The organism is Tabrizicola flagellatus (assembly GCF_008271465.1).
Lineage (GTDB): Bacteria > Pseudomonadota > Alphaproteobacteria > Rhodobacterales > Rhodobacteraceae > Tabrizicola > Tabrizicola flagellata.
Genome location: NZ_VMDU01000004.1, coordinates 1 through 54,654, shown reverse-complemented (window position 1 = coordinate 54,654; position 54,654 = coordinate 1). Strand labels below are relative to the sequence as shown.

Below are 54,654 nucleotides of genomic sequence, written 5' to 3'. Positions count from 1 at the left end.
GCCCGTCCGGTGAAGCCTTCGGGGAGGGCGGGGAAACCCGGCCTTTCCGGAACCTACGGAGCAGCACTCCGCTGCCCCGTGTACCCAGCCGCAGGGGATGCGGCGTCAGTCTGCCAATCCGGAGGATAGAATGGCTGATAAATCCGACCTGAGTTTCACAGGTCTCACCGACGAGCAGGCGCAAGAACTGCACTCCGTCTACATGAGCGGGCTCTGGCTTTTCGTGGCCATCGCCGTCGTCGCTCACCTGGCGGTGTACATCTGGCGCCCGTGGTTCTGAGGAGGAACGATAAATGTCCAAATTCTACAAGATCTGGCTCATCTTCGATCCTCGTCGCGTCTTCGTGGCACAGGGCGTGTTCCTGTTCCTCCTGGCGGCCATGATCCACCTCGTGCTGCTCAGCACCCCGGCCTACAACTGGTTCGACATCGCCGCTGCCAAGCACGGCTATGTCACCGCCGGCCAGTAGGTCCAACTGACCGTTGCGGGCGGCGGGCCTCGCCGTCTGCCGCCCGCGACAACCTGACGTCAGACACACATCCGGCAAGCCCGACCGCCCGCGCCCGACGGCGGCTGTGACCGGAGAGAAACGGAGAGGGAAGCATGGCACTGCTCAGCTTCGAACGAAAATACCGCGTGCCGGGGGGCACGCTGATCGGGGGCAACCTGTTCGACTTCTGGGTCGGCCCCTTCTACGTCGGGTTCTTCGGGGTCCTGACCTTCTTCTTCGCGGTCCTCGGCACGATCCTGATCTTCTACGGGGCCGTGCTGCAAGGGACCTGGAACCCCTGGCTGATCTCGATCAACCCGCCTCCGGTGGAGATGGGTCTCGCCATGGCGCCCCTGCGCGAAGGCGGGCTCTGGCAGATCATCACCATCTGCGCGATCGGCGCCTTCGTGACCTGGGCGCTGCGCGAGGTGGAGATCTGCCGCAAGCTGGGGATGGGCTACCATGTGCCCGTGGCCTTCGGCTTCGCGATCCTGGCCTATGTCACCCTGGTGGTGATCCGGCCGGTGCTGATGGGGGCCTGGGGATATGCCTTCCCCTACGGGATCTGGACGCACCTCGACTGGGTGTCCAATACCGGCTACACCTACGGCAACTTCCACTACAACCCGGCGCACATGATCGCGGTGAGCTTCTTCTTCACCACGGCGCTGGCGCTTGCGCTCCACGGCGCGCTGATTCTGTCGGCCGCCAACCCCGAGAAGGGCAAGGAGATGCGCACTCCCGACCACGAGGACACCTATTTCCGCGACCTCATCGGCTATTCGGTCGGCACGCTGGGGATCCACCGCCTGGGCCTTCTTCTGGCGCTGAACGCGGGTTTCTGGTCGGCGGTCTGCATCGTGATCTCGGGCACCATCTGGTTCGACCAGTGGGTCGTCTGGTGGGACTGGTGGCTTGAACTGCCCTGGTGGGCCGACATTCCGGGAGGCGTAAATGGCTGAGTATCAGAACATCTTCACCCAGGTTCAGGTGCGCGGTGCTCCCGAAATGGGGATGACCGAGGATGTCGAACTGTCGAACCGGACCAGGGGCGCCAGCTTCTCGACGCTGGCCGGCTGGTTCGGCAACGCCCAGCTCGGGCCGGTCTATCTCGGCACGATGGGGGTGATCTCGCTGGCCTCGGGCCTGACCTGGTTCGTCATGGTGGGCCTGTGGTTCTGGTATCAGGCGGGCTTCAACCCGGCGGTCTTCCTGCGCGACCTGTTCTGGTTCAGCCTGGAACCCCCGGCCGAGGAATACGGCCTGGGCTTCGCGCCGCTCAAGGAAGGCGGCTGGTGGCTGATCGCCAGCTTCTTCCTGCTGATCTCGGTCTGTTCCTGGTGGGTCCGGACCTGGCTCAGGGCGCAGGCGCTGGGCATGGGCAAGCATGTCAGCTGGGCCTTCGCGAGCGCCATCTGGCTGTTCCTGGTGCTGGGCCTCATCCGGCCGATCCTGATGGGGTCCTGGAGCCACGCCGTGCCCTACGGCATCTTCAGCCACCTCGACTGGACCAACAACTTCTCGCTGCAATACGGCAACCTGTTCTACAACCCCTTCCACGCGCTGAGCATCGCCTTCCTCTACGGGTCGGCGCTCCTCTTCGCGATGCACGGGGCGACCATCCTGGCCGTTTCCCGCTTTGGCGGCGACCGGGAGCTTGAGCAGATCGTCGATCGCGGCACCGCCTCCGAGCGGGCGGCCCTCTTCTGGCGCTGGACCATGGGGTTCAACGCGACCATGGAAGGGATCCACCGCTGGGCCTGGTGGTTCGCGGTGCTGGTCACGCTGACCGGCGGCATCGGCATCCTGCTCACGGGCACGGTCGTCGACAACTGGTACGTCTGGGCACAGGAGCACGGCTACGCGCCGGTGCAATAGGAGGGCACGATGCCGAACGACTATTTCAGCGAGAGCAAGCAGACGAGCCTGGTGTACTGGAGCCTCGGCCACATGCTGAAGGGCGCGCTCTATGCCGCGGCCTTCCTTCTGGCCATCGGGCTCTTCCTCTGGGCGATCTACCTGATCGGGCTGTTGCTGCCCGAGGAAAGCCGGCAGACGCCTTCGCCCTATGGTGCGCTCGAGGCGCCCCTGACGGTCGAGGCGCGCGCCGTGACCTGAGCTTCATCCGGGCCGTGCGGCGCTGATCCGCGCGGCCCGGATGGCCATGATCCGGCTCTCCCACGGGCCGGATGCGGGACCTTCGGGCCCCGGTTCCCTTCCTGTCGGACGACAGGCACTTGTGCCGTGTGGCCAACCCCCACACGGCACCTTTTGCCCCGGAAAGGAGGCCGCCATGACCGCGCCCGGTTCCATCGCCGCCCTGTCCCCCAAACCCATGCTCGACCGCGTGGCCAGCCCCGCCGACCTGCGCGCGCTGCCCGACCGCGACCTGCCGCAACTGGCCGACGAATTGCGGCGCGAGGTGATCGAGGTGGTCAGCCAGACCGGAGGGCATCTCGGATCCTCGCTGGGGGTGGTCGAACTGACCGTCGCCCTGCACGCGGTCTTCGACACGCCCCGCGACAAGCTGATCTGGGACGTGGGTCACCAGTGCTATCCGCACAAGATCCTCACCGGCCGCCGCGACCGGATGCTGACCCTGCGCCAGGCGGGGGGCCTCAGCGGCTTCACCAAGCGCAGCGAAAGCGAATACGACCCCTTCGGGGCGGCCCATTCCTCGACCTCGATCTCGGCCGCGCTTGGCTTTGCCATGGCGCGCGAGATGGGGCAGGCGGTGGGCGACACCGTGGCCGTCATCGGCGACGGGGCGATCACCGCCGGCATGGCCTACGAGGCGATGAACCACGCCGGCCATCTCGGCAAGCGACTGTTCGTGATCCTGAACGACAACGACATGTCCATCGCCCCGCCCGTGGGCGCGATGCAGACCTACCTGAACTCCATCGCCAGCAAGGGGCCGCTCGCCACGCTCAAGGCCATCGCCGAGGGGCTGGAGGACCACCTGCCCGCCCCCCTGCGCGAAGGCGCCCGCCGTGCGCGCGAGATGGTCGGCGACCGTCCGACCGGCGTGACACTGTTCGAGAAGCTGGGCTTTTCCTACTTCGGCCCGGTGAACGGCCACGACATCCCGATGCTCCTGCACGCGCTGCGCTCGATGCGCGAGCGGGCCGAGGGGCCGGTGCTTCTGCATGTGGTGACGAAGAAGGGCTGCGGCTATCCCCCGGCCGAAGGCGCGGACGACAAGTATCACGGGGTGGGCAAGTTCGACATCGCCACCGGCAGGCAGCACAAGACGCCCGCCAATGCGCCGAACTACACCGCCGTCTTCGGCCAGACCCTGACCGAGGAGGCCGCGCGCGATCCGCGCATCGTCGCGATCACGGCGGCCATGCCGGGGGGCACGGGCCTCGACGTGATGCAGAAGCGGTTCCCGGCGCGGGTGTTCGACGTGGGCATCGCCGAACAGCATGGCGTCACCTTCGCGGCGGGGCTGGCGGCGGGGGGGATGAAGCCCTTCTGCGCGATCTATTCCAGCTTCCTGCAACGCGGCTACGACCAGATCGTGCATGACGTGGCACTGCAGAACCTGCCCGTCCGCTTCATGATCGACCGCGCGGGGCTGGTCGGACAGGACGGCGCCACCCATGCCGGCGCCTTCGACACCATGTTCCTCGCGAACCTGCCCAACATGACGGTGATGGCCGCCGGCGACGAGGCCGAGCTGGTCCACATGATCGCCACCGCCGCGGCCCATGACGACGGCCCCATCTCTCTGCGCTATCCGCGCGGCGAAGGCGTCGGCGTGCCGATGCCCGACCGGGGCGAGCCGCTTGCCATCGGCAAGGGCCGCATCCTGCGCGAAGGCAGCGATGTGGCGCTCGTCTCCTTCGGGGCGCATCTGTCCGAGGCGCTGGCCGCGGCCACGATCCTCGAGGCCGAGGGCATCTCCGCCACCGTCGCCGATGCCCGCTTTGCCAAACCGCTGGATCAGGGGCTGATCGACCAGTTGCACCGCCACCACCGCGCGCTGGTGACGCTGGAGCAGGGCTCGACCGGGGGCTTCGGGGCGCTGGTGCTGCACCATCTCGCGGCCAGCGGCGCGCTCGACCGGCGCGGGGTAGTCCGCACCATGACGCTGCCCGACCGCTTCATCGACCAGGCCAGCCCGGCGCAGATGTATGCCTGGGCCGGACTTGCCGCCTCCGACATCGCCGCGACGGTCCGCGCCGTGGTTCTACCCGCAAGATCAATGGGGGTTGTCAATCTGCGTTGACATGGCCGCCACGAAGCCCGCAGAATCCTGTGGGAAGTGTAAACTTCGGACGCGATTTCCTGCAGAACTGTGCTAAGGTCCTTCCGCTGACGACGCTTGGGAGGGCGAGAGCAGTGAAGTTCCTGCAGGTCTACGCGGTCGTAGACAGCGAATATCGCGTCCTCTGGGTTGGCGGCGAGTGGGATGAGTTCGCGCTCAACGGCGGGGCGCAGTCGGCCACCTCGAACGCGGTGCTCTCGACCTCGATCATGGCACATATCGCCGGTGCAGAGACCCGCGCCGAAACCGCGAAGATGATCGACGCCGTGTTGCAGCACAAGCGCACGCTGCGGCTGGAATACCGCTGCGATTCCCCCAGCATGGCGCGGAAATTCCTGATGACCATCCAGCCGATGAAGGACGACCGCGCGCTGATGGTCCATGACCTGAAGGATGCCTGGCATTTCTCGCCGCCGCTGAACCGCTGGCACTACGACCCCTCGGCCAGGGACGTGAAATGTTCGTTCTGCGGCAATGTCCGGCTGCATGGCGAAGCGCAGTGGACATCCTGCGACGACATCGGCGAGCGGCATCCGACGCATGTCACCTATGACATCTGCCAGAGCTGCATCGAGGCGATCGACCGTGCCGTCGAGGAGGTCCGCTCGGGCGTCCACACCGACGCGCCGGTGGACGACGACCACCTGCGGTCCTGACGCGGGCCTGTCCGGTCCGGCCCCTGCGGCCACTGGCGTCACCTCGCGGCCGGCATCCGCCAAAGCGCGAAGAGATCCGGCCCAAGCCGTTCCGTCTCGACGAGGGTCGGCCGTGGGGCCTCGGCCAGGCGGCCCAGGCCGAGCGACCCAAGGGCGGGATGCCCGTCGGCACCGATCAGCGCCGCGCCCGAGAAAAGAGCCAGGTCGTCCACGAGGCCCGCGCCGACCAGGGCTGCCGCCAGCGTGCCGCCGCCCTCGCTCAGGACCCGCGTCAGGCCCCGTGCGGCCAGCGCCCCCAGTGCGGCCGGCAGGTCGAGACGGCCTCCGGTCTCGGTCCCCTCGATCAGCTCGGCCCCCATGGCCAGCCAGGCCTGCCGGGCGGGCTCGGGCGCGGAGGGTCCGTGCAGCAGCCATACCGGATGCGTCCGGGCGCTGCGGCCCAGCCGGCTGTCCGGCGCGTGTCGCAGCATCCGGTCCAGCACCACGCGCACCGGCTGATGCGCTGCCCCCAGGTCGCGCACGGTCAAATCCGGGTCGTCGGCAACGGCGGTGCCGGAGCCGACCATCACCGCATCATGCGCCAGCCGCAGGGCATGCACCTTGCGCCGTGCCTCCGGTCCGGTGATCCAGCGGCTTTCGCCCGAGGCGGTGGCGATCCGGCCATCCAGCGTCGCGGCAAGCTTCAGAGTGAGGAAAGGCAGGCCGCGCGTCACCCGCTTCAGGAAACCCGCGTTCAGCCGGGCGGCCTGGTCGGACAGCACGCCTTCCGTGACCTCGATCCCTGCCGCGCGCAGCATCGCATGCCCCTTGCCCGAGACGCGCGGATCGGGGTCGGTCAGGGCGGTGACGACCCGTGCCACACCGGCGGCGATCAGCGCCTCGGCGCAAGGAGGGGTCTTGCCGTGATGGGCGCAGGGCTCCAGCGTGACGAAGGCCGTGGCGCCGCGTGCAAGGGGGCCGGCCTGTGCCAGCGCCCGCACCTCGGCATGGGGCCGCCCGCCCGGCTGGGTCCAGCCGCGTCCGACGACCATCCCGTCGCGGACCAGCACGCAGCCCACCGCCGGGTTCGGCCAGACATTGCCAAGGCCCCGCGCCGCCAGGCGCAGGGCATGGGCCATATGGGCCCGGTCTTGGGCGGGATCGCTCACTCTTCCCCGGCGGCTCCGGGCCGAAGCTCGCTGACGAAGCCGTCGAAATCGTCGGCCGTCTGGAAGTTCTTGTAGACGCTGGCAAATCGCACATAGGCGACCGTGTCGATCCGTGCCAGGCTTTCCATCACGATCTCGCCGATGGTCTTTGAGGGGATGTCGGTGTCACCCAGGCTTTCCAGCCGCCGCACGATGCCCGAGATCATCTGGTCGATGCGTTCGGGGTCGATCGGCCGCTTCTGCATCGCGATGCGGATCGAGCGTTCCAGTTTCGAACGGTCGAAGTCCTCGCGCTTGCCGCTGGACTTGATGACGACAAGATCGCGCAGCTGGACGCGCTCGTAGGTGGTGAAGCGGCCGCCACAAGCCGGACAGAACCGGCGGCGGCGGATCGAGACGTGATCCTCGGCCGGACGCGAGTCCTTCACTTGCGTGTCGATGTTGCCGCAGAACGGGCAGCGCATCGGCTCCCTCCTTGCTTTGGTGTTGGTCCTGCCTCTAGGCCCGGTGTTTTCCCCGGTTTCCCACACTGACTATAGGGGCGGGCCTTGCATCTGGGGAAGGCATATAATCGCGGCCCAGAATATGGGGCCGGCACTGTGGCGGCTCGGACTCACGCCCGACTTGCCGCGGGCCGGGCTGGAAGCGCAGAGAAGGCATGAGCGCACCCCATGTCGCCCTCTGTGCCATCGTCCGGAACGAGATCCGGAGCCGCATCGAATGGCTGGCGCATTGGAAGGTGCTCGGGGTGTCCGAGGTGGTCATCTGCGACGATGCCAGCACGGACGGCACCACCGTTGTCCTGGCGCGGGCTCCGGGCTGATGCGCACCGAAACGCAGCGGCTATGCGGCATCCTTTGCGAGGCCGGATTCCGCTTTCCGGTCTGGCCATTCGTCCGGGATGGCTGAACGGCCATTCGGAAAATCGCTTCGCAACTGTCATGCTTGTGTTACGATTCCATGTATGCGGATGCGACTCGCCCTTCTTCTGTGCTGCGCGACGCCGGCCCTGGCGGAAAGCCCGATTGCCGAAGTGGTCTGCGTCCAGCGCGAGGAACTGGTTCGGAAACTGTCCGGTGCGTCGGTTTCCGGCTCGGGTCTGCGCGACACCGAGACGGTGCTGGAGGTCTGGACCCGCCCGTCGGGCGACTGGACGCTGGTGCAAAGCTATCCCGACGGGATGGCCTGCATCCTGGCAATGGGAGAGGCCTGGGAGGCGGTTGTGCCTCCACCCGCCTAGTATGACCTGCTGCCAAGGCGGGGCGATGCCGGACCTGCCCTTGGCGATGGCATCCCTGCATCAAACCATGCCCACAATCGACCCGGATCGTCGATCGCACATGACCCGTCGCCTTGAAGGGGATGGATGGTGCTGCAAGAGAGGATTGAACTCTCGACCTCTCCCTTACCAAGGGAGTGCTCTACCACTGAGCTACTGCAGCGCCGTTGGTGGCGGCGGGAATAGACGCAATCGAACCGGGGCGCAAGGGGGTTCGGGCGCGAAATCGGGGCCCTCTCTGGACCCACCGGCGACCTTGCGCTAGAAGGCATCCCCATGCGCAGCCCCTCGGACCCCCCGCAAGACGAAACGTCCCGGAAACCCGAGCGACCCGCCAGCCGGGAAGACCGGCTCAAGGCGGCGCTGAAGGCGAACATGGCGCGTCGGAAGGCACAGGCAAGGGCTCGGACCGCCGAAGACGCGGCCGACGATACCGAAAGGGACTAGGGCAGATGGATTCGATTCTGGTGCGCGGCAATGGGGCTCTGTCCGGGGCGATCCCGATCGCGGGGGCGAAGAATGCCTGCCTCACCCTGATGCCGGCAACGCTGTTGTCGGACGAACCCCTGACGCTGACCAACGCGCCGCGGCTGTCCGACATCCGCACCATGACGCAACTCCTCCAGTCGCTCGGCGCGGAAGTCGCCAGCCTGCAGGACGGCCTGGTGCTGGCCCTGTCTTCGCATTCGATCACCAACCTCAAGGCCGACTACGACATCGTGCGCAAGATGCGCGCCTCTATCCTCGTTCTTGGCCCGATGCTGGCGCGTTACGGTGCGGCGACCGTCTCGCTGCCCGGCGGCTGCGCCATTGGCGCGCGGCCGGTGGACCTGCACCTCAAGGCGCTGGAGGCGATGGGGGCGCACCTCGACCTGCGCGACGGCTATGTCCATGCCAAGGCCCCCGGCGGACGGCTGAAGGGCGCGGTGGTGGAGTTCCCCTTCGTCTCGGTCGGCGCCACGGAAAACGCGCTTATGGCGGCGACGCTGGCCAGGGGGACCACGGTCCTGAAGAACGCCGCGCGCGAGCCCGAGATCGTGGACCTCGCCCGCTGCCTGAAGAAGATGGGCGCGAAGATCGAGGGCGAGGGGACGTCCACCATCACCATCGAGGGCACCGACCGGCTGGGTGGAGCGACGCATCAGGTGGTGACGGACCGGATCGAGCTGGGGACCTACATGCTGGTCCCGGCGATCTGTGGCGGCGAGGTGGAATGTATCGGCGGCACGCTGGACCTGGTGGAAAGTTTCGCCGAAAAGCTGGACGCGGCGGGGGTTTCCGTGACGCAGACCAATCGCGGCCTGAAGGTTTCCCGCAAGAACGGGCGGGTGAAGGCGGTGAACGTCACGACCGAGCCGTTCCCCGGCTTCCCGACCGATCTTCAGGCGCAGATGATGGCGCTTCTCTGCACTGCGGACGGTGTGTCGGTGCTGGAGGAGAGGATCTTCGAGAACCGCTTCATGCACGCCCCCGAGCTGATGCGCATGGGGGCCAGGATCAACGTGCAGGGCGGGACGGCCACGGTCACCGGCGTCGAAAGGCTGCGGGGGGCGCCGGTGATGGCCACGGACCTGCGCGCCAGCGTGTCGCTGATCCTCGCGGGGCTTGCCGCCGAGGGGGAGACGGTCGTCAGCCGCGTCTACCACCTGGATCGGGGGTATGAGCGGGTGGAAGAGAAACTGCGCGCCTGCGGGGCGCATATCGAGCGTATCCAGGCATGACCGACGCCCGGTTCGAGGATGGCGGCGAGGCCCCGCTGCGGCTGGTGGCGCAGGATGCCGACGACCTGAAGGTCGTCTCGGCCCTGGTCCAGGACGCCGTCCTGCCGGTGACCGAGATCAGCTATGACGCACGGCGCCGGCGCTTTGCCGTTCTGCTCAACCGCTTCCGCTGGGAAGACCGCGAGGAGGCCGAGCGGCTCGGCCGTGCCTATGAACGGGTGCGTTCGTTGCTTGTGGTCGAGGATGTGCGAAAAGTGCAAAGCATGGGCTTTGATCGGGCAGACAAGGATCTTGTGTTGTCCGTTTTGTCCATGTCGTTCGAGCCGGGCGAGGACGGAACGGGGCGCGTTTCCATCGTGCTTGCCGGCGACGGGGCCATCGCGCTGGACGTGGAGGCGCTGGAGGTGCGGCTCGACGACGTGACGCGGCCCTACCGCGCGCCATCGGGCAAGGTTCCGCGCCACGACTGAGGCCGGGCGCAGATTCCTTCGAGGGAAGCTGCTGACGTCGTCCAGGACACTTGCCCCCGGGACGTCCGGCCTTGAGCCCGGCCTTCGCGCGCGCTATCTGACCCGCGACCAGCCGGAGGCCCCGATGCCCGTCTTCCTGACCACGACCGACCCGGACTTCGAGACCGCCTTCCAGAGCCTTCTCGGGCAGAAGCGCGAAGAGGCCGAGGATGTGGACGAGGCCGTCGCCGCGATCATCGCCGATGTCCGCAACCGGGGCGATCAGGCGGTGATCGACCTGACCGCCCGCTTCGATCGCCTGACGCTGACGCCGGGCTCCCTGGCCTTCTCCGGGGCCGAGATCGATGCCGAAATCGTCAGGGTCAGCCCCGAGGACCGGGCCGCCCTCGAACTGGCCGCCGAACGCATCCGCGCCTACCACGCGCGCCAGAAGCCGCTGGACGAAAGCTGGACCGACAGCGCGGGCGCCACCCTGGGCTGGCGCTGGACGCCGGTCTCGGCCGCGGGGCTCTATGTCCCCGGCGGTCTGGCCTCCTATCCTTCGTCGGTGCTGATGAACGCCATTCCGGCCAAGGTCGCCGGGGTGGAGCGGCTGGTGATCGCCTGCCCCACACCGGACGGCAAGGTGAACCCGCTCGTCCTTCTCGCCGCCCGCATCGCCGGGGTGGACCAGGTCTATCGGATCGGCGGCGCGCAGGCGATCGCGGCGCTGGCCTACGGGACCGAGACCATCGCCCCGGTGGACAAGATCACCGGCCCCGGCAATGCCTTCGTCGCCGCCGCCAAGCGCCGGGTGTTCGGCCGCGTCGGCATCGACATGATCGCGGGGCCTTCCGAGATCCTGGTCATCGCCGACCGGGACAACGATCCCGACTGGATCGCACTCGATCTTCTGTCCCAGGCCGAACACGACGAAAGCGCGCAGTCGATCCTGGTGACCGACAGCGCCGCCTTCGGGCGGTCCGTGGCCGAGGCCGTCGCGCGGCGCCTGGAAACCCTCGAACGCCGCGCCATCGCCGGGGCATCCTGGGCACGGCACGGCGCGGTGATCGTCACCCGCGACCTGGCCGAGGCCGCGGCGCTGTCGAACCGCGTCGCTCCCGAACATCTGGAACTCTGCGTGGCCGACCCCGAGGCGCTGGTCCGCGACATCACCCACGCCGGCGCGATCTTCCTCGGCGCCTACACGCCCGAGGCCATCGGCGACTACATCGGCGGGCCAAATCACGTCCTGCCCACCGCCCGCTCGGCCCGCTTCTCCTCGGGCCTCTCGGTGCTGGACTTCATGAAACGCACCACGCTGGCGAAGATGACACCCGCGGCGCTCAAGGCCATCGGCCCGGCGGCGGAACGGCTGGCGACCAGCGAAAGCCTGCAGGCGCATGGGCTGTCGGTGCGGGCGCGGCTCGACCGGCTGAACGGCTGACGCCCCGCCACCTTCTCGCTTGATCCGCCTGACCGGGTGGGGCATCACGGTCCGGTCGCAAGGAACCGCCCATGACCAACCGCATCTGCCAGATCGAGATCGACGAAAAGGGCCTCGCGCGCCCGACGCCCGAGATCGAACAGGAACGCCGCGTGGCGATCTACGATCTTCTCGAGGAAAACTCCTTCACCCCCGCCCGCCGCCCCGACCGCGAGATGCCCGAAGGCCCCTACCGCGTCCTCCTGGCGATCCGCGAGGGACGGCTGGTGTTCGACATCGCCACCGAAGCCGGCGAGAAGGCGGCCGAGTTCCACCTCTCGCTCGGCCCCTTCCGCCAGGTGGTGAAGGACTATTTCCAGATCTGCGAGTCCTACTTCGACGCGGTCAAGCGCCTGCCGCCCAGCCAGATCGAGGCGATCGACATGGCGCGGCGCGGCATCCACAACGAGGGTGCCGCGATCCTGCGCGAGCGGCTGGAGGGCAAGGCCGAGGTCGACACCGACACCGCGCGGCGCCTGTTCACCCTGATCTGCGTCCTGCACTGGGGCTGAGACCTTGGGCGACTTCCCCCAATCCGTCCTCTTCTGCTGCGACCACAATGCCGTCCGCTCGCCCATGGCGGAAGGGCTGATGAAGAAGCTCTACGGCCAGCGCGCCTATGTGCAGTCGGCCGGCGTCAAGAACGACATGGAGATCGACGGCTTTTCCGTCGCAGTCTGCAAGGAACTGGGGATCGAACTCAGCCGCCACCGCTCGCGCAGCTTCGAGGAGATGCAGGACTGGGGCGACGACCTGTCGCAATTCGATCTCATCATCGCGCTCAGCCCCGCCAGCCAGCGCATGGCGCTGGAACTGACGCGGTTCCATCACCTGGAGATCGAATACTGGCCGATCCTCGACCCCACGGGGCTGGGCGAGACGCGCGAGGCCAAACTGGCCGCCTACCGCCAGGCACGCGACCAGATCAAGGCGCGGATGCTGGAACGTTTCGGACCGCCGACGGAAGACCCTTCGTGACCCCGGCGGCCGCGCCGCCTAGCCGCCGTGCTTGCGGGCGAACAGCTTGCGGAACCGCGCCCGGTTGGTCTGGATGAACAGATCGAAGGGCGCGCCCAGCCGGCCGGCCCGGTCCAGCAGATAGATCACCCCCGCCACCGCCGCCAAGGCCGCGCCCAGCGTGTTGACGATGAAGTCGCCCATCGTGTCGGGCAGGCCCGACTTCATCATGTTGAAGCCGAACAACGTGTCCATCGCATATTCGAACAGCTCCCACAATGTGCCCACCGTGATCGCAAGGCAGAAGGACAGCGCCCCGATCGCCCAGGGCGGGGCGGCATAGCGGTCGCCCTCGAACAGCATGAAGACCAGAAGGAAGCCCAGGATGCCGAAGCCCATGGCCGAGCCGAAATGCAGCGCCAGATCCCACCACCAGAAGCGGTTGTAGAAATCGTAGACCTCGCCCAGATACAGCGTCGCCAGCACGAAGGCGGCGATGGCGGCCAGGAAACTCGGCGGCAGGCGCAGGCCGATGCGGCTGGCCAGAAGCCCGGGCAGGACCGTCAGCCCCAGTGCGGCCAGGGTGACGAAGGCCGCCGGCCAGACCCCGCGCAGCAGGGCGACTGCCGCCTCCAGCGCCAGGATCAGCCGGATCGCCGAAAGGACCAGGGTCGATGTGTTCGCCATTTCTCCCGCTCGGTTGGTGTGATGCCTATATTGGCGTCATGACTGCCGATTCAAAGCCCGTGCTGCGTCTTGCCTCGTGGAACATCCGCAAGGCCCTGGGCACCGATCTGCGCCGCGATGCCGACCGGGTCCTCGCGGGGATCGCTGCATTGGGGGCCGACATCGTGGCGCTGCAAGAGGCCGATCACCGTCTGGGTGACCGGCCCTCGGCCCTGCCGCGCGACCGCATCGTCGAGGTGACGGGGCTGGAACCCCTGCCCATCGGGCGCAATGCGGTCAGTCTCGGCTGGCACGGCAATGCGCTGCTGGCCCGGCCGGGGATACGGCTGTCGGGGCTTGAACATCTCGACCTGCCGGGGCTGGAACCGCGCGGCGCGGTGATCGCCGATCTGGACACGCCCGCGCCGCTTCGGGTGGTGGCGGTGCATCTCGGCCTGTTGCGGGTGGCACGGCGGCGGCAGCTCGATGCGATCAAGGCCGCGCTCGGCCGGCATGCGGCGCGGCCCACGGTGATCCTGGGCGATTTCAACGAACGCTCGCGCCGCGTGGGTCTGGGGCGGATCGCCACGCCCTTCGTGATCCTGCCGACCGCCCCAACCTATCCCTCGCGCCGGCCCTTCCTGCCGCTCGACCGGATCGTGCATTCGCCGGACCTCGAACTTCATCCCCTGCCGCCCGACCGGGCCGAGGGGCATCAGCCTTCGGATCACCTCCCGGTGCTGGCCGATCTGCGCTGGCTGTAACCCGAGGCGCCGACCGGCCGAAGTCTGGATGGAACATGCTTTCCAGAATCTTTACGTCCGCGAGCAAGATACTGGAATCGAAAGGTAATCCGGAAATGTCCACCGTGGACACTTTTCACGGGATCACCTCGAAGCGGTCCACATCGACCATGCCGTGATCGGTGATCTTGAGGTGCGGGATGACAGGCAGGGCCAGGAAAGCCAGTTGCAGGAAGGGTTCGTCCAGCGTCACCCCCAGCGACCGCGCCGCGGCGCGGAGGGCGACCAGATCCTCCCGCACCGCCTCGAAGCCTTTCAGGCTCATCAGCCCCGCCACGGGCAGGGGCAGCTCGGCCAGCACCCGGCCACCCTCCACCACGACGAAACCGCCCTCGATCTCGACCAGCCGGTTCGCGGCCAGCGCCATGTCGGCGTAGTCGGCCCCCACCACGGCGATGTTGTGGTGGTCGTGGCAGACGGTGGACCCGATCGCCCCCCTTTGCAGCCCGAAGCCCTTGACGAAGCCCGTCGCCCGGTTGCCGTTCACCCCGTGCCGCTCGATCACCGCGATCTTCACCAGGTCGCGGGCAGGGTCGGGCCGCTTGTCCCCGTCCTGCGGCGCGATGTCGAAACTCAGGTGTTCGGTGATGATCTTGCCCGGCAGGATGCCGATCACCGGCGTCTCCACCCGGTTGCCGCCGGTGCGGAAATGGGAAGCCTCGAGCCGCGCCGACGTGACCGAGTTCCGCGCCACCGGCTCGGTCATGGCCCGGGCGGCGAAGGCGGCGTCGTCGGCCACCACGCCCCCAGCCAGCACGAGGCTCGCGTGGCACCCCTCCAGGCTGTCGATCACCGCGATATCGGCGCGCTTGCCCGGCGCGATCAGGCCGCGGTCCTTCAGCCCGAAGGCCTCGGCCGCCGACAGGCTCGCCGCCCGGTAAACCGCCAGGGGCGGCGCCCCCAGCGCGATGGCCGTGCGGATCATGTAGTCCAGATGCCCGTGTTCCCCGATGTCGAGCGGGTTGCGGTCGTCGGTGCAGAAGGCAAGGTAGGGCGAGAAGCGTTCGGTCAGAAGGCCCGCCAGCGCGTGCAGGTCCTTCGACACCGACCCCTCGCGGATCAGCACCCGCATCCCCTTGCGCAGCTTCTCCAGCCCCTCGTCATGGCTGGTCGCCTCGTGTTCGGTCCTTATACCCGCGCTGATGTAGCCGTTCAGGTCGTTCCCGCGCAGGAGGGGCGCATGGCCGTCGATGTGGCGGCCCTGGAACGCCTCCAGCTTCTCCAGGCACTCCGGGTCCTTCATCAACACGCCGGGATAGTTCATGAACTCGGCCAACCCGATCACCTTCGGGTGGTCCTTGAACGGCACGAGGTCCGCCGCGACCAGCCGCGCCCCGGTCGTCTCCATATGGGTCGAGGGCACGCAGGACGACAGCTGCACCCGCAGGTCCATCACCAGTTGCGACGCGGACTCAAGGAAGTAGCGGATCCCCTTGATCCCGCAGACATTCGCGATCTCGTGCGGGTCGCAGATCGCCGTGGTCACGCCGCGAGGGGTCACGCAGCGGTCGAACTCGTGCGGGGTGACGAGGGAGCTTTCCACATGCAGGTGGGTGTCGATGAAGCCCGGCACGAGGACGCGGCCCGAGACGTCGATCTCCTTTCGCCCGGTGTAGCTTCCGAACACGCCGACGATGGTGTCGCCGCAGATCGCCACGTCGGTTTCCACCAGATCGCCGGTGATGAGGTCGAACACCCGGCCCCCCTTCAGCACGAGGTCGGCGGGCACCAGACCCCGGCCCTGGTCGATTCTGTCGGCAAGCGGCGCTTTCGGCATGGCATTCTCCTTCCCGATCAGGGAAGCTGAAAGCCGACGCGGCGTCTAGTGGCCGTGACCTGTGCGGACCCTTCCATGCGCCCCCTGCGCGGCATTGCCCTGAAACTGGCCTCGGTGATGGTGTTCATCGTCATGGCCTCGCTGATCAAGTCCACCGCCCAGCACATCCCGGCGGGGCAGGCGGTGTTCTTCCGGTCGTTTTTCGCGATTCCGGTCATCGTGGCCTGGCTCGCCTGGCGGAAGGAACTGACGACGGGGCTCAAGACCGTGCAGCCCCTCGGCCATGTCTGGCGCGGCGTGGTGGGGACGATGGCGATGGGGCTGGGCTTCGCCGGGCTGGGCTATCTGCCGCTGCCGGAAGTCACCGCCATTGGCTATGCCGCGCCGCTGCTGACGGTCATCTTCGCCGCGATGTTCCTGGGCGAGGAGGTGCGGGCCTTCCGCATCTCGGCCGTCATCCTGGGCATGATCGGCGTGCTGATCGTGCTGGCGCCTCGGCTGTCCATCGACCCGGGTGCGGCAGGGATAGCCGAGGCGCTGGGGGCGCTGCTGGTCCTGGGCGGCGCGGTCTTCGCGGCCCTGGCGCAGGTCTTCGTGCGCAAGCTCGTGATGACCGAGCAGACCTCGGCCATCGTCTTCTGGTTTTCGGTCACGGCTGCGGTGCTGTCACTGGTCACGCTGCCCTTCGGCTGGGTCTGGCCCACGGCCGGAGAGGCCGCGATCCTCGTCGGCGCGGGGCTCCTGGGCGGGTTGGGGCAGATCCTGCTGACCTCCAGCTACCGCGAGGCCGATGCCTCGCTGGTGGCGCCCTTCGACTATGCCTCGATGATCTTCGCGCTGGGGATCGGCTATTTCGTGTTCAGCGAGGTGCCTACCTGGCCGATGCTGGGCGGAGCGGCGCTGATCGTGACGGCGGGCATCCTCATCATCTGGCGCGAACGGAAGCTCGGCCTTGAACGGGCGCGGCAGCGCAAGGCGATGACGCCGCAGGGATAGCTTCCTCGTTCGACTGCGTCTCCTCGTCGGAGCGTCGCCTCGCGAGGAGAAGCCGAAGGCGCACGACGAGCCGTCCGGTCAGAGGCCCAGACGGTCCACCACCCAGAGGCCCATTGCCTGCACCATGTCGTCGCGCCACGAAAGCGGCCCCGGCCGGTAAAGCGCCGATCCCAGCGCGCGCTGCTGCTTTTCCAGGATGCCCAGGTCTTCCTTCGCGACCCGTTCCCAGCGGTCGTAATAGGGTTCGGCCCGGGCCTGGAAATCCGGCAAGGCCAGCCGGTCCTCGGGGAAGCAGCCGCCGACTTCCAAGAGCGTGCGGCTTTCGCTGACCGGGATCGTGTTCAGCCACCACAGGCAATCCTGCGCCACGGCGAACTGGACGGTGGGAAAGACCACGGTGAAATAGGTCCCCATCCGCGCGTCGTCGTCCAGTCCGTCGATGGGCGGGAAGGGCGGCTGGTCGGTGCCCAAGGTGGCGATGGACCGGCCCGAGATGACCTGAATGGCGATCCAGTTGCCTTTCGTCGCCGGGGACCGCGATTGCTGCGCCCCCACGGTGTCGCGGTGGACGATGCCGGTGTGATAGGTCTCGACCGCATTTTCCAGGATCAGCTTCCAGTTCGCGGCCACGTCCAGCGTCACCCGCCAGGTGCAGCGCATGGACCCCAGCTTGTGCGAGGCCATCCGGTCGGGAAAGTCGCCCAGGTGTTCGCGCAGGCTTGGCCCCTCGCGGGTGAACCGGGCGAAGACGAATCCCTCCCAATGGTCGAGGTCGAGCGCCACCAGCCCGTTTTCCACCTTGTCGAAGCCCTCGGCGTCCTTCATGTCCGGGCAGCCGTAGAGGCGGCCGTCGTTCAGATAGCTCCAGGCGTGGTAGGGGCAGGTGATGCGGCCGCCGACATTGCCCGACCCTTCCAGCAGGATCGAGCCGCGATGGCGGCAGTAGTTGGCGAAACAGCGCAGCAGCCCGTCATGGCCCCGGATCAGCACGATGGGCCCGCCGGGGCTGTCGAAGGCGCGGTAGTCGCCGGGGTTCGGCAGTTCTTCGGCGCGGCAGAGGAAGAACCAATGCTTGAGGAACACCCGCTCGCGTTCCGCCGCAAAGATCGCCGGGTCGGCGTAGAATCCCGCCGGCATCGACCGCGCGCGGTTCAGCGGTCGGGTGGCGGCTTCGATCTCGGCGCGGTCAAGGCTCATCGGGGTCTCCTTCGCGGCCAGACTGCGTGCGGGAGCCGAGTCGGGCAAGCCCGTCAGAACACTTCCTTCACCGCCTCCATCGCGACGTAGGTCGAGGTCGAGGCGACATGGGGCAAGGCCGAGATTACCTCGCCCAGGACGCGGCGATAGCTCTGGATATCGGCGGTGCGGACCTTGAGCAGGTAGTCGAAGGACGACGCCATCATGTGGCACTGTTCCACCTCGGGCACCGTCAGCACGGCCTTGTTGAAGGCGGTCAGCGCGGCCTCGCGCGTGTCGGACAGGCGCACCTCGACAAAGGCCACATGCGCCTGGCCCATCCTGATCGGGTCCAGGATCGCGCGGTAGCCGGTGATGATCCCGATCTCCTCCAGCCGCTTCATGCGCGCCTGGGTGGGCGATTTCGACAGGCCGATCCGGCGGGCGAGTTCGACGGCGGCGATGCGCCCCTCGGTCTGGAGGACCCGCAGGATCGCAAGGTCGAAACGGTCCAGATCGGCGCGGTCGTTTGGCATGCTCTTTTCCCGGTTTCAGCCCATATTCGGCTGCATATAGCACAATCTTCAGGAAAACAGCCCGCGAATTTCGCGATATGCTGGGCGGAAAGAAAGGTGCCTGCCATGAATACCATCACCGCCCCCGCCGCCTGGTCCGTCATCACCACCGGCGCGCTGACCGACGAGACCGCGCTGGTGCAGCGCCTGGTGGCCGAGGCCGCGCTGGACGCGCCGGCCCGAGCCGCCATCGTGGCGCAGGGGGCGGACCTGGTAAAGCGGATCCGGGCCAGTGCGCGGCCCGGTCTCATGGAGGTCTTCCTCGCCGAATACGGCCTTTCGACCGACGAGGGCATCGCGCTGATGTGCCTGGCCGAGGCGCTCCTCCGGGTGCCGGACGCCGAGACGATGGACGCGCTGATCGAGGACAAGATCGCACCCAGCGACTGGGGGCGGCATCTGGGCAAGTCGGCGTCCAGCCTCGTCAACGCCTCGACCTGGGCCCTGATGCTGACCGGCAAGGTGCTGGACGACCGCGAGGGTGGGATCGCGGGCGCGCTGCGGGGTGCGGTGCGGCGGCTAGGTGAGCCGGTGATCCGCACCGCCGTCTCCCGCGCGATGAAGGAGATGGGGCGGAACTTCGTCCTGGGCGAGACGATCGACAAGGCGATGGACCGCGCCGAGGAGCTGGAGGCCAAGGGCTATACCTACAGCTACGACATGCTGGGCGAGGCCGCGCGGACCGAGGCCGATGCGCGGCGCTATCACCTCGCTTATTCCAGCGCGATCACCGCCATCGCACGGGCCGCAAAGGGCAACGACATCCGCACCAACCCCGGCATCTCGGTCAAGCTCTCGGCACTCCACCCGCGTTACGAGGTCGCCAAGCATGACCGCGTGATGGAGGAGCTGGTGCCCCGCGTCCGGGCGCTGGCGACGCTGGCCAAGGCGGCGGGCCTTGGCTTCAACATCGACGCCGAGGAGGCCGACCGGCTGGCCCTGTCGCTGGAGGTGATCGAGGCCACGCTGTCGGACCCCGCGCTGAAGGGCTGGGACGGGTTCGGGGTGGTGGTGCAGGCCTATGGCCGCCGGGCGGGGGCGGTGATCGACTGGCTGCATGCGCTGGCCACAAGGCTGGACCGCAGGATCATGGTCCGCCTCGTCAAGGGCGCCTATTGGGACGCCGAGGTGAAGCGGGCGCAGGTCATGGGACTGGAAAGCTTCCCCGTGTTCACCCGCAAGCAGGCGACGGATGTCAGCTACATCTCCAATGCACGCAAGCTTCTGTCCCTGACCGACCGCATCTATCCCCAGTTCGCCACCCACAACGCCCATACCGTCGCGGCGATCCTGCACATCGCGGACCAGCAGGGCCTGACCCCGCTCGACTACGAATTCCAGCGCCTGCACGGGATGGGCGAACGCCTGCACGACATCGTGCTGACCGACCGGGGAACGCGCTGCCGCATCTATGCGCCGGTAGGGGCACATCGCGACCTTCTGGCCTACCTCGTCCGCCGCCTGCTGGAGAACGGGGCGAACTCCAGCTTCGTCAACCAGATCGTCGATGAAGACGTGCCGCCGGAAACCGTCGCCGCCTGCCCGCTGACGGCGGTGGAGGGACTGGCCGCGATCCCGAACCCGGCGCTGAAGACCGGGCCGCAGCTTTTCGGTGATCGGAAGAACAGCCGCGGCTGGGATCTCACCGATGCCGCCGATCTGGCCGCGATCGAGGCCGCCCGCGCCCCGCATGCCGAAGAGCGGCTCACTGCCGCGCCGCGCCTAGCGGGCCGGGTCGTGGGGGGGGCGCAACTTGCGGTCCTGAACCCGGCGACGGGCGCTCTGGTCGGCCATGTGACGACGGCGGGCCTGCCGGATGTGGACACCGCCCTGCGCCTGGCCGAGCCCTGGGCCGCCGCTGCGCCCGAGCGGGCGACGGTGCTGAACCGCGCGGCCGACCGGATGGAGGCCGATTTCGGCCGCATCTTCGCGGTCCTCGCGCGCGAGGCCGGAAAGACCCTGTCCGATGCCGTCGCCGAACTGCGCGAGGCGGTGGATTTCCTGCGCTATTACGCGACCCAGACCGCCCAGCCGCATCCCGCGCGGGGTGTCTTTGCCTGCATCAGCCCCTGGAACTTTCCGCTGGCGATCTTCTGCGGCCAGATCGGGGCGGCGCTGGCGGCGGGGAATGCGGTCCTGGCCAAGCCTGCCGAACAGACCCCGCTGATCGCCGGGATCGCCGTCGATCACCTGCTGGCGGCGGGGGTGCCCGCGACCGCCTTGCAGCTCCTCCCCGGGGACGGCGCCATCGGTGCGGCCATCACCCGCGACCCGCGGGTGAACGGCGTGGCCTTCACCGGCTCGACCGAGACGGCGCAGGCGATCCGGCGGTCGATGGCCGACCACCTTGACCCGACCGCGCCGCTGATCGCCGAAACCGGCGGCCTGAACGCGATGCTGGTGGATTCGACCGCGCTGCCGGAACAGGCGGTGCGCGACATCATCGCGTCGTCCTTCCAGTCGGCGGGCCAGCGGTGCAGCGCGCTCCGCTGCCTCTATGTGCAGGAGGACGTGGCCGAGACCGTCACGGAAATGCTCTTCGGCGCGATGGATGAACTGAGCCTCGGCGATCCCTGGCACCTTGCCACCGACATCGGCCCGGTGATCGACGCCGAGGCCCAGGCCGGCATCCGCGCCTATGTCGATGCCGCCCGCGCCGAGGGGCGGGTGCTGAAGGAGTTGAAGGCGCCGGGGCAGGGGACCTTCATCGCCCCCACCGTGCTGTCGGTCAACGGCATCCAGGACATGCCGCGCGAGATCTTCGGCCCGGTCCTGCACGTCGCCACCTTCAAGTCGGCCGAAATCGACCGGGTCATCGCCGCGATCAATGCCACGGGCTACGGCCTGACCTTCGGACTGCACAGCCGGATCGACGACCGCGTGCAGCACGTGGTGGACGGGATGCGGGTCGGCAACACCTATGTCAACCGCAACCAGATCGGCGCGGTGGTCGGCAGCCAGCCCTTCGGCGGCGAAGGGCTTTCGGGCACCGGGCCCAAGGCTGGCGGTCCTCACTACCTGGCGCGGTTCACCAGGGCCCCGACACCTGCGGCGACACCGGACGATGCGACCACCTCGGCCGGCGAGGTCGGCAAGGCGCTGGCCGCCCCCTGGCCCGTGCTTGCCCCGATCACCGAGGACATGCCGGGCCCCACGGGCGAGTCGAACCGGCTGACGCTGACCCCCCGGGCGCCGCTGGTCTGTCTGGGGCCGGGCCGGGCCGCCGCGCTGGCGCAGGCCGAGGCCGTGCGCAAGCTTGGCGGCCATGCCGTCGAAGCGCCCGGACTTGCCCCCGAGGCACTGACATCGCTGAAGGATTTCTCCGGCGCGCTGTGGTGGGGCGAGGCCGAGGCGGGCCGGGCCTATGCCCGGGCGCTTGCCGCGCGACCGGGCCCGATCCTGCCGCTGATCGGCGCCCCCGACGCGGGCCATACGCATCTGGAGCGGCATCTGTGCATCGACACCACGGCCTCGGGCGGCAACGCCCAGCTTCTGGCCGCCGTGGCCGACGCTTGACGCACCTTCGCGGATCGGAAAGGCTGCGCCCATGTTTCCGATCCGCGATCACAATCCCTCGGGGAAGACCCCTTATGTCACCTTCGCGCTGATCGTGATCAACGTGCTGGTTTTCCTCGGCTACGTCTCGATGGATGACTGGGATCTGCAACGGTTCTTCATGACCTGGGGCCTGGTCCCGGCGCGCTTCACCTCGGGCGCGGGGCTGGAAACGCTGTTCACCTCGATGTTCCTGCACGGTGGTTTCCTGCATCTGGGCGGCAACATGCTGTTCCTCTGGATCTACGGCGACAACCTGGAAGAAGAGATGGGCCACACAGGCTTTCTGGTCTTCTACCTCGCCTGCGGCGCCGCGGCGGGGCTGGCGCAGGCACTGCCCGATCCCGCATCGCCGATCCCGATGGTCGGGGCCTCGGGGGCGATTGCCGGTGTGATGGGTGGCTATCTTCTGATGTTCCCGCGGGCGAAGGTCGATGTGCTGTTCATCTTCATCATCTTCTTCCGCATCTTCGCGATCCCGGCCTGGGTCGTGCTGGGCCTGTGGCTGGCGATCCAGATCTTTTCCGGCGTCTCGACCCCTTCGGATGTCGGTGGCGTGGCCTACTGGGCGCATGTCGGCGGCTTCGTCGCGGGGCTGGTGCTGACCCTGCCGGCCTGGCTGCGGCGCGGGGGGCAGGGCTACTGGCAAAGGACGGAAGGCCATCCCCCGCATCCCGAGACCCATTTCGAGGCCTCACGGTCGAACGTTCCGCTGATCCGCCGTCGGCGCTGATGCCCTAGGCGTATCGCCCGTCCTGGCCTAGGATCGCCGGCGGAGGCCCCGATGCTTCGTCTTGCGGTTCTTGCCCTCTGCCTTGCCGCGCCCGCTCGCGCCGAGTGTCGGCTTGCGCTGGCCCTTGCGGTCGATGTCTCGCGCTCGATCGACGCGCAGGACTATGTCATCCAGACCGAGGGGCTGGCCGGGGCGCTGTCCGATCCCGAAGTGCGCCGTGCGATCCTCGGTCCCGAAGGCCGCGTCGCGCTGGCCATCTACCACTGGTCGGGCCGCGGGGCACAGGATCTGGTTCAGCCCTGGGTCATGCTCGACAGCCCCGAGGCGCTGGACGGCGTGATCTGGACCCTGCGCCGCACCCCGCGCCCCGAGGCGCGGCTGGCGACCGCGCTGGGCGACGCGCTGCGCTATGGCCGCGCGCTGATGGAGAGCGCGCCCGACTGCGAAAGGCGGGTCATCGACGTGGCCGGGGACGGGCAGAACAACGAGGGCATCTCGGTCGCGCGGACTTACGAGCGCGAGGATTTCACCGGCATCACCGTCAACGGTCTGGCAGTGGGCGAACACGAGGCGGGCCTTCTGGACTACTACCGGAGCCAGGTTATCCGCGGCCCCGGCGCCTTCGTCGAAAGCGCGCCGCGGCAGACCGACTACCCGGCCGCGATCCGCCGCAAGCTTCTGCGCGAGCTTCGGGGCCCCGAGATCGGCGCGCTTGAAACAGCGATCCAGGACGCCGGTTGACCCAAACCCGCCACAATCCCGGGAATCCGGACCGGATTTTTGCCGGTTTTTCATTGACTAATGTGCAGGAGCGGGAATCCTGCCCGTGATTGGTCGATATATTCGGAGGTTTCCATGCGCCGCCATTTTGCCGCGCTTGCCGTGATACTGGCCCTCATGCCGGGCCATGCCCTTGCGGAACGGGTTCTGGCCCGGGTCTCGATTTCCTCGCAGACCATGAAGGTCTATCACGAGGGCCGGCTGCTTTACACCTGGCCGGTCTCGACCGCGAAGCCGGGCAAGATCACTCCGACCGGCACCTTCGCGCCCGAATTCCTGTCGAAGAACCACCGCTCGCGCCGCTACAACAACGCGCCGATGCCCTTTGCGATCTTCTACGACGGTCACTACGCGATCCATGGCACCGACCAGATCAAGAAGCTGGGCGCCCCGGCCAGCCGCGGCTGCGTGCGGCTGCATCCCGACAACGCCAAGATCCTGTTCAACATGGTCAAGGCCGAAGGGATGGAGAACATGCGGGTGGTGATCGTCCAGTAGCAAGCTTAGGCCGGCCGCCCCCTTTCTTTCCCGCCCCCGACCCGCTATAGCGCCGGGCTTGAAAAGCTGCGGGAGCGGATGATGCAGGGCTCGGCCAACCTCAACCTGATGATCAAGGCGGCACGCAAGGCGGGGCGCAGCCTGGTCAAGGATTTCCGCGAGGTCGAGAACCTTCAGGTCTCGACCAAGGGGCCGGGCGACTTCGTGTCGAAAGCGGACCGCGAGGCGGAGCGGCTGATCAAGGAGGAACTCCTTGGCGGGCGGCCAACCTATGGCTGGCTGGGCGAGGAAACCGGCGGCGCGGCCGGGGCCGACCCGACCCGGCGCTGGATCGTCGATCCGCTGGACGGGACGACGAACTTCCTGCACGGGATGCCGCACTGGGCGGTGTCGATCGCGCTGGAGCACAAGGGCGAGATCGTGTCGGCGGTGGTCTATGACCCGGCCAAGGACGAGATGTTCTGGGCCGAGAAGGGCGCGGGCTGCTGGCTGAACGACAACCGCCGCCTGCGGGTCTCGGGCCGCCGCGCGATGCACGAGGCGGTGTTCGCGACCGGCGTGCCCTTCGGTGCAAAATCGACGCTGCCCGCGATGCTGAAGGATCTGGGCCGGCTGATGCCCGCCTGCGCCGGGGTGCGGCGCTGGGGGGCGGCGGCGCTGGACCTCGCCTATGTCGCCGCCGGCCGCTTCGACGGCTACTGGGAGCGCGAGCTGTCCGCCTGGGACGTGGCGGCGGGCGTGCTTCTGGTCAAGGAAGCCGGCGGTCTGGTCGAAGGTCTGCGCGAGGGGACCGATCCGCTGGACGGCGCGCTGATCGCGGCGAACGACGCGCTGTTCAAGCCGCTGGCCGACACGCTGCGCGCCTGACGGCAGCGCGTTCCCTCCTCGTGCGCCTGCGGCCTCTCGTCGGGGCTTTCCGGCCGCGCCTCCGTCGGGTCAACGGATCCAGAGCCCCTCGCGCTTCAGCCGGTTGCGCATCATCTGCTCGCGCCGGGGCAGGTCGTCCCTGTCGAACAGCGCCCGTGCCATTGCCCCCTCGCCCTGGATGACCATCCGCTTGAACGCCCCCCAGTGCCGCAGCACCGGGCGCAGGGCGGAATCGGCGGCGATCGCCTCCAGCACCTCGACCGCCCGGTCCGCCTCGCGCGCGTAGAGCAGCGGCAGGGTGCGGTAATGGCAGGTGGCTGTGCCGTCGAGCGCCGCCAGCTCCGGCCCTGGCCGCCCGCCGCCGAAGGAATGGATCACCAGCGGCAGGGCGATCTGGTCGAGCCAGGGGTAAAGCTCCTGGCAGACCAGCTCCTCGGGCGGGGCATCGCGGATCTCGCGCGCCCAGGCGAGGAAGCGGTTGCCAAAGGCGCGGGGGCTTTCGTGGAAGAACCAGCCCGCGTTGAAGTAGAGGAAGCGCTGCCAGTAGTCCTCGGGCCAGCTGCGGTCGAGGCTGGTCTCGAACTCCAGCCCGAAGCGGTCGTACAGGGATTTCCAGGTCCGGGTCGGCGTAGGGCCGTAAAGTTCCACCTTCGGCCAGGTGTTCTCGCGCCGCATCGAGGCGGAGGGCCTGGCAAAATCGAACGGGATCGCACTGACCGGCCCGGTCACCAGCGTGTCGGTGTCGAGGAACAGGAAGGGCGCGTCCGGCAGGGCGGCCAGGGCCTCGATCTTGTTGCCGTGCGGGTAGTCGGATCCGAAGACACGCGTCTCGAAGGGCAGGATCACGGCGCCAAGCCCGGTCAGCACGCGGCGCGTCCGGTCCGACATCCGTGGATCCTCGGCCCATTTCGGCCCCGGTTGCGGCTCGGCGATGTAGAGCGTGCCCGGAAAGTCCGGGTCGGACAGGCGCAGCGAGGCCGCCAGCAGAATTGCCTCGTGTTCCAGCCGCCCGGCCTGCGCGATGGCGAGGATGTTGAAGCTCATGCGGGCGTGAAGCGCAGGGAGAGGCAGGACATGCCGCCGTCCAGCTTTGCGCATTCCGAATTGCCGATCTCGCGGACCTGGTAGCCCGCCGCATCCAGGAGATCCCGGGTCCGGGGGAAGCCCGCCGGCATCAGCACCAGGTCGTTGAAGCGGATGGTGTTGGCGGCAGCCTCCTCGCCCTCGGGCACGTCGATGATCCGGTAACCGGCGAAACAGCCCGAGGCCGAAAGTCGCGTCGTGGACAGGATCGTCTCTGCGTCGAGAAGCGAGCAGTCGGTCTTGAAGTGCAGGATGCCCGGCGGCGTGTGGACCTCGCGCACCTTATGGCCCCAGGGGGCGACAAGGCGGGCGAGTTCGGCGATGCCGGCGGCATTGGTGCGGGCCGAGCGGCCGACGAGAATCTCGCGCTCGGTCACCAGGATGTCGCCGCCCTCGATGAAACTCTCGGGGCCGGTGATCGCCATAACCTCGCGATAAAGCGCGGCGAGATTCGGCGCCATCTCGGCGGCCTCGCCCAGGCGCGAGGGCGCTCCGGGGCGCATGACGACGGCGCCTTCCGGCAGGCAGAGCGCAGTGTCCTCGACGAACACGCTGTCGGGGAAGGCGTCAAGCGGCGGAAGCTCCACGACGGTCGCGCCCGTCTCGCGCAGGGCCGCGACATAGGCGGCGTGGTGGTCCAGCATCCGCGTCAGGTCCGGGCTGCCGGTATCGACAGCGCGCAGGCCCCGGATGATCGAGGCCGCCGGGCGGCGGGTGATGGCATGGGTAAAGCGGATGGAGGCGGACATGGCGGGGCCGAAGGATGCACCTCGGGTGTCGCATCCCGCGCCGGGCTGCGCAAGAGGATACGACCGGGGCGGGTGCATGCGGAACATGTGTAGGAGAATGGTGGGCGACCCTGGAATCGAACCAGGCATGGGTCGCCCCGGGGGAGTTACAGTCCCCTGCCGCACCTTGCAGCTCGTCGCCCGCCGGGGGTCCGTCTACTCAAGGGTGCGGGGGGCGTCAAGGGTGAAGGGGCAAGATTTCGGCTTGCATCGGAGGCCGGGGCCGCGCAATGGTCCGGGCTGGTTTTCGAGGGATGCGCAGATGGCGGCTGGCGGAAAGAAACCGGCCTGGGTGGTGGAGAAGGAGCGCGGCGAGCGGCGCGAGGCGCGGGAAACCGTCTGGCTGTTCGGCCTGCACGCGGTGCGCGATGCGCTGATGAATCCGCGGCGCGAAAAGCTGCGGCTGGTGGTCACTAAGAACGCGCTGGACAAGCTGGAGGCGGCGGTTGCGGCCTCGGGCATGGTGCCTGAGGTGGTGGAACCGCGCCGGTTCAACGTGCCGATCGACGAGGGCTCGGTCCACCAGGGCGCGGCGGTCGAGGTGCGCCCGCTGAACTGGGGCAAGTTCACAGATGTCTGCGCGACCGGCGAGGGCCTGCCGCTGGTCATCCTGCTGGACCGAGTAACCGACCCGCACAACGTGGGGGCCATCCTGCGATCGGCCGAGGTGTTCGGGGCCCGCGCCGTCATCGCCCCGAAGCATCACTCGGCGCCGGAAACCGGGGCGCTGGCCAAGACGGCAAGCGGCGCGCTGGAGCGGCAGCCCTATCTGAAGGTCACCAATCTCGCCGAGGCCATGCAGGCCTTGAAGGACATGGGCTTCACGCTGATCGGTCTGGACGGCCAGGCGCCGGTCACCCTGGCCGATGCGGTGGCGGATGTGGGCGGGCGGCCGATCGGGCTGGTGCTGGGCGCAGAGGGTCCGGGCCTTCGGGAAAAGACGCGCGAGACCTGCGACGTGCTGGCGCGGATCCCCTTTGCCGGGACCTTCGGCAGCCTCAACGTGTCCAACGCGGCCGCAGTGTCGCTGTACGCCGCGACACGGCCATGACGTCTTCCCCGTTCACGTCTTTGCGACAGGTCTTCAAGGTCGCATTCAGCTTTCTAAATGACATTGAAGAGGCACGGGACCGGAACCCCGTACTTCTCTTCACTGTCCCTCGTTCCGCGACTTGGCGCCTGAGGTTCCCTCGGGCGCCTTTTTCCTGCCGGAGGTGCCATGCCCAGCGATGCCGACATTCGTGACATCCTGACTTCGGTCAAGACCATCGCCCTGGTGGGCTGGTCGCCCAAGCCCGACCGCCCCAGTCACCGGGTGGCCGAGTTCCTGAAACACAAGGGCTATCGCGTGATCCCGGTGAACCCCGGACAGGCGGGGCAGCAGGCACTGGGCGAAACGGTGGTGGCCACGCTGGCCGAGGCGGCCGCGGTCGCGCCCATCGACATGGTCGACATCTTCCGCCGCAGCGAGGAAGCCGGTGCGGTGGCGGACGAGGCGGTGCGCATCGGCGCCAAGGTGGTCTGGATGCAGATCGGAGTGGTCGACGAGGCCGCGGCCTCGCGCGCCCGCAATGCCGGCCTGCGGGTGGTGATGAACCGCTGCCCGGCCATCGAGATTCCGCACCTCGGGATTTGACAGCCCGGTCCGCTGGTCATCGGTCGGGCTTTGCTGCTCGCCTGCGGATCAGCGCCCGGCCTTCTCGGCGATGCCCGAGGTGCCCTCGCGGCGCTCCAGCTCTTTCACAACGTCTTGCAGCGTCACATCGCGGGCGGCGAGCATGACGAGCAGGTGGTAAATGACATCCGCGGCTTCGGAGGTCAGTCGCGCCCGGTCACCCTTCACCGCCTCGATGATGGCTTCCACCGCTTCCTCGCCGAACTTCTCGGCACATTTTTCGGGTCCCTTGGCAAGAAGCTTTGCGGTCCATGAAGTTTCCGGGTCGGCCCCCTTTCGGGCGGCGATGGTGGAGGCGAGGCGTTCGAGGGTCATCTGAGCCTCACGAAAGGCGGACAGGGATGCCGGCGGCGGCCATGTGGGCCTTGGCCTGGCCGATGGTGAAGGTGCCGAAATGGAAGATCGAGGCGGCGAGGACGGCGGAGGCGTGGCCCTCGGTGATGCCCTCGACGAGGTGGTCCAGCGTGCCGACGCCCCCGCTGGCGATGACGGGAATGTCCACCGCATCGGCGATGGCGCGGGTCAGGGTGATGTTGAAGCCCGCCCGGGTGCCGTCGCGGTCCATCGAGGTCAGGAGGATCTCGCCCGCCCCCTTGGCGGCGACGGTGCGGGCGAACTCGACAGCGTCGATACCCGTCGAGCGGCGGCCGCCGTGGGTGAAGACTTCCCACCGGCCCGGCGTGACCGTCTTGGCGTCGATGGCGACGACGATACACTGGCTGCCGAAGCGGTCGGCGGCCTCGGCGACTACATCGGGGCGGGCCACGGCAGCGGAGTTGAAGCTGACCTTGTCGGCCCCGGCCAGGAGCAGCTTGCGCACGTCCTCGGGCGTCCGCACGCCGCCGCCGACCGTGAGGGGCATGAAGCACTGTTCGGCCGTCCGGGTCACGAGGTCGTACATCGTCGCCCGGTTGTCCTCGGTCGCCATGATGTCGAGAAAGCAGAGCTCGTCCGCCCCGGCGGCATCGTAGGCCTTGGCGGCCTCGACCGGGTCGCCGGCATCGACCAGATCGACGAAGTTCACGCCCTTCACCACGCGACCGTCGGCCACGTCGAGGCAGGGGATGATGCGGGTCTTGAGCATGGTCGCCTTCGGCCTGTGCGGGACGTGCGGGCGTGATACACTCGCGCGAACTCCAAGCGCAAGGAGTGGACGTGTCCGGCACCTGGCAATATGCCCTTGCAGCCATCGCAATCGGCGCCATCGGCTATCTCGGGTCCGAGGCCCTGTTCTGGGCCTATCCGCCCGAGGGTATCACCCTGGCCGCCTGGGCAAGCACGGTTGTCGCCTACGCTCTGGCTGGGGCTTGCGCCTTGTCGGCGGTGATCTGGAGCGGCCTTGTCGGTTGGCGGGCGCTGTTTCTGGGCGGGGCGGTGATGGGCTTCGTGGTCGAGGGGGTCATCGTGGCAACGATGTATGATGCCTTCCCGTTCCAGCTGGTCTGGACCCCACTTGCCTGGCATGCGCTGGTGACCGGTCTGGCCGTGAGCGGGCTGCATCTGAGCGCGATGCAGACGGGGTGGGCAAGGCACCTGCTCGCACTGCTGGCTCTGGGGGCTGCGGGAGGCCTCCTTGCGGGATACTGGCCGATGGAGCGGCCGGTCTTGCCCTCGACGCGGGAGATCCTGGTCTACCAGATCGGCTCGGGTGGCGTGGCGGTTCTCGGGTTCGTCATCCTGGGCCGGATGGGCAGCCTGCGTCGCCCGCCGGCGGTCGTCCTCGCCCTGGTTCCCGCGCTGGCCGCAGTGCTCTGGATCATCCAGGGGATTGCGGATCCGCGTCCGCAGCGGCTTGCCTTTCCGCTCATGCTGGGGGCGACCCTCTGGGCCATGCGGCGGCTGGGCAGGGCCGGAAATCTGCCAGCCTTCCCGCAGGCCGGGCTGGCGCGACAGTCCGTGTTCCTGCTGGCCCCGCTGCTGACGGCGCTTGCGGCGGCCTTCCTCTGGCGCGGCACCGGAGGCCATGCCGCAAACATCGTCGCCGCCCTGTCGCTCGGGCCGGCAGGGCTGGCGCTATGGCTATGGCTGTTGTTGAAAGCCATCGCGGCCGGCGCGGCCGCTTCGGCCGACCGGCATGGTCAGGCAGACGGCGACCATCCGCAACACCCCGCCTAACCTCCGAGTGTGCGCAGCGCCTGGGCCAGGTCGATCGCCCCGTCATAGAGCGCGCGGCCCGAAATGGCGCCGGCGATCACGCCGGTGTCGCGCAGCGCGATGAGGTCCTGCATCCGGCTGACGCCTCCGCTGGCGATGACCGGGATCGACACCGCCCGTGCGAGCGCCTCGGTCGCCTCGACGTTCGGGCCCTGCATCGCGCCGTCGCGGTCGATGTCGGTGTAGATGATCGCGGCCACGCCCGCATCCTCGAAGCTGCGGGCAAGGTCGGTGGCCATGACGTCGGTCTCGATCGCCCAGCCCTTGGTGGCGACGCGGCCCTTGCGGGCGTCGATACCGACGGCGACCCGGCCGGGGAAGGCGCGGGCGGCCTCACGCACGAGCGCGGGGTTTTCCACGGCCACGGTGCCGAGGATGACGCGGGCGAGGCCCTTGTCCAGCCACAGCTCGATGGTGGCCATGTCGCGGATGCCGCCGCCAAGCTGGCAGGGCACGCTGACGGCGGCGAGGATCGCCTCGACGGCAGCCGCGTTCACCGGTCGGCCGGCGAAGGCGCCGTTCAGGTCCACAAGGTGCAGCCATTCGCAGCCGGCGGCCTCGAACTTCAGCGCCTGGGCGGCGGGGTCATCGCCGAAGACGGTGGCGGCCTCCATCTCTCCGCGCAGGAGGCGGACGCATTGGCCGTCCTTCAGGTCGATGGCGGGGTAGAGGATCATGGGCGGCTCCATCGCTGGTCGGCGGGTCTTTGGCACGGGGCGGGCCGAATGAAAAGGCAGCAAAAGCGACCCCACGTCACGCTTGATCGGTTCGGCGGCTGCGGCAATCTCGCCCGCAGGGATTTCGTGAGGAGGACACCCATGAGGATTTTCGCATTTGCCGCCGCGCTGGCGGTCATCGGCGGGGCGGCGCTGGCCGATCCGGTCGAGGGCACCTGGCAGACCCGCAAGGACGACAACGGCAATTACGGCCATGTGCAGATCAAGGCCTGCGGGCCGGCCTTCTGCGGCACGCTGGTCAAGGCCTTCGACAGCACCGGCAAGGAGATCGCCAGCCCCAACATCGGCAAGCGCATCGTCTGGGACATGGTGGCCTATCCCGACGGGCTGTATGATGACGGCAAGATCTGGTCGCCCGACCGCGACAAGACCTACAACGGCGAGATGACGCTGAAGGGCAACAACCTGTCGGTGCGCGGCTGCGTGCTGGGCATCTGCCGTGACGGTGGCACCTGGAAGCGGGTGAACTAAGCGCAAGGTCCGGGTCGTGCGGGCCCCGCGCCCTGGCTAGACCGGGGGGCGGAGGTGCCTGTGATGACCCGGAATGACTGGCTGCTGCTTGCGATCCTTTCCCTGCTCTGGGGCGGATCCTTCCTGTTCGCCGAGATCGCGCTGGCCGGGCTGCCGGTGCTGACCATCGTCTGGGTGCGGGTGGCGCTGGCGGCGCTGATCCTGGGTCTGGTACTGGCCGTCACCCGGGTGGGACTGCCGCCGCGGCGCGCCTGGCTGGCGCTTCTGGTGATGGGGCTGTTCAACAACGCGCTGCCCTTCACGCTGCTGGTGACGGCGCAAGGGCAGATCACCGGGGCGCTGGCCTCGGTCCTGAATGCGACGACTCCGCTTTTCACCCTGATGGTGGCGCATCTGGCAACGCGGGACGAGCGGATCACGGCGGCAAAGGCTGCGGGGATCGGGCTCGGCTTTGCCGGGGTCGTCGTCATGCTGGCCGGAGAGGGCCTTGGCGGGGAGGCGGTCGCGATGGGGGCCTGCCTTGCGGCGGCACTGTCCTATGGCATCGCCGGAGTCTGGGGGCGCCGGTTCCGCGCCATGGGTATTGCGCCGCTGGCGACGGCCTTCGGGCAGGTCGTGGCGAGCAGTCTGCTCCTCTTTCCGCTCTGGCTGGCAGCCGATGCGCCCTGGACGCTGGGCTGGCCGGGGAAAGGGCCGGTGCTGGCGGTGATCGCGCTGGCCGGGTTGTCCACGGCGCTGGCCTATCTGATCTATTTCCGCCTGCTGGCCCGCGCCGGGGCGACGAACCTGTCGCTGGTGACCTTCCTGATCCCGGTCAGCGCGAGCTTTCTGGGCTGGCTGGTGCTGGACGAACGGCTGGAGCCCGCGCAATTGGCGGGGCTTGCCCTGATCCTGGCGGGTCTTGCAGTGATCGACGGGAGAGTCCTGCGGCGCAGGCTGCCGGTCGGCCCCTAGGGTCGCCAGCGCAGGAAGTTGGCGATCAGGCGCAGGCCGGGTCCCTGCGATTTCTCGGGGTGGAACTGGGTGCCGACGATGGTGTCGCGGCCGACGATGGCGGTGATGGGGCCACCATAGTCGCAGAAGGCCAGCCGGTGCGCCGGATCGGCGACGCGGAAGTGGTAGGAGTGGACGAAATAGGCGTGGTCGCCCGTGGCGATGCCGTCCAGCACCGGGTGCGGACGTTCCACCACCAGATCGTTCCAGCCCATGTGCGGCACCTTGAGGGACCGGTCGGCGGGCTCGATCCTGACGACATCGCCGGGGATCCAGCCGAAGCCTTCGGTCAGGCGGTATTCGTGCCCGCGCGAGGCCAGCATCTGCATGCCGACGCAGATGCCGAGGAAGGGGCGGGCGCGGCGGATCACGGCCTCCTCGATGGCCTCGAACAGCCCGCCATAGCTGCCGAGCGCCGCCCGGCAGGCCGGAAAGGCGCCGTCGCCGGGCAGGACGATCCGGTCGGCGCGGGCCACGTCCTCGGGGCGGGAGGTCACGAGGACATCGCCGCCGCCCGTCTCGGCCGCCATGCGCTGGAAGGCCTTTTCGGCCGAGTGCAGGTTGCCGGAATCGTAATCGACAAGGACGGTCAGGGGCATGCGTTCGGTCTTCTCAGGTGCGGGCAAGAGTTTTCGGAGACTCTTGCAAATCCTTTCGAAAAGATTTGCGGCGCCCGGAGGTTACAGGGCGCCCTTGGTCGAGGGAAGCGCGTCGCCAAGCCGCGGGTCGGGCTCCACCGCCTGGCGCAGGGCGCGGGCGACGGCCTTGAAGGCGGCTTCGGCGATGTGGTGGCTGTTCAGCCCGTGCAGCTTGTCCACATGCAGGGTGATGCCGCCGTGGGTGGCGAGCGCCTGGAAGAATTCGCGCACCAGTTCCGTGTCGAAGGTGCCGATCTTAGGTGTCGGGAAATCGACGGTCCAGATCAGAAAGGGCCGCGCGGACAGGTCCAGCGCGCAGGCGATCTGCGCATCGTCCATCGCCAGCCGGAAATGGCCATAGCGGCGGATGCCGCGCTTGTCGCCCAAGGCCTTCGCCAGCGCCTGGCCAAGCGCGATGCCCGTGTCCTCGACCGTATGGTGATCGTCGATATGCAGGTCGCCCTTTGCCCGCACGGTCACGTCGATCAGACTGTGCCGCGCGAGCTGGTCCAGCATGTGGTCGAAGAAGCCGACGCCGGTCTGGCAGTCGTGCCGGCCCGTGCCGTCCAGATTGACGGTGACCGAGATCGCGGTCTCGGCGGTGGTGCGGGTGACGGTGGCTTCGCGCATGGGCGGCTCTCCTGACGACGCGGGCGTTATAGGGCGCGGGGCGGGCGAGGGGAAGGCGGTTCGGCGCGCGGGGCGATCGGACCCGGAAGGGCCGCACAGATGCGCCACTTCCGCAATCCGTCCGTTGCGTCGGATCAAAGGTTGTATTCCGGTGGCGATTGGTATCCCCTTTGCCCGATTCTGGGCTTAGTATTGCCCAGACTGGCAGCAAGACATTCGTGACGGCCTCGACCAGGGGCCGGACCTTGGTTTGGAGTTTGTTCAGGTCATGCCTGAGATCTTTCCGGTTCTTCTGTGCGGCGGGTCGGGCACCCGCCTCTGGCCCGTGTCGCGCAAGAGTTTCCCCAAGCAGTTCGTGCCGCTGACCGGGCAGGGCACGCTGTTCCAGGCGGCTGCGGCACGGATGCGCGGAGTGGACGGCGTGGCGGCGCCGCTGATCCTGACCAATTCCGATTTCCGCTTCATTGTGGCCGAGCAGCTGGCGGCGGAAGGCATCCGTCCCGCCGCGATCCTGATCGAACCTGCGGCACGGAACACCGGCCCTGCAATTCTGGCCGCGGCGCTGCATCTGCTGACGGATCACCCCGAGGCGCTGATGCTGGTCATGCCGACCGACCACAGCATCCCGGACGTGGACGCCTTCCGCGCCGCCGTCGCGGCCGGGGTGCCGCGGGCCGAGGCGGGGCAGATCGTGACCTTCGGCATCCGTCCCGACCGGCCGGAGACCGGCTATGGCTGGATCGAACTGGCAACGGCCCCAGTCGATGGCCAGGCGCAAAGGGTGGCACGCTTTGTCGAGAAGCCGCCGCTGGACAAGGCGCAGGCCATGCTGGCCGAAGGCCGGTATCTTTGGAACGCGGGCATCTTCCTGATCCAGGCGAAGGCCCTGGTCGCGGCCTTCGAGGCCCATGCCCCCGATCTGGTGGCCCCGGTGGCCGAGGCGGTGCGCGGGGCGCGGAGCGATCTGGATTTCCTGCGCCTGGCAGAGGGCCCCTGGGCCGGGGTGCGTGACATCTCTATCGACTATGCGGTGATGGAGCACGCCGCCAACATCGAGGTCGTGCCCCTTGGCGCCGCCTGGTCGGACCTGGGCGACTGGAACGCGGTCTGGCGCGAGAATGCCGGCGCGTCGGGCGGGGCGGTGACGCAGGGCCCGGTCACGGCGATGGATTGCGAGGGCAGTCTCTTGCGGTCCGAGGTCGAGGGACAGCATGTCGTGGGCATCGGGCTGAAGGATCTGGTCGTGGTCGCAATGCCCGATGCCGTGCTGGTGGCCGACCGGGCGCGGGCACAGGACGTCAAGACGGCGGTGGCGCAGCTGAAGGCGCGCTCGGTCCGGCAGGCCGAGGTCTTCCCGCGCGACCACCGGCCCTGGGGCTGGTTCGAGACCCTGGCGCTCGCCGACCGCTTCCAGGTGAAGCGCATCGTGGTCAAGCCCGGCGCGGCGCTGTCGCTGCAAAGCCATGTCCACCGGGCGGAGCACTGGATCGTCGTCTCGGGCACTGCGCAGGTCACGGTGGGCGAGGAGGTGAAGCTTCTGACCGAAAACCAGTCGGTCTATGTGCCGCTGGGCGCGATCCACCGGCTGGCCAATCCCGGCAAGGTGCCGGTGGTGCTGATCGAGGTGCAGACCGGCGCGTATCTGGGTGAGGACGACATCATCCGCTACGAGGACATATACGCCCGTGGCGACGAGAAGACCGCGCGATGATGGACGGGGACGACATTCTGGACGGGCTGGCCATCGTGATGGCCCATCCCGACGACGAGGTCCTGTGGGCCTCGTCGGCGCTGAAGGCGGCCGGGAAGATCATCCTCGTCTATGGCGAATGGCCGGGTGCCGCGACGATCACCGAAGGGCGCCGCGAGGCGATGGCTGCCTTTCCGTTGCCGACACTCGACTGGCTGGCGATGCCGGAAACGGGCGTGTTCGACAGCGCCTCCTGGCCCGAGGTGCGCGAGACCGACTACGGGCTGTATCCGCATCGCTCGCTGCGGATCCTGGACCATTTCAACCCGGATCAGTATCGCGCCCAGTTCGGCAAGCTGCGCGAAGTGCTGCGCCCGCGGCTGGCGGGCTTCCGGAACGTGATCGCGCATGGACCCTGGGGCGAATACGGCCACGAGGAACATGTGCTGGTCTTCCGCGCGGTGGCGAGCCTTGCGGCCGAGGTGGGGTTCCGGCTGTGGGTGCCGGCCTATGTGGGGCCGAAGTCCGAGGCGCTGATGCTGCGGAACCTGAAGTACTTCGGCAAGCCGACGCCGCCGATGCCGATCGACGCGGGTTTCGCGGAAGAGATTGCCCGGATCTACAAGCGGACGCAGACCTGGACCTGGTCGGACAGCTATGTGTGGCCGGCGTCCGAGCATTTCCTGCCCTGGGTGGCAGAGGCGCTTCCGGACGGGCAGCGGGCCACGCCCGCCGATGTGCAGCGGATTGTGCTGCCGGCAGACAGCGATGCCTGGCGCAAGCATCTGCCCAAGCGGCGCGAGCTGGCGCGCAAGCTGTTGTCCTGGCTGAACGCGCGTCGGGCGCGATAGGCGATGCGGATCGGACCGGGCGGATGCGCACGACGCTGACCTGCGCCTTCACGCAATGGAGCCCGGGCCTCGGTGACAATCACTGGATGGGCTGGCTGACGGTCGCGGTCTATCTGCTGGCGGCCGTTGCCTCTGGCCTGGCGGCGCTTCAGTTGTCCGGGGCGACGGGGTTGGACGGCCGCGAGCGGCGGTTCTGGATCCTGGCGGCGGGGCTGATGCTGGCCCTGGCGCTGAACAAGCAGTTGGACCTGCAAAGCCTTCTGACGATGATCGCGCGCTGCCATTCCCAGCTGGCCGGCTGGTACGAGGCCCGGCGCCGGGTGCAGGAAGGCTTCATCCTTCTGGTAGCCGTTGGCGGGCTGTTGGTGCTTGGGGTGCTTGCACTGTCCCTGCGAGACATCCTGGGGCGGGTCTGGCTGGCGCTGGTCGGGCTGGGGTTCGTCTGCGGCTTTATCGTGGTGCGCGCGGCCAGCTTTCACCATGTGGACCTCGCGCTGGGCAGCAGACTTGCGGGGATCAAGCTGAACTGGCTTCTGGAAGTGCCCGGTCCGGCCCTGGTCGCCCTCTTCGCGATGCTGCGGAGGGCACGCCTTCCGGACTGATCGTCAGGGAAATCGAATCAAACCGACCCGACCCTGGCCCGCATATGCCCGGCCAGATGGCATCTTGACGGCCAAATGTGGTCGCTGAATCACTTTAACGAAAAATTCACCGTTTCGGAAAGCCGCACAATAAAATGGGAGCGCGGCTCCGAAAGACCAAAGATCTTGCATCCTGAAGCAAGGTGAAGATGCGGACGGATTGGATGGTCGCCGAGGCCTTAATTAAAAGGCGTTGAAAATCATACAGGTGCTTTCCCGGCCCGCGGGGACTGTCGTTCGGACTGCCGTTTTCCTTGTGCGGGCGCTGTTTCGCGCCTGCCGCATCAGGGCGGATGCGGCACAACCATAGCGTGTAACTCAATGAGATTACAACACTTTTCGGGCGGTCAGGTCAGGAAGACCGCATTGCGGCGGCACGTTCCGGATGGTAGAAGAATGAGGGTGAGTGACGGGAGTAGCGAGTGCGAGAGTTCATTTTGGGTCCGCGGCAAAGCGCCCGGGCTTCGGAAATTGGCTTAGCGATTGGCACCCTTGCGGAGGCGTTGCAGATGGACGTTCGTTCCGGACTGGCAGGGCAGGATTTCGAACGGCCGTGCCCAAACGTAGCAGACGGTTGGGTGAAGGTCCGTCGGGAGCCTCTGTACCGCCGCGTGATCAAGCGCTGGCTTGACGTTGCCTTCGTGGTCATGGCGCTTCCCATCGTACTGCCGGTGGTGCTGGCCCTTGCCGCCGTGCTGAAGCTGGGCGGCAGCTCGCCGTTTTACACGCAGGAGCGCGTAGGGCTGGGCGGCAAGACGTTCCGCCTTTGGAAACTGCGGACCATGGTCCCGGACGCCGAGGCGCGGCTTCAGGCCTATCTTCAGGAGAACGAGGCAGCCCGTCGGGAATGGGATGCCTACCAGAAGCTGTCGCACGACCCGCGCATCACCGAATTCGGCCAGTTCCTTCGCAAGAGTTCCCTGGACGAGTTGCCGCAGTTGTGGAACGTGCTGATCGGCGACATGAGCCTGGTGGGGCCGCGGCCGATGATGCTGGATCAGCAGGAGTTGTATCCCGGCAGTGCCTATTACGCCTTGAGACCGGGTCTGACAGGAACCTGGCAGATCTCGGATCGCAACCAGTCCACCTTTGCCCAGCGTGCCGAGTTCGATGCCGAATACGAACGGAACGTGTCGTTCCTTACGGATTTGAAGATCCTGCTGGCGACTGTGGGTGTGGTCCTGCGGGCGACTGGGAAGTGAGGATCGACGCCGAGGATCCGTCCGGCCGATGCTGGCGGATCCAGCCCACCAACAGGACGCCGGGAAGCAGGATCGTGAAGCCCGTTGCCGGATAGGCCAGAAGGGCGACCCAGACCGGAAAGCCGTACAGGAAAAGGACCACCGAAACGCTGGCTGCGCCAAACATCGCGATCAGTAGCAGCCCCAACGCCATCCCCGTCCTCCTGATCGGAGAAGATCCGCAACATTAACGTCCCGCGGCAGGCTTTCAGATTAGGCTTATCCGGACGTATGTCGAGATGCGAAAAGTGATTCAATTCTACCGGTTCTGCTGTTCGCGTTGTAGTTGGCAAGACTCAGCCGATATCCACTTCCGATTTGGCGGCACTTCCGCCGATGACAGCAGACGGGCCGGCACCCGCCACTCGGTCGGCCTGTCAGCCGGTCGTGGCATTCGGTTGCAGCCTGTCGTGCGCCGGCGCGACGCTGGCCCGGGCGCTCCACATCGACGCCAAGAGCGCGAGAGACATGCAGGATATGACCGGGTAGGCAAGCAGGGCGGCCCAGGTCGGAACATCCAGAGTGAAAGCCACACCCGTCGCCACGATCCCGACGGCAGCAGACAAGAGCAACAACCCCGCAATCATTTCCTGTCCCTCCAAAGGAAGCATGTGGTGAGTCTGCAATTCGCCCATGGCGGGAATATGGCCAAGCTTTGGTTAAAGTTCGTCCCGGTTCCGGGGCCGGGACGCAGAATCCGGCAGCATCGAATATGGCACTCTGAGCATCCTTTCGGACCGATGAACGAGGTGTCGGTCGTGCGGCCCGTGCGAGAAATTCCAGGATCCGGCCCGAGGCGCCGCCTTGCAACGCTTGGGCGCGTTCCCGACGGCCAGTTTGCGGGCATGGGCCGGGAACTGCTTCAGGATTGCCTTTCTTTTGTCACTCCCTCGCAGCAAGGTGGCGCGGTCGCAGACCCGGGGGACGTGATTTGATCGGGACGTATCGCAAGCTTTTCTCGCTGTTCGACCAGACCGAACGGCGCAGGTTCTGGATCCTGACCGGGGTCATGCTTCTGGTCGCTGCGGCCGAGATCGCGGGCATTTCGGCGGTCCTGATGCTGCTGAACGTGCTTGCGGCCCCTGAAACCATCCAGTCGAACCGGACCCTGTCGTGGCTGATGCATCTGTCGGGTCTGGAAAGCGCGTTCAGCTTCCAGATCGGCCTTGCGGTGCTGGTGCTGTTCGTGGTCATGGCGGGCCTGACGGTAAAGGCGCTGGGGACCTACGCCACGATCCGGTTCTCGCTGATGCGCGGCTATTCGATCTCGTCGCGGCTTCTGGCGGCCTATCTCAGCCAGCCCTACGCCTGGTTCCTGGATCGCAACAGCGCCGAACTGGAAAAGAACGTCCTGAGCGAAGTCGATGGCCTGGTGGACCGGGTGATCCTGCCCTGCCTGCGCCTGGTCGCGAACAGCCTTCTGGTCCTGGCGATCCTCGGCTTCCTGCTGATGGTGGATCCGCTGGTCACCCTGTTCTCGGGTGGTGTGCTCGGCCTTGGCTACGGGCTGATCTACCTGCGGTTCCGCGGGCGTCTGCACCGGCTGGGCCGGGTGATGATGGACGCCTTCGAGAACCGTTTCCTGGTCGCGCAGGAGGCGACCGGCGGGATCAAGGATGTCAAGCTGATGGGCCTTGAGGCAAGCTATGTGCGCAGCTATTCGACCGCGGCCCGGACGGCGGCGCAGTCGGGGGCCACGATGGGCGCCATGTCGGAACTGCCCCGCTTTGCGCTGGAAGCGATCACCTTCGGCACCATGCTGGCGCTGATCCTCCTGCTCTTGCTGAAAAGCGGGGGCAATGTCACCGAGATCGTGCCGACCCTGGGCGTCATAGCCTTCTCGACCATGCGCCTTCTGCCGTCCTTGCAGCAGATCTACCACGCGCTGGTCGCGCTTCGGGGGGCGACCGCGATCCTCGACGCCATCGTGACCGATTTCAGGTCCACGCCGGCCCTGCCAATGGCCGATGCGGTGCGGACCGAGCCCCTGCGGCTTGAGCGCGCGCTGGAACTGGACGGGGTCAGCTTCGCCTATGCCCAGGCCGAGAAGCCGACGTTGCGCGGGGTGGATCTGGTGATCCCGGCCCGGACGACGGTGGGCATCGTCGGCGGGACAGGGGCGGGCAAGACGACGCTGGTCGACCTGATCCTGGGGCTTCTGACGCCGGACGAGGGCGAACTTCGGGTGGATGGGGTGCGGATCACGCCCGAGAACATGCGCGCCTGGCAGGGGACGCTGGGCTATGTGCCGCAGACGATCTTCCTGACCGACGAGACCATCGCCTCGAACATCGCCTTCGGTGTGCCGAAGGATCAGATCGACATGGGCGCCGTCGAGCGCGCGGCGCGAATCGCCGCCCTGCACGACTTCGTGGTGTCGGATCTGCCGCAGGGCTATCAGACCTTCGTAGGCGAACGGGGCGTGCGATTGTCGGGCGGCCAGCGGCAACGGATCGGCATCGCACGGGCGCTGTATCGCGACCCGACACTTCTGATCATGGACGAGGCGACCTCGGCGCTGGACAACATCACCGAGCGGGTGGTGATGGAGGCGGTGAACCGCATCCGCGCCGACAAGACCATCATCCTGATCGCGCACCGGCTGACGACGGTAAAGACCTGCGACACGATCTTCCTGATGGACCGCGGCCGATTGCTGGCGCAGGGCAGCTATGACGAACTTCTGGCCGGCAATGCGACCTTCCGGCGCATGGTCGCCGGGGATGCCGAAGAGGTGCATGCTGCATTATGAATATGAATGAACCAAATCCGGGCGAGGCCCGGTGTCGCTCCCGTTCTGACCACGCAATGCTTATCGACAAGAAGACTGAGAGGTTGTCATGTCCGTGAACACTCTGCCGATCGATCCCGAGACGCTCCTGATCGATGCCGATGGCGCCCGTGAATATGCCAAGGCCGCGGCCGAGGAGTATCGGTCGAAGAAACCCTATCCCTACGGCTGTTTCGACAATTTCATGCCGCCCGAGATCCTGGACCGCGTGCGCGAGGAGTTGCGGGAACTGCCGGCGGCGGAAAGCTTCTTCAACCGGCCGCAGGAAAAGCTTAAGGCGGCCTACATGCCGGAACGCCTGGGCCCCTATACCCGGGCGCTGTTCCATTCGCTGAACTCCAAGGCCTTTCTCGCCTTCCTAGAGGAACTGACCGGCATCGACGGGCTGATCCCCGACCCCTATTTTGCCGGCGGCGGCATCCATGTGGTGTCGAACGGCGGGCATCTCGACATCCACGCCGACTTCAACCGCCAGGGCAAGCTGAACCTGGAACGGCGGCTGAACGTTCTGATCTACCTCAACAAGGACTGGAAGGAGGAATACGGCGGGTCCTTCGAGGTCTGGAACGACGACATGACCGCAAAGGTCGCTAGCTTCGTGCCGCTGTTCAACCGGATGTGCTGCTTCAATACCGGGTCGAACACCTGGCACGGTAACCCCGAGCCGGTTAACCATCCCGACAAGGAGCCGCGGATGTCGATCGCGCTGTATTACTACACCGCGACGTGGGATTCGACGAAGGTGTCGCACAGCACCCTGTTCAAGCCGCGCCCCGGCACCAAGGACAAGGTGGACCGGCTGGAGCAGCGCCACCGGATCATGCAGGACCTGCTGCCGCCGGTGATCTACCGCCGGCTTGGCCACCGGCTGCGCAAGCTGGGCATCTGAGGATCCTACTGGCGCCGGACCGAGGTCAGGAAATCGGCCATGCGTCTGGCGATGACGTCGGGCGCATAGCTGGCGGCCACATGGTCGCGCGCAGCAGCCCCCAGACGCCGCGCCAGGGACGGGTCGCGCATCAGCCGAAGGCAGGCATTGGCCATCGCTTCGGTGTCCTCGGAGGGAACCATGAGGGCTGTCTCCTCATGCGTCGCGATCTCCTGCTGGCCGCCGACGCTGGTTGCCACCACCGCTGACCCGGCCGCCATGGCCTCGATCAGCGTGCCGCCGAAGTTTTCATAGCGGGATGCGATCAGCGTGACCCCGTGCCGTGCGCGCAGGAGGGCAACTTCCTCGCGCGATTGCTTTCCGACCGCCTTGATCCGAGACCGGATCGGCATGGGCAGGCGGGCAAGCCGGTCGAAGAGCGTGTCCCTTCCGCCCCCGGCCCGCGGCAGGCCCTCGTCCGGCCCGGCAAAGGTGAACTGCGCGGCGGGGTGCGCCTCGGCAATCCGTGCGAACGTGTCAACGACAAGATCGCCGCCCTTGATGTGGTCGAACCTGCCGACGAAAAGGACATGGTTCAGAAGGTCATCCGTCAGATCAATGCCCTGTGCCGGAACCGGAAACGGGTTCGGGATCACGGCCTTGGGGACCTGCGGCAGGCCCCACAGCGCCTCGGTCTGGCGCAGGACGGCGGCCGAGGGCGAGGTTATGCCATCCACATGCCGCAGGCCCCTGGCCTCGCGCGCCTCTCGGCGGGCGCTGACGGCGTCATCGGGGGCACTGCCGGCCATGCGGTGCAGCCACCACGGCCCATGCAAGGTCGCGACGACAGGGATGGAAACCTTTTCCCGAACCTCCCCGACCCAACCCTGCGTCTCTTCCATCACGACAAATTCGATACCGTGGAGAGCAACAGCGCGCCGGATCGCCTCGGCGTGGCGATCCACCATGAAGCGGACCAGCCCGCCCTCGGGGTCCAGCTTCCGCCTCAGACGATCCACCAGCCGCAACCTCGGATCGGTCATCACGACAACACGCGGGTGGTCGTGCGGGCCATCCACCATGTCCGCGATGATGGTGACTTCGTGCCCCGTGCTCTCCAGACCCGAAGCGAGGTGGCTGACGGCCGTCACGATCCCGTTCGGCGTCCGAATACCCGGCCATGCCGGAGTGACAAAACCGATCCGCAGCGGGCGGACTTCACAGGCTTTGGTCATGCATGCCCTCTCGGCCGGGCAGTCCGGACGTTTCGCAAGGAGTGCTGAGTTACCGACATCTCGGAGGAAGACCGACCAAATTCACTTTCATGACCAAAAACGTGCCGGGCGTAATCGGCATTCCGCCCGGCGCCTTTCGCCAGCGAAGACTGAACGGAACCGGCAGGTACTGTCAAGGAACTTGGGGCGCGGCGCGGGGACGGCGCGCCTTCTACGGCGGCCTACGACTGCCGGAGCAGCGCCGCCAGCCCGTCTTCCAGCGCCACTTCGGCCCTCACGCCCAGCACCGCCTGCGCGCGGGTCGGATCGCCGAGCGAGTCCCGGATATCCCCAACGCGCGGATCGCCATGCTGCACCACTGGCACCCGCCCATGCAGCCGCGCCAGCGTGTCGATCAGCGCCAGAAGCGTCGTGGTCCGTCCGGTACAGATGTTGAACACCTGTCCGGCCGCCTCGGGCGCGCGCGCCATCGCCGCCAGGAGAAAGCGCACCACATCGGCGACGAAGACGAAATCCCGCGTCTGCAACCCGTCACCGAAGACGGTCACAGGCAATCCCTGTGCCAGGCGGCTGTTGAAGATCGAGATCACCCCCGAATAGGCCGAGGACGGATCCTGCCGCGGCCCGTAGATGTTGAAGGGCCGCAGTCCCACGGTCGGCAGGCCATGCACCGCCATCGCGATGCGCCCGTGCAGTTCGGAGCCCAGCTTGTCCACGCCATAGGGCGTCTGCGGGCGCGGCACCCGCGTCTCGTCCACCGCCCCCGGGCCCGCATCGCCATAGATGGCGGCAGAGGATGTATAGACCACCGGCACGCGCCCCGCCCGCGCCGCTGCCTCGAACACCGTCACGGTGCCTGTCTGATTGGTGAGATGCCCTTCGCGCCAGTGTTCGTTGCAATAGGCGACCGACGCGATCCCCGCCAGATGGAACACGCCCGCACAGCCCGCAATGGCCCGCGCCACGGCCGCGGGGTCCGCCACATCCCCTTCGATGACCCGCACTTCCGGAGCCAGATTGGCACGCTTGCCGGTGGACAGGTTGTCCAGCACGACCACCCCATCGCCCCGCGCCAGGAGCGCATCCGCCAGATGTGAGCCGACAAAGCCGCAGCCCCCGGTGATCAGATATGTTGCCATCTCCAGTCCACTCTCAAATCGCGATCATCAGCGGGCGCCACCGCTCCATTCCTTCCCGGGCCCCGGTGGCAGGGCGACAGGGCGCGATGCCGGCCGGATCGGCAAAATCATCTCAGCGCACATCCCTCCGCTCGGATTGCTTCTGCCGCCCCGGCGGGGCGTTGCGTTCCTCCGGCATCAGCCAGCTTGCCCGATAGGCGCCGGCGATAGGATTGGCGGCCCGTGACCCGTCGGTCGCCGTTGCATCTGCGGCTGGCCGCCAGACCACGATCCCGGCGACGGCACCCGCCATGAGCCAGACGTAGTTCACCAGCCCGGAATTGGGCAGAAGGTCGATCAAGGCCGCGCTGAGCAACACGGTCATGCCGGGCATCAGCAGCGAAGGCCCGAAGGTCTTGCGCCGCAGGGCAAACAGCAGGATCGGCACCGTCAGCAGACCGAAGCGGCCGATATAGCCGAGCCAGCCATAGACCCCGATGAAGATCAGCCAGATGCCGTCGGTGATGCTGGTCATCTGCCCGGTTTCGGGGTCGAAGATCGCGTTACGGCCCCAACTGCCCCAGCCCGCCAGCGGCTTGAGGTTCGCCTTGGTGAGGAGCACGTCCTCGTTGTCGAGCCGGAATTTCAGCGAGGCGGCCCGTTCCTCGTCGATCGACAGCGCCAGTTCATAGGCCGCATTGACCGGGATCCAGCCCGCACCGCGCAGCATCGGGTAGAACATGACGACGAAGGCCACGATGACCGACAGCGCCACCTGCAACCGCGGACCGAGCAGCAGCACGATCAGCGCCGAAGGGACGGCGATGATCAGGGCGCCAAGGCTCTTGCTCAGGTAGAGGACCAGAAGCAGCCAGAACATCGCGGCCAGCCAGGGAAAGGCCAGCCGCCCCTCGCGCCGGGCTTCCCTGAACAGGATCGCGGCCGCGATGATCGACAGGCAGAAGAAGATGCCCACCATGAGGCCGTGGTTCAGGAAGACGACCGGACGAAAGCCTCCGGCGCGGATGTGCTGCACGAAATCGGCGGGAAAGAAGCCATAGACCCAGGTGTGCAGCTGGGGCGACAGGCGCACCTCGATCAGGGCGGGAATGGTGTAGACCAGCCCGCCGATTGCGAAGGCCTCGATCAGCGCGCGGTGGCCCGTCTGGCTGTTCAGGTAGCGCAGGCCAAGCCAGAACGGCACCAGCGCGACGAGGATCTGCGAAATCAGGCCCCAGGCATCGTAGAGCCTGAGCCCGGGCAGGAAGGTGCGGCCGTCGATGATCGGCTCCGTATTGGACATCACGGTCAGGACCGGCGTCACGACTACCAGAAGCAGCAGCCCGACCAGGATCTGCCGCCCGAACCGGGCGGGGGCTTCCATGGACGCAACCTGCCTTGGGGCAATCAGCAGGCACAGCATCAGGGCCGTGATCGCGGGGATCAGATGCTTGTCGATTGCGGGGATCATCGGAAACTTGATGACGGTTTCCGAGGGCAGCAGCAGATGGCCGCCGATGATCGTCCAGGCCAGAGCACGTTCCAGGGTCAGCGCACGAAACAGCGCGACCGCGGCCAGCGGCGAGGCAAAGAGCACCAGGTAGGCAAATACGTTCGGCATCAAGACCCGTCCGCGCGCGCTGACTGTTCGTCTTCTATCCGGTCTGGTGGGCAAGGAAAATGGCCGCCTGACCTCCGGGTGGCCACGGCGGGCGATTTCCGGGTTTCCGGCGACCCTTGGAAGGTTGTCGGTTTTGTGGTTTCTGGCGACATGACCGACCGTGGCTTCGAGCGTTCCGCGTGACCGACCTTCCGCCTGCCGCAACCGGCCTCGGGGCCGTGATCATCGGGCGCAACGAAGGGGCGCGGCTGGTGGCCTGTCTGGCCTCGTTCCCGGACTGGGTGCGTCCGCTGGTCTATGTCGATTCCGGATCCACCGACGGCAGCGTGGCGGCGGCGCGTGCGGCAGGGGCCGAGGTCGTGGCGCTGGACATGTCGGTGCCCTTCACCGCCGCAAGGGCGCGCAACGCGGGCTTCGCGCGGCTGATGGATCTTGGCGCTTCCGAGTTCGTGCAGTTCGTCGATGGCGACTGCGTGCTGCAACCGGGCTGGCTGCCCTCTGCGCGCGCCTTCCTCGCGGTGCATCCCGAGGCAGCGGTGGTCTGCGGCCGACGGCGCGAGATCCGGCCCGAGGCCTCGGTCTGGAACCGGCTGTGCGACGCGGAATGGGACACGCCCCTGGGCCAGGCAAGGGCCTGCGGGGGCGATGCACTTATGCGGACGGCGGCGGTGCGGGAGGTCGGGGGCTATGATCCCGGCCTGATCGCGGGCGAGGAGCCGGAGCTGTGCGTGCGGCTGCGCGCGGCGGGCTGGCAGGTCTGGCGGATCGGCGAGGAGATGACGCTGCACGATGCGGCGATGACCCGGTTCGGCCAGTGGTGGAAGCGCACGCGGCGCGGCGGCCATGCCTTTGCCGAAGGCGCGGCGCTGCACGGCGCGCCGCCGGAGCGGCACTGGGTGGCCGAGACGCGCCGGGCTGTCCTCTGGGGCGCCGTGCTGCCGGTCCTGGCGCTGGCCGGGGCGCTGGTGACGCCCTGGGCGCTGCTTCTTCTGGCGCTCTATCCGCTGCAGGTGCTGCGGCTGGCGCGGAGGCATGGCTGGGAGCGGGCCTTCTTCATGACGCTTGCCAAGTTTCCCGAGGCGCAGGGCGTGCTGGAATACTGGCTGAACCGCCTTCGGCAGCGCCGGTCGCGGCTGATCGAATACAAGTGAGGGCTGCTCCTCGTGCGCCTTCGGCTTCTCGTCGCGGGCGCTGCGACGAGCGGCCGGAGGCCGACGAGGAGCTTTCGTCATGGCCTGAGGCGGCCACCGGGGCCGCCGTTTCGGAAAAGGTCTGCCAGCCAGGCGCCCTCCCGGGCGATGTCATGCTCGCGTTCCACCGCCTGCCGTCCGGCCTGGCCCATCCGCGCGGCCAGTTCGGGGTCGGCCATCAGCTGCATCATCCGCTCGGCGAGCGTGTCCACATCCCCCGGCGGCACGGTGAAGCCGGTCACGCCGTCCTGAACCAGTTCCGGCACCCCCGCGACGCGGCTTGCGACGACCGGAATTCGGCTGGCCAGCGCCTCCATGTAGACGACCGGCAGCCCCTCGGCGAAGGAGGGCAGGACCAGCATGTCCGAGGTGGACAGCAGCTCGGCCACCTGTGGCTGGGTCATGAAACCGGCAAAGCGCACCGAGCCGGTGATGCCGAGTTCGGCGGCCCGCGCCTCGGCCGGGGCGCGGGCGGGGCCGTCGCCGGCGAGCGTCAGCGTGGCGTCGGGGTGGGCCTTCAGCACCCTGGCCATCGCCTCGATCAGCAGAAGCGCGCCCTTCACCGGGTCCAGCCGGCCGACGAAGGCCACCCGCTTGCCGAAGCCGGGCACCGCGCGGCGATACATCGCGGGATCGACGCCGCAATGGACGATGGCGATCTTGCCCCAGTGCGAAGGGTCCGAGAACAGCATCAGCTGCGAGCGGCAGAAATGGGTGATCGCCACCACGAACTCTGCCCGCGCGATCTTTTCCGGAAGCGCCCAGCGGTCCACCTCGAAGAAGATCGCCGGCCCGTGTTCGGTGAAGCTGAAGGGGATGCCCGCCAGTTTCGCGGCCAGCACGGCGACCGAACAGCTGGAATTGCCGAAATGGTTGTGCAGGTGGCGGGCGTTCTGCGCGCGCAGGTGCTCGGCCAGGACGCCGGCTTCGAGGAAATAGAAGATCTGCCAGAGGAAGGCTTTCAGCCCCGGCGCGCGCATGCGGATCGCCAGCGCCAGCGTCGAGACCCAGGTGCCGGGAGAGCGGAAGAAGGCCGCGGCATGGGCGCGCAACAGCCGCAGCGGGTTCTTCGCGGCGGCGATGACGTAGAATGTCTCGGCGCGAGCCTCCTGCTCCTCGCGGCCCTTGAACTCGGCGGCAGGCGGGCGGCGGATCGAGCAGGTGACGACCGGCATCCCGGCGGCGCGGACCGCCTGCACCTCGCGCAGGATGAAGGTATGCGAGACCTTGGGGTAATCGCCGGTCAGGTAGGCCACTGGTCGGGTGTCGGATGTGTCGGTCATTCAGTCGTCCTGCCGGTTCAGCCTGCGGCGGCGCCACATCAGCTTGCCCGCGCCGCCCCAGGCGGCAAGCTGGTGACGGATGGAGCGGGCCGGGGAAAATGGTCGAGTCAGCAGCGCGAGGAGGCCATGGCCCAGAAGCTGCGCCGCGCCGGCGGCCATCCAGAAGGCGACGCGCGCCACGCCGCGCAGGCCGCCATGGCCGCTTTCGACGAGGCAGCGCAACTGTCCGTCGCTGAACCGCCGCGCCCGCAGGAAGGCCAGCGTCGCGCGGGATGCGGGCACGATCTCCTCCACCCGCGCCTCGGGGCACCACAGCATCGGCACGCGGTGATCCTCGGCCAGCTGGCGGAAGAGCCAGACATCCTCTCCGCCCCGGTCGAAGGCAGGGTCGAAGGGGGGATCGGCCAGGGTCAGGGTCGCGCGGGCGAACATGGAATTGCCCGAGCCGAGCCAGGCGCGCAGGTGCTGGACCTCGGCCCCCGGCGGGGCGGGCAGGCGGCGGCTGAAGATGCGGTCGAGGGGCGCGCGCAGGGGGGCGGGCGGGTCGGTCTCGAACCGGGGCTCGATCGCGCCGAAGGCCGCCCGGGCGCCCTTGCGGGCGACGGTGGCGAAGGCGGCCAGCCAGCCGGGGGCGGGGGTTTCGTCGTCGTCGAGGAAGATGACATGACTGCCCCGCGCCTCGGTCACGCCCCGGTTGCGGGCACGGGCGACGCCGGTCCTGGGTTCGTGGACGTAGCGAACGAAATCGGGGGCATCGCCCGCCACGGCGCGGGCCGAGGCCTCGGGCGAATTGTCGACGAGAAGCAGTTCGACGGTTTCGGGAATCGATGCGCGCTGGTGGGCGACGGCGGCGAAGAGCGGGGGCAGATAGGCTTCGCGCCGGAAGGTCGGCACGACGATGCTGAAGGAGACCGGCAACAATCCGGCCGTGGGCGCGGGATCGTTCCCCTGTCCGAATGATCCTTGCGCGAATGCCACGAAAAACCCTGTAAATCCCGATATGATTCAGACTATCTGCTTGACGGCGAATGGACAATCGCCTGCCCGTCGGGACAGGTGCCAGAGCTGTGTGGCAAGAGGATGGCGGGAGTGTCGATGGTGCGCGAGGGACAGGCGGAATCAGGGGCGTCGGGGCTGGATGCCCTGTCGCTGGTCAACTTCCCGACCGAGGCGGCGCTTCTGGCCGACATGGAGGCCTGCCTCGGCCGGGGACATGGCTTTGCGGTGGCGACGCTCAACCTCGACCATGTGGTCAAGCTGCGGCGGAACCCGACCTTCCGCGCAGCCTATCAGGCGCACAGCCATGTGGTCGCGGACGGCAATCCCATCGTCTGGATGGCGGGGCTGTCGGGACGGCGCGACGTGGCGCTGGTGCCGGGGTCCGAGCTGATCGCGCCGGTCGCGGCGATGGCGACGCGTCTGGGCGTGCCGCTCGCCTTCCTCGGCTCGACCGAGCCGGTGTTGCGGGCGGCGGCCGAGCGGTTGCGGGCCGACCATCCGGGGCTGAAGGTCGCGGCCTGCCTCGCGCCGCCCTACGGGTTCGATCCCGAAAGTTCCGCGGCGGATGCGCTCATCGACCAGGTGGCGGCCTCCGGTGCCCGCATTTGCCTGCTGGCGCTGGGCGCGCCGAAGCAGGAGGTGCTGGCGGCGCGGGGCCTTGCGCGGCAGCCGGGGCTGGGGTTCCTGTCGATCGGCGCGGGACTGGATTTCATCGCCGGCCACCAGACCCGGGCGCCGGTCTGGGTGCGGAAGATCGCGATGGAGTGGCTGTGGCGGATGCTGTCGAACCCGCGCCGGTTGGCGCGGCGCTATCTGGACTGCGCACTGGTGCTGCCCTCGCTGACCGTCACGGCGCTGAAGGCGCGCAAGGAGGGGCAGGGGCAATGAGCGACGCCGACCTGAAAGGCCCGACCGTCCTGACCGTGCTCTTGAACTGGCGCACGGCGGACATGACCCTGCGCGCGGCCGACAGTGCCGAAGTTGCCATGCAGGGGATCGCCGGCGGCATCGTCGTGGTGGACAACGATTCCGGCGACGGCTCGTTCGAGAAGATGAGCGCCGCGCTGAAGGACCGCCCCCGCTTCCGCGTGGTGCAGTCGGGCCGCAACGGCGGCTTCGGGGCCGGGAACAACGTGGGCATCCGGCTGGGACTGCCGGGCGGGGTGCGGCCCGACTACGTCTATATCCTCAACTCGGACGCCTTCCCCGCCCCGGATGCGATCCGGCGTCTCCTCGACTATCTGGAAACCCATCCGCAGGTCGGCATCGCGGGCAGCTACATCCATGGCCCGGACGGCGAGCCGCATGTGACCTGTTTCCGCTTCCCCTCGGTCGCCTCGGAGTTCGAGGGCGCGGCGCGGACCGGGCCGATCTCGCGGCTGTTGCGGCACCGCTCGGTGGCGATCGGTGTTCCCGAGACGAGCGGGCCGGTCGATTGGCTGGCCGGCGCCAGCATGATGCTGCGCGAGGCGGTGATCCGCGACGTGGGCATGTTCGACGAGGCCTTCTTCCTCTATTTCGAGGAAACCGACCTCTGCCGCCGGGCGGCCGAGGCCGGCTGGCCCACGCATTTCGTCAGGGAAAGCCGGGTAGAACATATCGGCTCGGTCTCGACGGGCATGAAGGGCTGGAAGCGGGTGCCCGACTACTGGTTCGACAGCCGCTGGCACTATTTCCGCAAGGCCGGCGGCACCGCCCGGGCGATCATGGCGACGCTTGCGCATCTGGCTGGTGCCCTGATCCTGCGGGCGCGGCGTCTGGTGCAGCCGAAGATCCCGCCCGGCCCGCCGCATTTCCTGCGTGACCTCGTGGGACATGCCCTGCGCAGCCTGGGCAGGAAACGGAGTGTTGATGGCAATTAGCTTGGTCCCGTGCCAGGATTGCCCCCATAGTCTCTGCAATCCCAGCCAACTGGGCGAAGGCCATGGACGCGCCGCTGCAAGACCTGCATTGCCCGATCTGCGGAACGCAGGCCGGTGATCTGTCGCCCTGGCTGGAGATCCCGGTCGATGTGAAGACCCGACAGCCGATCGGGTCGGGGAGGCTCGTGTGGTGCCCCGCCTGCGATGTCGGACTGATGCGGCGCCGGCCGACAGCCGAAGAAGTGCGCGCGAGCTACGAGATGGCGGCCTACTACACGCATGGTCGGTCGCATTTCCCCGATGTCCGCGCCAGCCTTGCCGAACGCGTGCTGTTCAAGCTCGCCTGGCTGACAGACCATGGCCGGATGATGGATGCCGACTGGCTACTGACCCTGCAGCCGCAGGCGAAGAGGATCCTGGACATCGGCTGCGGCGGCGGGGATCTTCTCGCCACCCTTGCCGGGTCCGGGCGCAGCCTGCACGGGGTCGAGCCCGACGCAGAGGCGCGGAAGGTTGCCGCCGCGCGCGGCGTGGCGGTCGCCGCGGGAACCGCGGAGGCGATCCCGCCCGGGACGGCGGCGCAGAGGTTCGACCTGGTGCTGATGACACATGTGCTGGAACATTGTGCCGACCCGGGCCTGGCCTTGCGCAACGTGCGGGCTCTGCTTGCCCCCGGGGGCGGGTTCTATTGCGAGGTGCCGAACTGCGCTGCCCTTCATTTCCAGACCTATGCCGAGATCTCGGAGATGCTTGACGTGCCGCGTCATGTGCACTTCTTCACCGGGCGGTCGCTGCGGCGGCTGATGGAACGGAACGGCTTCGAGATCGTGGCCGAGGTGCATCATGGTCATACCCGGCACTTCGATGCGCGCTGGCGGGCCTGGGAAAACCGGGTGTATCGGCTGTTGCGGGACCATGGCGGCGCGCGCCAGACCCCGCCACGGTTACTGGCCCGTGATCTGGGGCTGCTTGCCCGAACCGCCTTCGCCGCGCCGGACCGGAAATACGATTGCGTCGGGCTGTTCGCCCGGGCGTCGGTCAGGGACGGAACTGGAAATCCCGGCTGATCGCCACGAACAGCCGCGGCGATTCCGCCTGGCCGTCGGCATCGTTGCGCACGGTGTAGCCCACCCCGCCCGACAGGTTCCAATCCGCGGTCAGCGCATGGGTGAAGCCCGCGTCCAGCGCCACCTGCTCGATCCGTTCGGAGGGCGCGTCGCTCAACTCGTAGGTCGCGTCGAACAGCAGGGTCGTGCTTTCGTTGAGATTCTTGGCCCAGCTCAGGCTGAAGATCGAATCCGCCACCCGCTCGTCGGCATCGGCATCATAGCTGACGCGCCGTTCCAGCGTGATCCCGAAGCTGCCATCGGGCAGGGCGCGGGTCCATGCCAGTCCGCCGATCAGGTCGGTCCCGGTCTCGTCGCCATGGGTCACCCCCAGTCGGGCTGACAGGGTATCGCGCCCGGTTTCCAGCGCGCGGCCGATCTCGAACGTCTCGCGCTGGCCTTCGTCGGCATCCGTCGCCAGACTTAGCTGCGCATAGGCGGTGCCGACCGGCATGTCGTAGGACAACCGGACACTGGCCTCGGGGCCGCGTTCGCGGGTGATGATGTCGGAGTCTTCGGTTTCGGTCCGGGTGTAGCCCAGTTCGACCGAAAGGTCGGCACGTTCGCTGATGGCGTAGTCCAGTCCCGCGAAGGCTGTGGCTTCATCGGTCGTGGTTGTGCCGAGATCGTCCTCCTCGCGGTGACGATAGCGCACGCCGACCCGTCCGGTCGCGATCTCCGAAAACCGCAGGATCGCGGCGATGTCGCCACGCCATTCCTCGGTATCGACAAGGTCGGGGTCGGTGGTGTCCTGGTAGTCGGTCCGGTCATAGGCCAGCCCGAAGGCCAGGCCCACGCCCGAGGTCCGCCCGGTCTCCTTCCGCGCCGACAGCGACAGGTCGCTGCGTGTCCCTTCGGCGCCGATGTCGCCGAGATCGTCGCCGAAGGCATCGGCGTCATCCGAGCGGAAGTCGGCCGTCAGATCTAGCACTGCCGCCGGCACCTCTCGGTGATAGGCAAAATTCACGGCCCCACGCCCGAAATCGAACTCGCTGCCGTCGTCGTTCGTCCGGGCGATCAGGCCGCCGGTCACCCCGAAGGTCAGCCGGTCCAGCGCGGTTTCGCTGACCACGCCGAAGGACAAGAGCGTCACATTCGCAACTTCGGTGCCCTCGGCCGGAATGGCGAGGCCGGCGTTGCGGCTGATCTCGATCCGGTTCTCGATCCCGAAGGTCAGCAGGACGCCGCCCTCCTGCGCCATGGCCACGCCAGGCAGGAACGGAACGCCAAGGGCACAGAGACCCCCAACAAGGTGGCCAGAGCGGCGCATGCGGCCTTACTCGAACAGCTTGCGCTGCGGGATCACGATGACGTCGCCGTTCATCAGGCGGGTGCTGCCGCCCGAGGCGCCGTTCTCGATGGCGTCGAGGTCCAGCTTGTAGACCCGCTCGACCCCCGACTTGTCCACGCGACGCAGCTGGATGCGCTTCTTGGCGGCGAAGGGGGAGGGCCCGCCCGCCTGTGCGAGGGCCTGAAGGAAGGTGGCGCCGGGGGCGACCTCGACCTTGCCGGGGCTGTTGGCGGCACCGAGGACGTAGATGGCGATGGTGCGGGCGGCGGCGGGGGTCGAGGCCGGCCGCTCGGCCAGGGCGCTCATCGACACATAGACGGTCGGAGTGGTGGCAAAGCCCGGGGCCAGGCGCTGGGCGAGGTCGGCCTGAACCTGGGCAAGGCTGCGGCCGGCAACCCGGATCGTGCCCGCGACCGGCAGGGTGATCTGGCCGTCCGGCAGCACGATGGCGCTGCGGTTCAGCGTGTTGTCTTCAAGAACTTCGATCTGCAGCACGTCGCCGGGACGGATGCGGTAATCCTGGGCGGTTGCCACAAGCGAAAGGAACGGCACGATGAATAGGGCGACGGCAAGTCGACGAAGGATGGACATGACAAGACTCTCCTTGGCCCCCGGATGAAAGGGGGCACGTCAGCGTTGACTCCACGTTATTAGCCTCGGTTCGGATCGGAAAGGGGAAATGCGCCGGATCGCGCAAGCGGCAGCCTCGCGTGCAGGCATGAGATCGCTATTGGAGCGCGAGGTGGCGGATATGCAACATGTGTAACCGCCCCTTGCGCAAGAGGGAACTTCGGGCCTGATCCCGGCGCGTC

General features: G+C 67.8%; 57 protein-coding genes and 2 tRNA genes. 36 read left to right on the top strand and 23 right to left on the bottom strand.

The features are described from left to right. The first annotated feature begins 130 nt into the window (after window positions 1-130). From pufB to FL625_RS07855, 7 genes are all read left to right on the top strand, one after another. Window positions 131-280 (top strand): light-harvesting antenna LH1, beta subunit, encoded by a 150-nt coding sequence (gene pufB / locus FL625_RS07885; RefSeq protein ID WP_149588107.1) that lies wholly within the window; start codon window positions 131-133, stop codon window positions 278-280. 13 nt (window positions 281-293) lie between these two features. Then, window positions 294-470, top strand: a complete 177-nt coding sequence (pufA, locus tag FL625_RS07880; RefSeq protein ID WP_149588106.1) for a light-harvesting antenna LH1, alpha subunit — start codon at window positions 294-296, stop codon at window positions 468-470. Between the two features lie 134 nt (window positions 471-604). Next, window positions 605-1,453 (top strand): photosynthetic reaction center subunit L, encoded by an 849-nt coding sequence (gene pufL, locus FL625_RS07875; protein ID WP_149588104.1) that lies wholly within the window; start codon window positions 605-607, stop codon window positions 1,451-1,453. After that, complete coding sequence (gene pufM, locus FL625_RS07870; RefSeq protein WP_149588103.1) at window positions 1,446-2,369, top strand: photosynthetic reaction center subunit M; 924 nt, start codon at window positions 1,446-1,448, stop codon at window positions 2,367-2,369. Before pufL ends, pufM begins: the two co-directional genes overlap by 8 nt. Window positions 2,370-2,378: 9 nt before the next feature. Continuing rightward, the gene (gene pufX, locus FL625_RS07865) at window positions 2,379-2,609 is read left to right on the top strand and encodes an RC-LH1 core complex protein PufX (RefSeq protein WP_149588102.1); all 231 of its coding nucleotides are present in this window, start codon (window positions 2,379-2,381) and stop codon (window positions 2,607-2,609) included. A gap of 175 nt (window positions 2,610-2,784) precedes the next feature. Then, window positions 2,785-4,725: a 1-deoxy-D-xylulose-5-phosphate synthase gene (dxs, locus tag FL625_RS07860; RefSeq protein ID WP_149588101.1), complete on the top strand. Its 1,941-nt coding sequence runs from the start codon at window positions 2,785-2,787 to the stop codon at window positions 4,723-4,725. 113 nt (window positions 4,726-4,838) lie between these two features. Continuing rightward, the gene (locus tag FL625_RS07855) at window positions 4,839-5,420 is read left to right on the top strand and encodes a hypothetical protein (RefSeq protein ID WP_149588100.1); all 582 of its coding nucleotides are present in this window, start codon (window positions 4,839-4,841) and stop codon (window positions 5,418-5,420) included. A gap of 38 nt (window positions 5,421-5,458) precedes the next feature. Here the strand turns inward: FL625_RS07855 and ribD are convergent, their stop codons facing one another. Then, window positions 5,459-6,568, bottom strand: a complete 1,110-nt coding sequence (gene ribD / locus FL625_RS07850; RefSeq protein WP_268815768.1) for a bifunctional diaminohydroxyphosphoribosylaminopyrimidine deaminase/5-amino-6-(5-phosphoribosylamino)uracil reductase RibD — start codon at window positions 6,566-6,568, stop codon at window positions 5,459-5,461. After that, entirely contained in the window at window positions 6,565-7,032 is a 468-nt protein-coding gene (gene nrdR / locus FL625_RS07845; protein ID WP_149588099.1) for a transcriptional regulator NrdR, read from the bottom strand. Before nrdR ends, ribD begins: the two co-directional genes overlap by 4 nt. A 194-nt stretch (window positions 7,033-7,226) precedes the next feature. On the opposite strand from nrdR, the gene FL625_RS18070 reads away from it, so the two are divergent. Beyond that, window positions 7,227-7,391, top strand: a complete 165-nt coding sequence (locus tag FL625_RS18070) for a glycosyltransferase family protein (protein ID WP_160147750.1) — start codon at window positions 7,227-7,229, stop codon at window positions 7,389-7,391. A 147-nt stretch (window positions 7,392-7,538) separates the two neighbouring features. Beyond that, window positions 7,539-7,808, top strand: a complete 270-nt coding sequence (locus FL625_RS07840; RefSeq protein WP_235019354.1) for a hypothetical protein — start codon at window positions 7,539-7,541, stop codon at window positions 7,806-7,808. 127 nt (window positions 7,809-7,935) lie between these two features. Here the strand turns inward: FL625_RS07840 and FL625_RS07835 are convergent. Next, a tRNA-Thr gene (locus FL625_RS07835) sits at window positions 7,936-8,010 on the bottom strand. Window positions 8,011-8,299: 289 nt separating this feature from the next. Between FL625_RS07835 and murA the strand changes: the two genes are divergently transcribed. The 5 genes from murA (at window position 8,300) to FL625_RS07810 (ending at window position 12,481) form a co-directional block, all read left to right on the top strand. Beyond that, the gene (gene murA, locus FL625_RS07830; RefSeq protein ID WP_149588097.1) at window positions 8,300-9,568 is read left to right on the top strand and encodes a UDP-N-acetylglucosamine 1-carboxyvinyltransferase; all 1,269 of its coding nucleotides are present in this window, start codon (window positions 8,300-8,302) and stop codon (window positions 9,566-9,568) included. Beyond that, window positions 9,565-10,038, top strand: a complete 474-nt coding sequence (locus FL625_RS07825; RefSeq protein ID WP_149588096.1) for a DUF2948 family protein — start codon at window positions 9,565-9,567, stop codon at window positions 10,036-10,038. The genes murA and FL625_RS07825 overlap by 4 nt, the downstream gene beginning before the upstream one ends. A gap of 124 nt (window positions 10,039-10,162) precedes the next feature. Then, on the top strand, window positions 10,163-11,464 hold the full coding sequence (gene hisD / locus FL625_RS07820; RefSeq protein WP_149588095.1) for a histidinol dehydrogenase: 1,302 nt from the start codon (window positions 10,163-10,165) through the stop codon (window positions 11,462-11,464). A gap of 71 nt (window positions 11,465-11,535) precedes the next feature. Then, window positions 11,536-12,015: a UPF0262 family protein gene (locus tag FL625_RS07815; protein ID WP_149588094.1), complete on the top strand. Its 480-nt coding sequence runs from the start codon at window positions 11,536-11,538 to the stop codon at window positions 12,013-12,015. A gap of 4 nt (window positions 12,016-12,019) precedes the next feature. Further along, window positions 12,020-12,481: an arsenate-mycothiol transferase ArsC gene (locus FL625_RS07810; protein ID WP_268815766.1), complete on the top strand. Its 462-nt coding sequence runs from the start codon at window positions 12,020-12,022 to the stop codon at window positions 12,479-12,481. An 18-nt stretch (window positions 12,482-12,499) separates the two neighbouring features. Here the strand turns inward: FL625_RS07810 and FL625_RS07805 are convergent, their stop codons facing one another. Continuing rightward, entirely contained in the window at window positions 12,500-13,147 is a 648-nt protein-coding gene (locus FL625_RS07805; protein ID WP_149588093.1) for a DUF2238 domain-containing protein, read from the bottom strand. Between the two features lie 38 nt (window positions 13,148-13,185). Here FL625_RS07805 and FL625_RS07800 point away from each other — a divergent pair, with 38 nt between their 5' ends. After that, the gene (locus tag FL625_RS07800) at window positions 13,186-13,890 is read left to right on the top strand and encodes an endonuclease/exonuclease/phosphatase family protein (protein ID WP_149588092.1); all 705 of its coding nucleotides are present in this window, start codon (window positions 13,186-13,188) and stop codon (window positions 13,888-13,890) included. Between the two features lie 115 nt (window positions 13,891-14,005). Here FL625_RS07800 and ade read toward each other — a convergent pair whose 3' ends face one another. Continuing rightward, entirely contained in the window at window positions 14,006-15,706 is a 1,701-nt protein-coding gene (ade, locus tag FL625_RS07795) for an adenine deaminase (RefSeq protein ID WP_149588091.1), read from the bottom strand. 75 nt (window positions 15,707-15,781) lie between these two features. Here ade and FL625_RS07790 point away from each other — a divergent pair, with 75 nt between their 5' ends. Beyond that, window positions 15,782-16,702 (top strand): DMT family transporter, encoded by a 921-nt coding sequence (locus tag FL625_RS07790; RefSeq protein ID WP_149588090.1) that lies wholly within the window; start codon window positions 15,782-15,784, stop codon window positions 16,700-16,702. Window positions 16,703-16,780: 78 nt separating this feature from the next. On the opposite strand, the gene FL625_RS07785 is transcribed toward FL625_RS07790, so the two are convergent. Next, entirely contained in the window at window positions 16,781-17,899 is a 1,119-nt protein-coding gene (locus FL625_RS07785) for an aromatic ring-hydroxylating oxygenase subunit alpha (protein WP_149588089.1), read from the bottom strand. Window positions 17,900-17,952: 53 nt separating this feature from the next. After that, window positions 17,953-18,414, bottom strand: a complete 462-nt coding sequence (locus tag FL625_RS07780; protein ID WP_149588088.1) for an Lrp/AsnC family transcriptional regulator — start codon at window positions 18,412-18,414, stop codon at window positions 17,953-17,955. 105 nt (window positions 18,415-18,519) lie between these two features. Here FL625_RS07780 and putA point away from each other — a divergent pair, with 105 nt between their 5' ends. The 5 genes from putA to FL625_RS07755 all read left to right on the top strand — a co-directional run bounded on the left by putA (window position 18,520) and on the right by FL625_RS07755 (window position 24,886). Continuing rightward, complete coding sequence (putA, locus tag FL625_RS07775; protein WP_149588087.1) at window positions 18,520-21,969, top strand: bifunctional proline dehydrogenase/L-glutamate gamma-semialdehyde dehydrogenase PutA; 3,450 nt, start codon at window positions 18,520-18,522, stop codon at window positions 21,967-21,969. 31 nt (window positions 21,970-22,000) lie between these two features. Next, complete coding sequence (locus tag FL625_RS07770) at window positions 22,001-22,741, top strand: rhomboid family intramembrane serine protease (protein WP_149588086.1); 741 nt, start codon at window positions 22,001-22,003, stop codon at window positions 22,739-22,741. Window positions 22,742-22,792: 51 nt separating this feature from the next. Next, the gene (locus tag FL625_RS07765; protein ID WP_149588085.1) at window positions 22,793-23,482 is read left to right on the top strand and encodes a DUF1194 domain-containing protein; all 690 of its coding nucleotides are present in this window, start codon (window positions 22,793-22,795) and stop codon (window positions 23,480-23,482) included. 114 nt (window positions 23,483-23,596) lie between these two features. After that, the gene (locus tag FL625_RS07760) at window positions 23,597-24,019 is read left to right on the top strand and encodes a L,D-transpeptidase (protein WP_149588084.1); all 423 of its coding nucleotides are present in this window, start codon (window positions 23,597-23,599) and stop codon (window positions 24,017-24,019) included. A gap of 81 nt (window positions 24,020-24,100) precedes the next feature. Next, window positions 24,101-24,886 (top strand): inositol monophosphatase family protein, encoded by a 786-nt coding sequence (locus FL625_RS07755; protein WP_149588083.1) that lies wholly within the window; start codon window positions 24,101-24,103, stop codon window positions 24,884-24,886. A gap of 69 nt (window positions 24,887-24,955) precedes the next feature. On the opposite strand, the gene FL625_RS07750 is transcribed toward FL625_RS07755, so the two are convergent. The 3 genes from FL625_RS07750 to FL625_RS07740 all read right to left on the bottom strand — a co-directional run bounded on the left by FL625_RS07750 (window position 24,956) and on the right by FL625_RS07740 (window position 26,900). Next, the gene (locus FL625_RS07750; RefSeq protein WP_149588082.1) at window positions 24,956-25,930 is read right to left on the bottom strand and encodes a GT-B fold glycosyltransferase domain-containing protein; all 975 of its coding nucleotides are present in this window, start codon (window positions 25,928-25,930) and stop codon (window positions 24,956-24,958) included. After that, complete coding sequence (locus FL625_RS07745; protein ID WP_149588081.1) at window positions 25,927-26,718, bottom strand: dimethylarginine dimethylaminohydrolase family protein; 792 nt, start codon at window positions 26,716-26,718, stop codon at window positions 25,927-25,929. Before FL625_RS07745 ends, FL625_RS07750 begins: the two co-directional genes overlap by 4 nt. Before the next feature lie 98 nt (window positions 26,719-26,816). Continuing rightward, window positions 26,817-26,900, bottom strand: a tRNA-Tyr gene (locus FL625_RS07740). Between the two features lie 119 nt (window positions 26,901-27,019). Here FL625_RS07740 and rlmB point away from each other — a divergent pair. After that, window positions 27,020-27,808, top strand: a complete 789-nt coding sequence (gene rlmB, locus FL625_RS07735; RefSeq protein ID WP_149588080.1) for a 23S rRNA (guanosine(2251)-2'-O)-methyltransferase RlmB — start codon at window positions 27,020-27,022, stop codon at window positions 27,806-27,808. 168 nt (window positions 27,809-27,976) lie between these two features. Beyond that, on the top strand, window positions 27,977-28,393 hold the full coding sequence (locus tag FL625_RS07730) for a CoA-binding protein (protein WP_149588079.1): 417 nt from the start codon (window positions 27,977-27,979) through the stop codon (window positions 28,391-28,393). Window positions 28,394-28,441: 48 nt separating this feature from the next. On the opposite strand, the gene FL625_RS07725 is transcribed toward FL625_RS07730, so the two are convergent. Then, window positions 28,442-28,747 carry a phosphoribosyl-ATP diphosphatase gene (locus tag FL625_RS07725; RefSeq protein WP_149588078.1) on the bottom strand — a complete coding sequence of 102 codons (306 nt, stop codon included), beginning with the start codon at window positions 28,745-28,747 and terminating at the stop codon, window positions 28,442-28,444. A 7-nt stretch (window positions 28,748-28,754) separates the two neighbouring features. Further along, on the bottom strand, window positions 28,755-29,516 hold the full coding sequence (hisF, locus tag FL625_RS07720; protein ID WP_149588077.1) for an imidazole glycerol phosphate synthase subunit HisF: 762 nt from the start codon (window positions 29,514-29,516) through the stop codon (window positions 28,755-28,757). Window positions 29,517-29,587: 71 nt separating this feature from the next. On the opposite strand from hisF, the gene FL625_RS07715 reads away from it, so the two are divergent. After that, window positions 29,588-30,547 (top strand): hypothetical protein, encoded by a 960-nt coding sequence (locus FL625_RS07715; RefSeq protein ID WP_149588076.1) that lies wholly within the window; start codon window positions 29,588-29,590, stop codon window positions 30,545-30,547. On the opposite strand, the gene hisA is transcribed toward FL625_RS07715, so the two are convergent. Continuing rightward, window positions 30,544-31,263 (bottom strand): 1-(5-phosphoribosyl)-5-[(5-phosphoribosylamino)methylideneamino]imidazole-4-carboxamide isomerase, encoded by a 720-nt coding sequence (hisA, locus tag FL625_RS07710; RefSeq protein ID WP_149588075.1) that lies wholly within the window; start codon window positions 31,261-31,263, stop codon window positions 30,544-30,546. The genes FL625_RS07715 and hisA overlap by 4 nt on opposite strands. 141 nt (window positions 31,264-31,404) lie before the next feature. Between hisA and FL625_RS07705 the strand changes: the two genes are divergently transcribed. Both FL625_RS07705 and FL625_RS07700 read left to right on the top strand, forming a co-directional pair. Further along, window positions 31,405-31,794, top strand: a complete 390-nt coding sequence (locus FL625_RS07705) for a DUF2147 domain-containing protein (protein WP_149588074.1) — start codon at window positions 31,405-31,407, stop codon at window positions 31,792-31,794. Window positions 31,795-31,857: 63 nt separating this feature from the next. Further along, the gene (locus tag FL625_RS07700) at window positions 31,858-32,748 is read left to right on the top strand and encodes a DMT family transporter (protein ID WP_149588073.1); all 891 of its coding nucleotides are present in this window, start codon (window positions 31,858-31,860) and stop codon (window positions 32,746-32,748) included. On the opposite strand, the gene hisH is transcribed toward FL625_RS07700, so the two are convergent. Together hisH and hisB are read right to left on the bottom strand one after the other, a co-directional pair. Then, window positions 32,745-33,386 (bottom strand): imidazole glycerol phosphate synthase subunit HisH, encoded by a 642-nt coding sequence (gene hisH, locus FL625_RS07695; protein ID WP_149588072.1) that lies wholly within the window; start codon window positions 33,384-33,386, stop codon window positions 32,745-32,747. The genes FL625_RS07700 and hisH overlap by 4 nt on opposite strands. A gap of 81 nt (window positions 33,387-33,467) precedes the next feature. Continuing rightward, window positions 33,468-34,055 carry an imidazoleglycerol-phosphate dehydratase HisB gene (gene hisB, locus FL625_RS07690; protein WP_149588071.1) on the bottom strand — a complete coding sequence of 196 codons (588 nt, stop codon included), beginning with the start codon at window positions 34,053-34,055 and terminating at the stop codon, window positions 33,468-33,470. 268 nt (window positions 34,056-34,323) lie between these two features. On the opposite strand from hisB, the gene FL625_RS07685 reads away from it, so the two are divergent. The 4 genes from FL625_RS07685 to FL625_RS07670 all read left to right on the top strand — a co-directional run bounded on the left by FL625_RS07685 (window position 34,324) and on the right by FL625_RS07670 (window position 38,439). After that, window positions 34,324-35,766, top strand: coding sequence for a mannose-1-phosphate guanylyltransferase/mannose-6-phosphate isomerase (locus tag FL625_RS07685; RefSeq protein ID WP_149588070.1), 1,443 nt, complete (start codon window positions 34,324-34,326; stop codon window positions 35,764-35,766). After that, window positions 35,763-36,596 (top strand): PIG-L family deacetylase, encoded by an 834-nt coding sequence (locus FL625_RS07680; protein WP_149588069.1) that lies wholly within the window; start codon window positions 35,763-35,765, stop codon window positions 36,594-36,596. The genes FL625_RS07685 and FL625_RS07680 overlap by 4 nt, the downstream gene beginning before the upstream one ends. A gap of 23 nt (window positions 36,597-36,619) precedes the next feature. Then, a complete protein-coding gene (locus FL625_RS07675) occupies window positions 36,620-37,198 on the top strand; it encodes an isopropylmalate isomerase (RefSeq protein WP_149588068.1) in 579 nt (192 codons plus the stop codon). A 548-nt stretch (window positions 37,199-37,746) separates the two neighbouring features. Then, a complete protein-coding gene (locus FL625_RS07670; protein WP_149588067.1) occupies window positions 37,747-38,439 on the top strand; it encodes a sugar transferase in 693 nt (230 codons plus the stop codon). A gap of 416 nt (window positions 38,440-38,855) precedes the next feature. Here the strand turns inward: FL625_RS07670 and FL625_RS07665 are convergent, their stop codons facing one another. Beyond that, on the bottom strand, window positions 38,856-39,113 hold the full coding sequence (locus tag FL625_RS07665; RefSeq protein WP_149588066.1) for a hypothetical protein: 258 nt from the start codon (window positions 39,111-39,113) through the stop codon (window positions 38,856-38,858). Between the two features lie 296 nt (window positions 39,114-39,409). Here FL625_RS07665 and FL625_RS07660 point away from each other — a divergent pair, with 296 nt between their 5' ends. Both FL625_RS07660 and FL625_RS07655 read left to right on the top strand, forming a co-directional pair. Next, entirely contained in the window at window positions 39,410-41,230 is a 1,821-nt protein-coding gene (locus FL625_RS07660) for an ABC transporter ATP-binding protein (protein WP_200833910.1), read from the top strand. 88 nt (window positions 41,231-41,318) lie between these two features. Continuing rightward, complete coding sequence (locus FL625_RS07655; protein WP_149588065.1) at window positions 41,319-42,158, top strand: 2OG-Fe(II) oxygenase; 840 nt, start codon at window positions 41,319-41,321, stop codon at window positions 42,156-42,158. 5 nt (window positions 42,159-42,163) lie between these two features. Here FL625_RS07655 and FL625_RS07650 read toward each other — a convergent pair whose 3' ends face one another. The 3 genes from FL625_RS07650 to FL625_RS07640 form a co-directional block, all read right to left on the bottom strand. Then, window positions 42,164-43,372 (bottom strand): glycosyltransferase family 4 protein, encoded by a 1,209-nt coding sequence (locus FL625_RS07650; protein WP_149588064.1) that lies wholly within the window; start codon window positions 43,370-43,372, stop codon window positions 42,164-42,166. Between the two features lie 221 nt (window positions 43,373-43,593). Beyond that, window positions 43,594-44,511 (bottom strand): NAD-dependent epimerase/dehydratase family protein, encoded by a 918-nt coding sequence (locus FL625_RS07645; RefSeq protein ID WP_149588063.1) that lies wholly within the window; start codon window positions 44,509-44,511, stop codon window positions 43,594-43,596. A gap of 112 nt (window positions 44,512-44,623) precedes the next feature. Beyond that, window positions 44,624-46,111, bottom strand: a complete 1,488-nt coding sequence (locus FL625_RS07640) for a hypothetical protein (protein WP_149588062.1) — start codon at window positions 46,109-46,111, stop codon at window positions 44,624-44,626. A 179-nt stretch (window positions 46,112-46,290) separates the two neighbouring features. Between FL625_RS07640 and FL625_RS07635 the strand changes: the two genes are divergently transcribed. Further along, a complete protein-coding gene (locus FL625_RS07635; RefSeq protein WP_149588061.1) occupies window positions 46,291-47,262 on the top strand; it encodes a glycosyltransferase in 972 nt (323 codons plus the stop codon). Between the two features lie 77 nt (window positions 47,263-47,339). On the opposite strand, the gene FL625_RS07630 is transcribed toward FL625_RS07635, so the two are convergent. Then, entirely contained in the window at window positions 47,340-48,584 is a 1,245-nt protein-coding gene (locus FL625_RS07630; protein WP_149588060.1) for a glycosyltransferase, read from the bottom strand. Next, window positions 48,585-49,502 (bottom strand): glycosyltransferase family 2 protein, encoded by a 918-nt coding sequence (locus FL625_RS07625; RefSeq protein ID WP_160147749.1) that lies wholly within the window; start codon window positions 49,500-49,502, stop codon window positions 48,585-48,587. A 177-nt stretch (window positions 49,503-49,679) separates the two neighbouring features. Between FL625_RS07625 and FL625_RS07620 the strand changes: the two genes are divergently transcribed. From FL625_RS07620 to FL625_RS07610, 3 genes are all read left to right on the top strand, one after another. Further along, complete coding sequence (locus FL625_RS07620; RefSeq protein ID WP_149588332.1) at window positions 49,680-50,471, top strand: WecB/TagA/CpsF family glycosyltransferase; 792 nt, start codon at window positions 49,680-49,682, stop codon at window positions 50,469-50,471. After that, window positions 50,468-51,445 (top strand): glycosyltransferase family 2 protein, encoded by a 978-nt coding sequence (locus FL625_RS07615; protein WP_149588058.1) that lies wholly within the window; start codon window positions 50,468-50,470, stop codon window positions 51,443-51,445. The genes FL625_RS07620 and FL625_RS07615 overlap by 4 nt, the downstream gene beginning before the upstream one ends. A gap of 62 nt (window positions 51,446-51,507) precedes the next feature. Next, window positions 51,508-52,512 carry a class I SAM-dependent methyltransferase gene (locus FL625_RS07610; protein ID WP_149588057.1) on the top strand — a complete coding sequence of 335 codons (1,005 nt, stop codon included), beginning with the start codon at window positions 51,508-51,510 and terminating at the stop codon, window positions 52,510-52,512. Here the strand turns inward: FL625_RS07610 and FL625_RS07605 are convergent. Both FL625_RS07605 and FL625_RS07600 read right to left on the bottom strand, forming a co-directional pair. Continuing rightward, window positions 52,484-53,821 (bottom strand): porin family protein, encoded by a 1,338-nt coding sequence (locus FL625_RS07605; protein WP_160147748.1) that lies wholly within the window; start codon window positions 53,819-53,821, stop codon window positions 52,484-52,486. The two genes, FL625_RS07610 and FL625_RS07605, sit on opposite strands and share 29 nt — an antisense overlap. A 6-nt stretch (window positions 53,822-53,827) precedes the next feature. Beyond that, the gene (locus FL625_RS07600; protein WP_149588055.1) at window positions 53,828-54,433 is read right to left on the bottom strand and encodes a polysaccharide biosynthesis/export family protein; all 606 of its coding nucleotides are present in this window, start codon (window positions 54,431-54,433) and stop codon (window positions 53,828-53,830) included. Window positions 54,434-54,654 lie beyond the last annotated feature (221 nt).

Coding starts and splice junctions, on each gene's coding strand:
- pufB (WP_149588107.1), top strand. CDS start 131: ATGGCTGATAAATCCGACCTGAGTTTCACAGGTCTCACCGACGAGCAG.
- pufA (WP_149588106.1), top strand. CDS start 294: ATGTCCAAATTCTACAAGATCTGGCTCATCTTCGATCCTCGTCGCGTC.
- pufL (WP_149588104.1), top strand. CDS start 605: ATGGCACTGCTCAGCTTCGAACGAAAATACCGCGTGCCGGGGGGCACG.
- pufM (WP_149588103.1), top strand. CDS start 1,446: ATGGCTGAGTATCAGAACATCTTCACCCAGGTTCAGGTGCGCGGTGCT.
- pufX (WP_149588102.1), top strand. CDS start 2,379: ATGCCGAACGACTATTTCAGCGAGAGCAAGCAGACGAGCCTGGTGTAC.
- dxs (WP_149588101.1), top strand. CDS start 2,785: ATGACCGCGCCCGGTTCCATCGCCGCCCTGTCCCCCAAACCCATGCTC.
- nrdR (WP_149588099.1), bottom strand. CDS start 7,032: ATGCGCTGCCCGTTCTGCGGCAACATCGACACGCAAGTGAAGGACTCG.
- FL625_RS18070 (WP_160147750.1), top strand. CDS start 7,227: ATGAGCGCACCCCATGTCGCCCTCTGTGCCATCGTCCGGAACGAGATC.
- FL625_RS07840 (WP_235019354.1), top strand. CDS start 7,539: ATGCGACTCGCCCTTCTTCTGTGCTGCGCGACGCCGGCCCTGGCGGAA.
- murA (WP_149588097.1), top strand. CDS start 8,300: ATGGATTCGATTCTGGTGCGCGGCAATGGGGCTCTGTCCGGGGCGATC.
- FL625_RS07825 (WP_149588096.1), top strand. CDS start 9,565: ATGACCGACGCCCGGTTCGAGGATGGCGGCGAGGCCCCGCTGCGGCTG.
- hisD (WP_149588095.1), top strand. CDS start 10,163: ATGCCCGTCTTCCTGACCACGACCGACCCGGACTTCGAGACCGCCTTC.
- FL625_RS07815 (WP_149588094.1), top strand. CDS start 11,536: ATGACCAACCGCATCTGCCAGATCGAGATCGACGAAAAGGGCCTCGCG.
- FL625_RS07805 (WP_149588093.1), bottom strand. CDS start 13,147: ATGGCGAACACATCGACCCTGGTCCTTTCGGCGATCCGGCTGATCCTG.
- FL625_RS07800 (WP_149588092.1), top strand. CDS start 13,186: ATGACTGCCGATTCAAAGCCCGTGCTGCGTCTTGCCTCGTGGAACATC.
- ade (WP_149588091.1), bottom strand. CDS start 15,706: ATGCCGAAAGCGCCGCTTGCCGACAGAATCGACCAGGGCCGGGGTCTG.
- FL625_RS07790 (WP_149588090.1), top strand. CDS start 15,782: ATGCGCCCCCTGCGCGGCATTGCCCTGAAACTGGCCTCGGTGATGGTG.
- FL625_RS07785 (WP_149588089.1), bottom strand. CDS start 17,899: ATGAGCCTTGACCGCGCCGAGATCGAAGCCGCCACCCGACCGCTGAAC.
- FL625_RS07780 (WP_149588088.1), bottom strand. CDS start 18,414: ATGCCAAACGACCGCGCCGATCTGGACCGTTTCGACCTTGCGATCCTG.
- putA (WP_149588087.1), top strand. CDS start 18,520: ATGAATACCATCACCGCCCCCGCCGCCTGGTCCGTCATCACCACCGGC.
- FL625_RS07770 (WP_149588086.1), top strand. CDS start 22,001: ATGTTTCCGATCCGCGATCACAATCCCTCGGGGAAGACCCCTTATGTC.
- FL625_RS07765 (WP_149588085.1), top strand. CDS start 22,793: ATGCTTCGTCTTGCGGTTCTTGCCCTCTGCCTTGCCGCGCCCGCTCGC.
- FL625_RS07760 (WP_149588084.1), top strand. CDS start 23,597: ATGCGCCGCCATTTTGCCGCGCTTGCCGTGATACTGGCCCTCATGCCG.
- FL625_RS07755 (WP_149588083.1), top strand. CDS start 24,101: ATGCAGGGCTCGGCCAACCTCAACCTGATGATCAAGGCGGCACGCAAG.
- FL625_RS07750 (WP_149588082.1), bottom strand. CDS start 25,930: ATGAGCTTCAACATCCTCGCCATCGCGCAGGCCGGGCGGCTGGAACAC.
- FL625_RS07745 (WP_149588081.1), bottom strand. CDS start 26,718: ATGTCCGCCTCCATCCGCTTTACCCATGCCATCACCCGCCGCCCGGCG.
- rlmB (WP_149588080.1), top strand. CDS start 27,020: ATGGCGGCTGGCGGAAAGAAACCGGCCTGGGTGGTGGAGAAGGAGCGC.
- FL625_RS07730 (WP_149588079.1), top strand. CDS start 27,977: ATGCCCAGCGATGCCGACATTCGTGACATCCTGACTTCGGTCAAGACC.
- FL625_RS07725 (WP_149588078.1), bottom strand. CDS start 28,747: ATGACCCTCGAACGCCTCGCCTCCACCATCGCCGCCCGAAAGGGGGCC.
- hisF (WP_149588077.1), bottom strand. CDS start 29,516: ATGCTCAAGACCCGCATCATCCCCTGCCTCGACGTGGCCGACGGTCGC.
- hisA (WP_149588075.1), bottom strand. CDS start 31,263: ATGATCCTCTACCCCGCCATCGACCTGAAGGACGGCCAATGCGTCCGC.
- FL625_RS07705 (WP_149588074.1), top strand. CDS start 31,405: ATGAGGATTTTCGCATTTGCCGCCGCGCTGGCGGTCATCGGCGGGGCG.
- FL625_RS07700 (WP_149588073.1), top strand. CDS start 31,858: ATGACCCGGAATGACTGGCTGCTGCTTGCGATCCTTTCCCTGCTCTGG.
- hisH (WP_149588072.1), bottom strand. CDS start 33,386: ATGCCCCTGACCGTCCTTGTCGATTACGATTCCGGCAACCTGCACTCG.
- hisB (WP_149588071.1), bottom strand. CDS start 34,055: ATGCGCGAAGCCACCGTCACCCGCACCACCGCCGAGACCGCGATCTCG.
- FL625_RS07685 (WP_149588070.1), top strand. CDS start 34,324: ATGCCTGAGATCTTTCCGGTTCTTCTGTGCGGCGGGTCGGGCACCCGC.
- FL625_RS07680 (WP_149588069.1), top strand. CDS start 35,763: ATGATGGACGGGGACGACATTCTGGACGGGCTGGCCATCGTGATGGCC.
- FL625_RS07675 (WP_149588068.1), top strand. CDS start 36,620: ATGCGCACGACGCTGACCTGCGCCTTCACGCAATGGAGCCCGGGCCTC.
- FL625_RS07670 (WP_149588067.1), top strand. CDS start 37,747: ATGGACGTTCGTTCCGGACTGGCAGGGCAGGATTTCGAACGGCCGTGC.
- FL625_RS07665 (WP_149588066.1), bottom strand. CDS start 39,113: ATGGGCGAATTGCAGACTCACCACATGCTTCCTTTGGAGGGACAGGAA.
- FL625_RS07655 (WP_149588065.1), top strand. CDS start 41,319: ATGTCCGTGAACACTCTGCCGATCGATCCCGAGACGCTCCTGATCGAT.
- FL625_RS07650 (WP_149588064.1), bottom strand. CDS start 43,372: ATGACCAAAGCCTGTGAAGTCCGCCCGCTGCGGATCGGTTTTGTCACT.
- FL625_RS07645 (WP_149588063.1), bottom strand. CDS start 44,511: ATGGCAACATATCTGATCACCGGGGGCTGCGGCTTTGTCGGCTCACAT.
- FL625_RS07640 (WP_149588062.1), bottom strand. CDS start 46,111: ATGCCGAACGTATTTGCCTACCTGGTGCTCTTTGCCTCGCCGCTGGCC.
- FL625_RS07630 (WP_149588060.1), bottom strand. CDS start 48,584: ATGACCGACACATCCGACACCCGACCAGTGGCCTACCTGACCGGCGAT.
- FL625_RS07620 (WP_149588332.1), top strand. CDS start 49,680: ATGGTGCGCGAGGGACAGGCGGAATCAGGGGCGTCGGGGCTGGATGCC.
- FL625_RS07615 (WP_149588058.1), top strand. CDS start 50,468: ATGAGCGACGCCGACCTGAAAGGCCCGACCGTCCTGACCGTGCTCTTG.
- FL625_RS07610 (WP_149588057.1), top strand. CDS start 51,508: ATGGACGCGCCGCTGCAAGACCTGCATTGCCCGATCTGCGGAACGCAG.
- FL625_RS07605 (WP_160147748.1), bottom strand. CDS start 53,821: ATGCGCCGCTCTGGCCACCTTGTTGGGGGTCTCTGTGCCCTTGGCGTT.
- FL625_RS07600 (WP_149588055.1), bottom strand. CDS start 54,433: ATGTCCATCCTTCGTCGACTTGCCGTCGCCCTATTCATCGTGCCGTTC.